Annotated in this window: 42 protein-coding genes and 2 pseudogenes; 20 read left to right on the forward strand and 24 right to left on the reverse strand. The window is 47.5% G+C overall.

Annotated features, from left to right (window positions below):
• Nucleotides 1–368: 368 nt before the first annotated feature.
• Nucleotides 369–2,744, reverse strand: a complete 2,376-nt coding sequence (locus tag AC5JL3_RS11115) for a GumC family protein (protein ID WP_496074553.1) — start codon at nucleotides 2,742–2,744, stop codon at nucleotides 369–371.
• A 1,049-nt stretch (nucleotides 2,745–3,793) separates the two neighbouring features.
• Here AC5JL3_RS11115 and AC5JL3_RS11120 point away from each other — a divergent pair.
• From AC5JL3_RS11120 to AC5JL3_RS11140, 5 genes are all read left to right on the forward strand, one after another.
• Nucleotides 3,794–5,074: a glycosyltransferase gene (locus tag AC5JL3_RS11120; protein WP_496074554.1), complete on the forward strand. Its 1,281-nt coding sequence runs from the start codon at nucleotides 3,794–3,796 to the stop codon at nucleotides 5,072–5,074.
• Nucleotides 5,075–5,131: 57 nt separating this feature from the next.
• Nucleotides 5,132–6,478 carry an oligosaccharide flippase family protein gene (locus AC5JL3_RS11125; protein WP_496074555.1) on the forward strand — a complete coding sequence of 449 codons (1,347 nt, stop codon included), beginning with the start codon at nucleotides 5,132–5,134 and terminating at the stop codon, nucleotides 6,476–6,478.
• Nucleotides 6,479–6,565: 87 nt separating this feature from the next.
• Entirely contained in the window at nucleotides 6,566–7,483 is a 918-nt protein-coding gene (locus tag AC5JL3_RS11130) for a glycosyltransferase family 2 protein (protein WP_496074556.1), read from the forward strand.
• A 95-nt stretch (nucleotides 7,484–7,578) separates the two neighbouring features.
• Nucleotides 7,579–8,721, forward strand: a complete 1,143-nt coding sequence (locus AC5JL3_RS11135) for a glycosyltransferase family 4 protein (RefSeq protein ID WP_496074557.1) — start codon at nucleotides 7,579–7,581, stop codon at nucleotides 8,719–8,721.
• Between the two features lie 486 nt (nucleotides 8,722–9,207).
• Complete coding sequence (locus AC5JL3_RS11140) at nucleotides 9,208–10,191, forward strand: O-antigen ligase family protein (RefSeq protein ID WP_496074558.1); 984 nt, start codon at nucleotides 9,208–9,210, stop codon at nucleotides 10,189–10,191.
• A gap of 365 nt (nucleotides 10,192–10,556) precedes the next feature.
• On the opposite strand, the gene AC5JL3_RS11145 is transcribed toward AC5JL3_RS11140, so the two are convergent.
• Nucleotides 10,557–12,257, reverse strand: coding sequence for a GMC oxidoreductase (locus AC5JL3_RS11145; protein ID WP_496074559.1), 1,701 nt, complete (start codon nucleotides 12,255–12,257; stop codon nucleotides 10,557–10,559).
• A gap of 772 nt (nucleotides 12,258–13,029) precedes the next feature.
• Here AC5JL3_RS11145 and AC5JL3_RS11150 point away from each other — a divergent pair.
• Entirely contained in the window at nucleotides 13,030–14,037 is a 1,008-nt protein-coding gene (locus AC5JL3_RS11150) for a glycosyltransferase family 2 protein (RefSeq protein ID WP_192216762.1), read from the forward strand.
• A 47-nt stretch (nucleotides 14,038–14,084) separates the two neighbouring features.
• The gene (locus AC5JL3_RS11155; RefSeq protein WP_496074560.1) at nucleotides 14,085–14,666 is read left to right on the forward strand and encodes a serine O-acetyltransferase; all 582 of its coding nucleotides are present in this window, start codon (nucleotides 14,085–14,087) and stop codon (nucleotides 14,664–14,666) included.
• A gap of 16 nt (nucleotides 14,667–14,682) precedes the next feature.
• On the opposite strand, the gene AC5JL3_RS11160 is transcribed toward AC5JL3_RS11155, so the two are convergent.
• Nucleotides 14,683–15,612, reverse strand: a complete 930-nt coding sequence (locus tag AC5JL3_RS11160; RefSeq protein ID WP_496074561.1) for a glycosyltransferase family 2 protein — start codon at nucleotides 15,610–15,612, stop codon at nucleotides 14,683–14,685.
• A gap of 35 nt (nucleotides 15,613–15,647) precedes the next feature.
• Nucleotides 15,648–15,767 (reverse strand): annotated as a pseudogene (locus tag AC5JL3_RS11165) (RNA-guided endonuclease TnpB family protein); the annotation flags it as partial.
• Between the two features lie 466 nt (nucleotides 15,768–16,233).
• Between AC5JL3_RS11165 and rfbC the strand changes: the two are divergent.
• The 7 genes and pseudogenes from rfbC to AC5JL3_RS11200 all read left to right on the forward strand — a co-directional run.
• Nucleotides 16,234–16,779, forward strand: coding sequence for a dTDP-4-dehydrorhamnose 3,5-epimerase (gene rfbC, locus AC5JL3_RS11170; protein WP_496074562.1), 546 nt, complete (start codon nucleotides 16,234–16,236; stop codon nucleotides 16,777–16,779).
• Nucleotides 16,776–17,729, forward strand: a complete 954-nt coding sequence (gene rfbD, locus AC5JL3_RS11175; protein WP_496074563.1) for a dTDP-4-dehydrorhamnose reductase — start codon at nucleotides 16,776–16,778, stop codon at nucleotides 17,727–17,729. Before rfbC ends, rfbD begins: the two co-directional genes overlap by 4 nt.
• Complete coding sequence (locus AC5JL3_RS11180) at nucleotides 17,726–18,799, forward strand: glucose-1-phosphate thymidylyltransferase (RefSeq protein WP_496074564.1); 1,074 nt, start codon at nucleotides 17,726–17,728, stop codon at nucleotides 18,797–18,799. Before rfbD ends, AC5JL3_RS11180 begins: the two co-directional genes overlap by 4 nt.
• 12 nt (nucleotides 18,800–18,811) lie before the next feature.
• The gene (gene rfbB / locus AC5JL3_RS11185) at nucleotides 18,812–19,909 is read left to right on the forward strand and encodes a dTDP-glucose 4,6-dehydratase (RefSeq protein ID WP_496074565.1); all 1,098 of its coding nucleotides are present in this window, start codon (nucleotides 18,812–18,814) and stop codon (nucleotides 19,907–19,909) included.
• 599 nt (nucleotides 19,910–20,508) lie between these two features.
• Nucleotides 20,509–21,567, forward strand: coding sequence for a glycosyltransferase (locus AC5JL3_RS11190; protein ID WP_496074566.1), 1,059 nt, complete (start codon nucleotides 20,509–20,511; stop codon nucleotides 21,565–21,567).
• Between the two features lie 83 nt (nucleotides 21,568–21,650).
• A complete protein-coding gene (locus tag AC5JL3_RS11195) occupies nucleotides 21,651–22,673 on the forward strand; it encodes a glycosyltransferase family 2 protein (protein WP_496074567.1) in 1,023 nt (340 codons plus the stop codon).
• 30 nt (nucleotides 22,674–22,703) lie between these two features.
• Nucleotides 22,704–22,772, forward strand: a pseudogene (locus tag AC5JL3_RS11200) (2-C-methyl-D-erythritol 2,4-cyclodiphosphate synthase); the annotation flags it as partial.
• Nucleotides 22,773–22,909: 137 nt separating this feature from the next.
• On the opposite strand, the gene AC5JL3_RS11205 reads toward AC5JL3_RS11200, so the two are convergent.
• From AC5JL3_RS11205 to AC5JL3_RS11270, 14 genes are all read right to left on the reverse strand, one after another.
• Nucleotides 22,910–23,671 carry a PPC domain-containing protein gene (locus AC5JL3_RS11205; RefSeq protein ID WP_192216752.1) on the reverse strand — a complete coding sequence of 254 codons (762 nt, stop codon included), beginning with the start codon at nucleotides 23,669–23,671 and terminating at the stop codon, nucleotides 22,910–22,912.
• Nucleotides 23,672–24,432: 761 nt separating this feature from the next.
• On the reverse strand, nucleotides 24,433–25,638 hold the full coding sequence (locus AC5JL3_RS11210; RefSeq protein WP_496074568.1) for a glycosyltransferase family 2 protein: 1,206 nt from the start codon (nucleotides 25,636–25,638) through the stop codon (nucleotides 24,433–24,435).
• 303 nt (nucleotides 25,639–25,941) lie between these two features.
• Nucleotides 25,942–26,907 (reverse strand): tyrosine-type recombinase/integrase, encoded by a 966-nt coding sequence (locus tag AC5JL3_RS11215; RefSeq protein WP_496074569.1) that lies wholly within the window; start codon nucleotides 26,905–26,907, stop codon nucleotides 25,942–25,944.
• A gap of 47 nt (nucleotides 26,908–26,954) precedes the next feature.
• Nucleotides 26,955–27,539, reverse strand: coding sequence for a chemotaxis protein CheW (locus tag AC5JL3_RS11220; RefSeq protein WP_496074570.1), 585 nt, complete (start codon nucleotides 27,537–27,539; stop codon nucleotides 26,955–26,957).
• 129 nt (nucleotides 27,540–27,668) lie between these two features.
• Nucleotides 27,669–31,052 (reverse strand): hybrid sensor histidine kinase/response regulator, encoded by a 3,384-nt coding sequence (locus AC5JL3_RS11225; RefSeq protein ID WP_496074571.1) that lies wholly within the window; start codon nucleotides 31,050–31,052, stop codon nucleotides 27,669–27,671.
• Nucleotides 31,053–31,189: 137 nt separating this feature from the next.
• Nucleotides 31,190–34,645, reverse strand: coding sequence for a methyl-accepting chemotaxis protein (locus tag AC5JL3_RS11230; RefSeq protein WP_496074572.1), 3,456 nt, complete (start codon nucleotides 34,643–34,645; stop codon nucleotides 31,190–31,192).
• A 115-nt stretch (nucleotides 34,646–34,760) separates the two neighbouring features.
• Nucleotides 34,761–35,255: a chemotaxis protein CheW gene (locus tag AC5JL3_RS11235; protein WP_192216746.1), complete on the reverse strand. Its 495-nt coding sequence runs from the start codon at nucleotides 35,253–35,255 to the stop codon at nucleotides 34,761–34,763.
• A 4-nt stretch (nucleotides 35,256–35,259) separates the two neighbouring features.
• A complete protein-coding gene (locus tag AC5JL3_RS11240) occupies nucleotides 35,260–35,637 on the reverse strand; it encodes a response regulator transcription factor (protein WP_192216745.1) in 378 nt (125 codons plus the stop codon).
• Nucleotides 35,638–35,775: 138 nt separating this feature from the next.
• Nucleotides 35,776–36,843 (reverse strand): response regulator, encoded by a 1,068-nt coding sequence (locus AC5JL3_RS11245; RefSeq protein WP_496074573.1) that lies wholly within the window; start codon nucleotides 36,841–36,843, stop codon nucleotides 35,776–35,778.
• 1,144 nt (nucleotides 36,844–37,987) lie between these two features.
• The gene (bcsA, locus tag AC5JL3_RS11250; protein WP_496074574.1) at nucleotides 37,988–40,621 is read right to left on the reverse strand and encodes a UDP-forming cellulose synthase catalytic subunit; all 2,634 of its coding nucleotides are present in this window, start codon (nucleotides 40,619–40,621) and stop codon (nucleotides 37,988–37,990) included.
• Between the two features lie 132 nt (nucleotides 40,622–40,753).
• Nucleotides 40,754–43,186, reverse strand: coding sequence for a cellulose biosynthesis cyclic di-GMP-binding regulatory protein BcsB (locus AC5JL3_RS11255; protein ID WP_496074575.1), 2,433 nt, complete (start codon nucleotides 43,184–43,186; stop codon nucleotides 40,754–40,756).
• 220 nt (nucleotides 43,187–43,406) lie between these two features.
• Nucleotides 43,407–44,117, reverse strand: coding sequence for a hypothetical protein (locus tag AC5JL3_RS11260; RefSeq protein WP_496074576.1), 711 nt, complete (start codon nucleotides 44,115–44,117; stop codon nucleotides 43,407–43,409).
• A 201-nt stretch (nucleotides 44,118–44,318) separates the two neighbouring features.
• Entirely contained in the window at nucleotides 44,319–44,621 is a 303-nt protein-coding gene (locus AC5JL3_RS11265) for a hypothetical protein (RefSeq protein WP_496074577.1), read from the reverse strand.
• 271 nt (nucleotides 44,622–44,892) lie between these two features.
• Entirely contained in the window at nucleotides 44,893–45,327 is a 435-nt protein-coding gene (locus AC5JL3_RS11270) for a helix-turn-helix domain-containing protein (protein WP_496074578.1), read from the reverse strand.
• A 287-nt stretch (nucleotides 45,328–45,614) separates the two neighbouring features.
• On the opposite strand from AC5JL3_RS11270, the gene AC5JL3_RS11275 reads away from it, so the two are divergent.
• The 3 genes from AC5JL3_RS11275 (at nucleotide 45,615) to AC5JL3_RS11285 (ending at nucleotide 46,602) form a co-directional block, all read left to right on the forward strand.
• On the forward strand, nucleotides 45,615–45,911 hold the full coding sequence (locus AC5JL3_RS11275) for a hypothetical protein (protein ID WP_496074579.1): 297 nt from the start codon (nucleotides 45,615–45,617) through the stop codon (nucleotides 45,909–45,911).
• A gap of 112 nt (nucleotides 45,912–46,023) precedes the next feature.
• Entirely contained in the window at nucleotides 46,024–46,215 is a 192-nt protein-coding gene (locus tag AC5JL3_RS11280; protein ID WP_496074580.1) for a hypothetical protein, read from the forward strand.
• A 3-nt stretch (nucleotides 46,216–46,218) separates the two neighbouring features.
• On the forward strand, nucleotides 46,219–46,602 hold the full coding sequence (locus tag AC5JL3_RS11285; protein ID WP_496074581.1) for a hypothetical protein: 384 nt from the start codon (nucleotides 46,219–46,221) through the stop codon (nucleotides 46,600–46,602).
• Nucleotides 46,603–46,806: 204 nt separating this feature from the next.
• On the opposite strand, the gene AC5JL3_RS11290 is transcribed toward AC5JL3_RS11285, so the two are convergent.
• A complete protein-coding gene (locus AC5JL3_RS11290; protein ID WP_496074582.1) occupies nucleotides 46,807–47,397 on the reverse strand; it encodes a hypothetical protein in 591 nt (196 codons plus the stop codon).
• A 131-nt stretch (nucleotides 47,398–47,528) separates the two neighbouring features.
• Here AC5JL3_RS11290 and AC5JL3_RS11295 point away from each other — a divergent pair, with 131 nt between their 5' ends.
• On the forward strand, nucleotides 47,529–48,146 hold the full coding sequence (locus AC5JL3_RS11295) for a Uma2 family endonuclease (RefSeq protein ID WP_496074583.1): 618 nt from the start codon (nucleotides 47,529–47,531) through the stop codon (nucleotides 48,144–48,146).
• Between the two features lie 245 nt (nucleotides 48,147–48,391).
• Complete coding sequence (locus tag AC5JL3_RS11300) at nucleotides 48,392–48,703, forward strand: hypothetical protein (protein ID WP_496074584.1); 312 nt, start codon at nucleotides 48,392–48,394, stop codon at nucleotides 48,701–48,703.
• Nucleotides 48,704–48,935: 232 nt separating this feature from the next.
• Here AC5JL3_RS11300 and AC5JL3_RS11305 read toward each other — a convergent pair whose 3' ends face one another.
• From AC5JL3_RS11305 to AC5JL3_RS11315, 3 genes are all read right to left on the reverse strand, one after another.
• Nucleotides 48,936–49,139: a hypothetical protein gene (locus tag AC5JL3_RS11305; protein WP_242058255.1), complete on the reverse strand. Its 204-nt coding sequence runs from the start codon at nucleotides 49,137–49,139 to the stop codon at nucleotides 48,936–48,938.
• Between the two features lie 438 nt (nucleotides 49,140–49,577).
• A complete protein-coding gene (locus AC5JL3_RS11310) occupies nucleotides 49,578–51,995 on the reverse strand; it encodes a tetratricopeptide repeat protein (protein ID WP_496074585.1) in 2,418 nt (805 codons plus the stop codon).
• Nucleotides 51,992–53,911 carry a carbohydrate porin gene (locus tag AC5JL3_RS11315; protein ID WP_496074586.1) on the reverse strand — a complete coding sequence of 640 codons (1,920 nt, stop codon included), beginning with the start codon at nucleotides 53,909–53,911 and terminating at the stop codon, nucleotides 51,992–51,994. The genes AC5JL3_RS11310 and AC5JL3_RS11315 overlap by 4 nt, the downstream gene beginning before the upstream one ends.
• 1,165 nt (nucleotides 53,912–55,076) lie before the next feature.
• On the opposite strand from AC5JL3_RS11315, the gene AC5JL3_RS11320 reads away from it, so the two are divergent.
• A complete protein-coding gene (locus tag AC5JL3_RS11320; protein ID WP_496074587.1) occupies nucleotides 55,077–55,880 on the forward strand; it encodes a hypothetical protein in 804 nt (267 codons plus the stop codon).
• A gap of 87 nt (nucleotides 55,881–55,967) precedes the next feature.
• On the opposite strand, the gene AC5JL3_RS11325 is transcribed toward AC5JL3_RS11320, so the two are convergent.
• Together AC5JL3_RS11325 and AC5JL3_RS11330 are read right to left on the reverse strand one after the other, a co-directional pair.
• Nucleotides 55,968–56,225: a hypothetical protein gene (locus AC5JL3_RS11325; RefSeq protein ID WP_496074588.1), complete on the reverse strand. Its 258-nt coding sequence runs from the start codon at nucleotides 56,223–56,225 to the stop codon at nucleotides 55,968–55,970.
• 250 nt (nucleotides 56,226–56,475) lie between these two features.
• Nucleotides 56,476–57,189 carry a pentapeptide repeat-containing protein gene (locus tag AC5JL3_RS11330; RefSeq protein WP_496074589.1) on the reverse strand — a complete coding sequence of 238 codons (714 nt, stop codon included), beginning with the start codon at nucleotides 57,187–57,189 and terminating at the stop codon, nucleotides 56,476–56,478.
• Nucleotides 57,190–57,671 lie beyond the last annotated feature (482 nt).

Raw genomic sequence — 57,671 nt, forward strand, 5'->3', positions numbered from 1 at the left:
TAACTAATTAATCCATCGGTTGTTTTCCTCTGACTTATTCAGCAAGCCCTAATTACTTCGTTTATAAGCTATAGCAGTAGCCACGAATGTTAGGACATTAACGGGAGAAGATCGTTCCTTAGAAGTGAGCCTATTTGACTTTCAGCTAACCGCTGAAAGCTGACTGCTATAACTGATGAATATGGTATTCTTGCTTCTTTTTTGCCTTGGTTTATCGTCAATAGTTTCTACGTTGTAGAGCGCTTCCTAGAATGAAGGGTTGAACTTCTATCTGGAAGCATTTACCGCACGCATTGCCACCAATTTTTGTACGGTAGTTGCTTCCGTCCATAGCTACTTTGATGAGAGTCTTACCCTTGGAGTTACGACTATTTTCTGTCCTTAGCTTTGTCAAGTTGGTAATCTGTCCATTTTCCAGCGCCTTGATGAGCGGGTAGTTCTTCCTCAACTAGCTTAAGCCCAGATGTGGATACCGTATTGGATGGACTTTTTGCGCCTTTCCTCACATGATTAGCAACTACTCCCAAAGTTGGTAAGCGGAAAGTATTGAGTTGATTGAGGACTTGCATGACAAGGGAGCGGCTCGTCTTGCCAACACCTACAACCATCAGAATTCCATCTGTATGAGCAGCCAGGAAATTGGCATCCATAAAGCCAACCAAATGAGATGTGTCATAAATAACCAAGTCAAAGGTGGCTTGAAATTCCTCCATCAAATACTGCATTTGAGCTGAGCCAAGGAGTTTGGTGGAGTTGGCTTGGGGTTGACCAGAAGTCAGGACAAACAGATTATCGGCGACTTGCGTTCGCTGGATGAAATCGTTCGGATCTAGCTTTTTAGAAAGGAGGTCGCTGAGTCCTTTTTGGTTGGGTAAGTCTAAGTGGCTGTGTAGCTGAGGCTGACGCAAATTCGCGTCAACCAATAAGACTCGCTGACCCATTGCGGCGGCTGTTTGTGCCAGGTGTAAGGCAATAGTCGTCTTTCCATCCCCGCGAGAAGCTGAGCAAACCGCCAAGGAGCGAACAGGTGGATCTGAAGAGAGAAAACGGATGCTGGCGTAAAGTGAGTCGAAGGCTTCCAAAAATGGAGAAGTCGCTAACTCACTGCCTCCAAGTGCTAGTTCTGAGCCGTTCAAGGTGTTGCTCTTCGGTAATTTTCCGGCATTTTTATAGAGTGGAATCACGCCCAATAGAGGCAATGGGATGGATTCCTTAATCTCCTCAGTCGTGTAAAAGATATTGCGAGATTTCTCAATGAGCAAAGCGGCTCCTACACCCAACAGTAGCCCCAACACGGCTCCCATCATCTGAATATTTTTCGCTTTGCTGGGAACCGGGACAGGTTGACCTGTTGGGTCAAGCGGGACTTGAGGCTGGGAAAAGATTTCCCAAGGCAGACTTGTCTGAGCCGCCTCAACTCGTAGCGTTTCGCGCTGAACCAATAGCTGGTCGCGAGTCCGGGTGGCAATTTCTAATTGCTGCTGGATATCGTTATACTGGCGAATCAGTGTCGGTAGCTGCCGTAGTTGTTGCTCAAAAGAAGCTTTAGTCTGAGCTAGTGCTTGAGTGCGTAGGTCTAGCACTTGAATTTGGTTGGTGGCAGTAACCAGTTGGTTAATCAGGTCTAGGCGAACCGAATTTTGGAAAGCCAGCACTTGAGGATTGCTGGTTGACCCGACGCTGCTTTGCCCCAGAATCCGCTGCGTTTCCTGATTTTGTAGGGATACTAAGTTTTGCCGTTTCGCCTGTAGGGCTTCAACTGTGGGGCTATTCGGCAAAAAGCGAGCTGATTCGACGGCAATCTGATTATCGAGTTCCTGAACCTTTGCCTGGAGTCCTGAGTAGTTTGGATCTTCACTCAAAGCCGATGCTGCGATCGCTTCATCGGGTGTTAGCGCTAACTGGTTTTTAATGTTTGTATAGAGTGTCCTCTGCTCTTGTAGCTGACTTTGGGCTTCTCTTAATTGATTGGAAACTTCACGGATTTGCTCAAATAAGTCTGCGCTTTGCACGTTGGGATCAGTCAGCTTGTACTGCTGTTGCAGCCTTTGCCGTTGCGACTGAAGAGTATCGACTCGCTTCTGCAAGGCGGGAAGTTGGTCTTCAATAAACTTAACCCCTTCACCGATGCGAGACTTCCGTTCGTCAAGGCTGTATTTTAAATATTTGTTAGCTGTTACCTCTAAAACAAATTGGACTTGCTTTGGATCTTCCCCTTGGAAGCTCACTTCGAGCATTTTGGTTGGGTCAGTAATTTTAGGGTCTTCGCTTTGATAGCGTTCAACCACTAACCCCTGCTTGAGTTGCTCATATTCAAACTTGGGATACTTCGTGCGAATTTGCTCAAGAATCTCAGTCAGCATCTTCGGACTCTTTAAGATCTCAAGCTGAGTTGCATAGTCTAGTTCAAAATTGTCTTCCCCAGGTACGTCTCCGTTAGCACGGGTGAGTGACGAGGGGTCAACGGCTCTCGCTTCATTGGTTACAGGTTCGACTAAGAGCCGGAAGTTCCCTTCATAGACAGAGGGGGCGCTTTTAGTTGAATACCAGGCTCCAGCAGTTACCAAACCTGCAATCCCAACAACCAGCAAGGCTTTCCGCTGGACAGTCCTCAAGAGTGGACGCAGATTCAATCCTTTTCTAGGGGGAGCGCTAAACTCTTCTTGGTCTACCGATGGCAATTCCTGCAACTGTCTGCCTCGCTTACTAATTGATAAGATTTGAGAGCCTTGTTCTGTTTCCATTTTGACCTCTGTGTAGTTTGTTGACTTGCACCCCCGACAAAATCCTAATTTGTAGAAGTTCCTAAGGCTTGAGGCAGGAGGGGAATTCCCCTTGTGGCTTCCTCTCGGTTTTGCTAGAGAGTAAAGATAACGCTAAAGTGCTTCTCACTTTACTGGTTTCCCTTCCTCATCAAACTCCATAAGCTTGACTAGCAAGATCCTATAACTTTACAAAATTTAATAAATTTATTTTTATGCCAGCTCTCCTTTGGCAAGGATTGCTTTTTTCCTGACTGACTCTTTGTTGCTTATACCTTACATTTTGCCCTTTCAACTAGCTGGGTAGGGGATTTTGAGAAGAGGGATTAGTCAAACTGAAACTTGTATGAAATCAATAGTTGAGGAGAGCTGCAACTCGACTCCCCAGAAGAGGAGTGGCGATTGTAGGCGACAAGTTCGGATGTAATTGTAACGTCTGTGGCTCAGAATCCTGATCACATCTTGGCATATGCGTAAAACTATCGCTAAGAAGACAGCACGCTGCTCTTGAAAAACTTTCTTTTTTCATGGGCGTAAGAGAACCGAGACTAATTAACACGCCTTGTTTTCTCCTGTTGTCATTGATTCCACTAGAAGGCTTACTGTAACGCCAACTGAATTGGGGTAGTAGCCTGATAATGAGAGTGCTTGAAAACATCTTAAGTATTAAAGTTTAAAGGATTGAAAATTGGCGTTCGTGATTTGATAAAGCCTCTCCGGAGAATCCGTGAATAAATTCACAGAAAATTCACAAAACTAATCGGTCTAAGAAAGGCTGAACCAAGCTTACATCCATTAAATAGTAATAAAATAAACTAGGTTTTATCAAAAATCTGAAGGTATTGACTCTCATAAGCAACATGACTCCTGGAACGTCCGTCAGAAGCGCTGTAGTGATACAGGTAGAGATAGCCAAGTTGAACTCTGGAACTTCTGGATAATAGTTAAAGTCTAAACGCGGCTTGAGAGTTTCAATTCCCCAAGATTCATCAAAAAATGAACCCAAAAATCCCATTTTTCCTAAGTTTACGATGACAATTGCTTATCTAGTTAACCAATACCCTAAGGTTAGCCATAGTTTCATCCGGCGAGAGATTGCTGCGATTGAGGCTTGCGGTATTCGAGTCGTACGTTTTTCCATCCGCACCTGTGGTTCGGAACTCGTTGACGAAGTAGACAAACTAGAGCAAGAATTGACTCAAGTTGTCTTAGAAATTGGGAAGGTAGGCTTGCTTTTTGCCCTACTCTATGTTGCACTAACCAGACCCGTTCGTTTTTTGAGCGCTTTATGGTTAATGCTTCAAGTTGGCTGGTCTTCGGAGCGGGGCATTTTGCGCCATTTTGCCTACTTGGCTGAAGCCTGTGTTCTGATCCGTTGGTTTTCCAAGTTTGGGATCTCGCATGTTCACGCTCACTTTGGCACGAATTCAACAACAGTTGTTATGTTGTGTCATGAACTAGGTGGACCTGCCTACAGCTTTACTGTTCATGGTCCTGAAGAGTTTGATAAAGCAAAAGCGATCGCTTTAGAAGAAAAAATCAAGCGCTCTGCTTTTGTTGTTGCCGTTAGCTCCTTCGGAAAAAGCCAACTGTATCGGTGGTGCGAGTACGACCAATGGTCAAAAATCCAGGTCGTTCATTGTGGTGTAGATGAGCTTTTTTTGAAACAGGAGTATATCCCTGTACCTGACGAACCTCGACTCGTTTGCATTGGCAGACTCAGTGAACAGAAGGGTCATTTACTTTTAATCGAAGCTGCTGGTCAATTAGCCGCCGAGGGGTTGGTGTTTAAGCTGATTTTAGTGGGCGATGGAGAACTGAGAACCCAGATTGAAGCGATGATTGCACAACTGGGTCTTCAAAACCACGTCGAGATTACGGGGTGGGCGAGTAATCCTGAAGTTCAGCAACAACTCCTCGCCTCACGAGTAATGGTGCTACCTAGCTTTGCTGAAGGGTTACCTGTCGTCATCATGGAAGCGCTGGCACTCTCACGTCCCGTAATTAGTACCTATGTCGCCGGAATTCCAGAACTGGTCGAACCTGGTACCTGCGGTTGGCTCGTGCCACCAGGTTCTTTGGAAGCCTTAACGGAAGCGATGCGGACAGCCTTACAAACCCCTGTAGAAAAGCTAGAACAGATGGGACGGGTAGGAGCAGAGCGTGTTGCTCAACAACATAATGCCGCGATTGAGGGCAGCAAGCTAGCCACACTATTTCGGTCTACTATCGAGAAGTCCAAAAACCAGGGGAGCAATGTCGTAAGCCCAAGTGTTCTCTCTACCAGCATCCAAACGCCTAGGAGCAACTGATGTCTAAGCATCGATTGAGACTCTACACATCCTATTTTCCCACCCACTAAAGGAATCATGTCATCACTAAAAAAGCTTGCTATCCGTGGGACAATCTGGACAATCGCTGGCTACGGCACAAGTCAAGCGTTACGACTCGGTGGGAACCTGATCTTAACTCGTCTGCTTGAGCCAGAGTTATTTGGTCTGATGGCTTTGGTCTACGTTTTCATCACAGGTTTACAGCTGTTTTCAGATCTGGGTATTGGTACGAGCGTTGTCCAGAATAAGCGCGGGGATGACCCAGCATTTCTCAATACAGCTTGGACATTACAAGTAGTTCGTGGCATCTTTCTGTGGCTTTGTTCCCTATTGCTCGCTTGGCCAGTTGCCCAGTTCTACAATGAGCAAAAACTCCTGTGGTTAATCCCAGTCGTTGCTCTAACAGCACTGATTTCCGGATTTGAATCCACTGCCATATACACGCTCAACCGCCACATAGCCGTTGGGCAGCTAGCAATGTTTGAGTTTGGGAGGCAAGTGATCTCCTTAACGGTGACAATTATCTGGGCAAGCTTCGATCAGTCAATCCGGGCTCTCGTTATCGGGACACTTGTTTCGGAAGTCGTCGGACTGGTGTGGAGCTATCGGATGATTCCCAACTCGTCGAACCGCTTCGCTTGGGACAAGGAAGCCGCCAAGGAGCTTTTTTCCTTTGGTAAGTGGATATTTCTTTCAACAGCTATGACATTTTTTGCTGAGCAAATGGATCGGCTCATTTTCGGTAAAGTCTTCACACTCGAACTGTTGGGGATTTATGGCGTTGCCCTAACATTTGCTGACTTGCCGCGCAATGTTACAAATGCGATTAGTGGCAAGGTAATTTTTCCCGCTATTTCAAAGCTGACTGACCTTCCTCGTCAAGAAATTCGTGCCAAGCTCCTGCACAACCGCAAGCCCATCCTGCTCGCTGTGACCTTTGGCTTGACAGGGCTGATCTGCTTTGGGGATATCTTAATCAAGGTATTGTATGACAGCCGATACATTGATGCCGCTTGGATGTTGCCAATCCTAGCTCTAGGAATTTGGCCGCGCATGTTGTGCAATACGAATGAGCCGTCCCTTTTTGCAATTGGGAAGCCTCAATATTCAACTGTCGGTCAGGTGACAAGGTTTCTTTGTACTTCGATTGGAATGCTGGTTGGATTTCATTTTTTTAAAGTTCCAGGGGCGATTATCGCGGTTGCACTTAATGACCTTTTCTACTATTCGGTCGTAAACTATGGTCTCTGGCGTGAAGGACTAAGTGGTTTGAGGCAGGACATTTTTGCTACCGCATTGCTTGTGGGGTTGTTAGCTCTCGTGCTGACAGCTCGATTCTCTTTAGGGTTGGGTTTACCTATTGATGGGCTACTTTATCAATAAGAAAATTGATGTATTTGCTTAATTTCTAAATCATCGTGCAGCGAAGTCTGAAATGGCAATATTAGATGAATGGTGAGGTATTAGATTATGGGTGGGCAACTTAGCAAGCTAGATGAAGTATCACTGGTGGTGCGAAACTTTGGGGATGGCTTGGTCTTTGAAGATGTGCTTCATGATTGGTTTCGCTTTTTGGGGGGTAAACCTGGTGAAGTCGTAGTCGTTGATAGTGGAAGTAACGCTCAGACGCAAGCCACTTACTGGAAGTTGTTTCAAGAAGGTCTGATTGATAAATTACAGATCATTCAGCCAACTCACGAAGAGAATAATCACGAGCGAGGTTATATCCAGATCTATACGGCAGGGTCGATCGCTTCTAAGCCTTACTTGTTATGGTTCAATATTGATACCTTGCCCTACAGAGAGGGCTACGACAATTGGTTGGAAGAGTCTATTGATTATCTTGAGCGTGACGACGTTTTTGCGATCGGTGGTGCGTTTAACCTTCCCTCAAAACATCATGATGCTTGGCCAGGATGGTACTTTAGCCACAAGTGCAGCCTGAATTTTGCTTTGATGAAGCGGAGTACATTCATGGCGGCGATGCATGAATATGCGGGTGACTACATTGCTTCTGGCTTCCTGGGAGAAAATCCAGCCGCTGCAACCGATCAGAGCCGATTTTTGCTGGAAGTGGCACTTGAGCAGTACATGCAGCGTCACAAGGTTTACACCTTATGCAAGGTTGAAGACCCGAACTGGACGATATTTCATACAAATACGCATGAAGAGCGCTTGAAGAAGATTCGTGAAAAATACATGGCTCGCCAAGATATTGAACGCTATATGAATGCTGGCTTTTCTGAGGCGGAGCCAATCCCGGAGCGAGCTGTTTATTATGGACAACCGCCAGTAAAGATTGGAGTTGTTAAAAAGTTGCAGATCGGCTTTGGGCAAACACCAGTAGGTCTTTATTGGCGGCAGCTAAAACAAAAGCTAAGTTATTAGAGCAGTGGTGCGACTGTTGAGTTACACAAAACTGGGCTTCTAAATTTTAGACTTTTCTTGTTAATCCCAGTAACGGCTGAGTGAATGTCTTAAACATGAAAATTACATTTGTCCTTCCTTTTGCAGGTTTAGCTGGTGGGATTCGGGTGGCGGCGATTTATGCCGAACGCCTAAAAAAGCGAGGTCATGAAGTCTTCGTTGTCTCTCTCCCTCCCGATCCAATCAGCCCACTCCAGCAGGTCAAGTCTCTCCTGAAGGGTAAGGGTTTGCTCTCTAATAAGGAGGGATCGCACTTTGATGGTGTAGATGTTCCGCACCGAGTCCTTGAGCGCTGTCGCCCTATTACAGATGCTGATGTCCCGGATGCCGACGTGGTCATTGCCACTTGGTGGGAGACAGCAGAGTGGGTAGCGAAGATGTCTGAAGCGAAAGGAGCCAAAGCTTACTTTATTCAGCATCACGAAATCTTTGAAGGGATGCCGAAAGAAAGGGTGGAAGCGACTTGGTCACAGCCTCTGCATAAAATCACGATCTCGAAGTGGTTAGTTGAGCTGTCTCAGGAGCGATACGGCGATCGCAACATTTCCTTTGTCCCGAATAGTGTAGACACAGAGCAGTTTTACGCGCCGCCGCGTGGCAAACAACCTATTCCCACTGTTGGTATGTTATACGCGCCAATTGGTTGGAAAGGGTGTGAGGTTAGCCTGAAAGCCTTTTCCTTGGCAGCTCAAAAGATTCCGAATTTACGTCTAGTTGCCTTTGGCTCGTCAGCTCCTACGGCGGATTTACCTCTACCAGAAGGCACTCAATATATCCAACGACCTGCCCAAAACACCATTAAAGACATCTACGCTAGCTGTGATGTTTGGTTATGCGGGAGTTGGAGCGAAGGATTCCATTTACCACCCCTGGAAGCGATGGCTTGTCGCTGTCCGGTCGTTTCAACGCAGGTCGGTGGACCACTGGACATTGTTAAGGAAGGAGTTAATGGTTATCTTGTGCCGCTTGGGGATTCGACTGCGCTAGCTAACCAGCTAGTTCACGTACTAAGTCTACCTGAAACCGAGTGGCAAACAATGTCGGATGCTGCCTACGCTACAGCGACTCAGTACACATGGGATGATGCTGTCGAACTTTTCGAGGCAGCATTACACACTGCTATAGACCGCCAGCGACGTGGTGACTTCTCTAGGGTAAGCGCACCAAAGGATGTTAGCCCACAGCAAACGCCGATTTGACTCAACCTTGAGCAATGATCAGCCGCTCGGCGGTTATTGTAGGGAAAGCTCTATTCATCTTCGTACCTAGCCAAGCTCATGTCTAGCCCTCAAGCGCTCCTTGTCACGCTCTGCTGGATTCCAGCAGTCCTTTACATCTTCATGCGGTTTCCGCCGCAACGGGCGGTTATTGTGAGTTTCATAGTGGCATGGCTATACCTCCCCGTCGTAAACATTGCTTTGCCAGGAATCCCAGACCTCTCCAAGATGTCGGCAACTTGCTACGGCGTTTTGCTTGCTACTCTTCTGTTCGATGCTGGACGCATCACTTCATTTAAACCGGGCTGGCTTGACCTGCCGATGCTGATCTGGTGCTTCTGCCCGTTTGCTTCATCAATGGCTAATGGTCTGGGTGCGTATGATGGGTTTTCTGCAGCTCTTGATCAAACAGTGACTTGGGGAGTTCCCTATTTTCTGGGGCGGATATATCTTAATAACCTGGCAGGGGTGCGCCAGCTGGCCGTTGGCGTTTTTGTCGGCGGACTAAGCTATGTGCCTTTTTGCCTGATTGAAAGTCGTCTAAGCCCCCAGATGCACCAATGGGTTTACGGCTACCATGCAAGCGTAGACTTTACCCAGGCGTATCGCTTAGGGGGATATCGACCGACCGTGTTTATGAATCACGGGTTAGCGGTGGGTGCGTGGATGATGGCGGCAACATTGGCTGGGATCTGGCTTTGGAAAACTGGCACTATCAAGCAACTCTGGGACATTCCTATGAATTGGCTGGTGATTACATTACTGATCACCTTTGTGTTGTGCCGCTCTACGGGTGCCTATGCCTTACTGGTGATTGGACTCGTCCTTATATTTCTCTCCAATTGGCTTCGCACCGCTCTCCCGGTATTACTTGTGCTTCTGTCTATGTGTATCTATCTATACATTAATTCCATGACCGAAACCTATTTTACCGATCAGCTTGTCACTGTTATGTCCAAGGTGTTTCCTGAAGATCGTGTCTCGTCTGCGGAGTTTAGATTTAATAATGAAGAAATACTGGCAGATAAGGCACGGCAGAGCCTAGTGTTTGGCTGGGGGGGATACGGACGAAACCGTGTATATGAAAGGAACTGGGCAGGTGAGCTGGTAGATATAACGGTCACGGACAGCTTGTGGATTATCGCGTTTGGTGTCAATGGTATAGTCGGCTTGAGCAGTCTAACAGCCTCAATGTTACTGCCTGTTGCCAGCTTATTTGTGTTGCGTTATCCAGCGAGTACTTGGTCTCACCGCAAGATAGCACCTGTTGCTGTACTAGCCTTAGTCTTAGCTTTGTACATGTTGGACTGTATTTTGAACGCCATGATTAACCCAATCTTTGCCCTCACCAGCGGCGGAATATCAGGGCTTGTGCTTAGCGATACAGCAACCAACCAGGTAACACGCAAGCGCTCATCGGTTTCAAGACGTTCTCTGGCTCAACAGAGATAAGACTAACCTAAGTAGCTATAAAATTGAAAAATTAATAAATTCAGAGCTATCCGTTTCATGGACTGGATGAAAACTAATAATTCTGAACAGAAAGAATGGTCTAATAGACCTAGACCAGAAAATTATTCATATGCTCTTAAAGGAGCGCTAATATAAATCATGGTTGCTTTGTCTAATAAAATTAAAGCTGACCCATGGTTTAATCAATCTGAAAGAAATAGATAAGGATTCTTATCCCAAAAAGCAAAAACCTCCCCGTTCACCAAGCTGTTGTGCATCACCCTTGTCTGTATACAGGTAAGGGTGATGTTGCAAGTTGAAGGCGTAATCTACTTAGACTGCCATTCTTTCGGAGAGGTATAGAGTTATGAGGCTGATTCCACCTGTTGTTTCGCCGTTTGGGTTTGTGTATTCATGGTGGCTTTGACCCGATCGGCTATCCGGATTGCCAATGCCACGATTGTCAGAGTAGGATTCCCGTAGCCTCCAGTTGGAAAAACGGCACTGCTAGCAATAAATAAATTAGAGACACCGTGAACCTTACAGTTTTCATCCACAACACCTTGTTTGGGATCGACATCCATACGTGTTGTTCCCAGGTGATGCGATGTCCCAGCGGTTGAAATCACTGGAAGGTCGCCGTCTTGCTCAATCTCGTACCGACCTAAACCAGCACGGGCAATCTCTTCGGCGAATACAGCTTGTGCCCGTTTGACACCTTGAATATCATCCTCACGCCAGCACGTCTGCATTTTCGCTTTCCGTCTGCCGAGTTTATCCAACCCATCTCCCAGCATCACCCGATTGTCGGGATGGGGAGTTTGTTCAGTTTGATGGAGAACCTCGAATACGTTATAAATCCGCTCTTTATTGGGCAGATTTGACCAACCTCCTTGGCTCAGGTTAGGCCAAAAAGGTAGGTCTTTTTTCGTCAACTTGTCGTAGAAAGAACCGGCAATCTCGTCAAGACCTGTTACCACCTTATTCAGATGTTCAAGAGTACCCTTAGCTCCCTCCTTATAGCCACGGGATGAGAAGAGTGCCTTGAGAGAAGAAACGGCTTCTGATGACTGATATTTTATCGGTCTTGGCAAAAGCAACATTGAAACATTCAATAATTGCTCACGACGCATTGCTTCATTGGTAAAAGAGAGTCCTCCCATCACGGTTCCCTTACTCAATTGACGCAGATCGTACAAAGCCATTGAGTCAAACATCTTGGGATTGGAAGGAACAAAAAGACCACCATAGACAAGCGGGTGATCCATAAAGAACCGACCAACCAAATCGTTTTGATTACCCAAACCAGCTTTCTGAGTTTTGTTAGATAGCAACAACAAGTGGGCGCTTTCAACGCCACCTGCCGCCAGAATCACAATTTTTGCCTTAACCCAAAATTGATTGCCTTGTAAGCAAGCGACTCGTACACGGGTTACAGTTTGTGCGGTTTCTTCGGTTTCAAGTTCTACAGCATTAGCGTGGAGATAAGTCGTCACATTGCCGGAACGATTGATTTCGTCACGGTACTCTTTATAGAAAGCTGCACCAGGCCCGAACTGAAACATCCGAGTTGTCACTCGATTCCCAATAAAGGGAAGCTGAGGGCTATTCGCATCTTCCCAATCTTCCGCCTCATAGGTAAAAGGTCCAAGCTTGCAGACCTTTTGCGCCCGTTCATAATAGGAAACGAGATGATCTCTCTCAAAAGGCCAGCCACTGTAGGGGAACCCATCCCGTTTTTCAAAATCTACGTCGTCCAGTGGTACGTGCCTTAAACCCAATTGACCCTTGCTGATGTTGATGCCCCAGTAGCTGGAATTGCCTCCAAACCGACGATTGCGCCTGTCGGGGAACACTTGAACGAAATCTCCTTCCGTTTCAACTTCAGCCAGTGACTCCGTATCTGGGTCAGGCAAGTCAAGCCCACCACTTTCGAGCAAGCAGACTCGGAAGTCTTGTCCGGCTAGTTCCCGTGCGAGAGAAAGTCCAGCAGGACCCGTCCCAACAATACAAACTTCTGTCTCAATTGTTTCCTCGGCGGACAAGGTGCGTGCATCGATTAGCATAAAAAGTTACCTTATTAATGATTATTTAGGTCTCTTTAAGATAGATACGTACTTTCACTGAGGACAATAGTTCTAGAACTTGCCTAGGTTACAGCTTTTTAGTACTTCTCCTCTAAAAATATATTTCCCAATTATCGTCACTGTTGGAACTTGATAGGCGAAATTTTAATAACTTCATCAACTCTTTTATCTGTTGACTAGAGTTTTTTGAGGAATCTTTAATTTCACTCTCACGCTGCGAACTAATCAATTAGCGAAATGCCGGAAAAGGCATGAAATTTTTCTCTATGTATGGCTTCCTAGTGAATGCAAAATTTTTTATAAAGCTACACAGGAATACCCGGTAAAGGCAGGGAATTGTGAGGAGGTTGTGGAGTGTAGGTAGGGGAAACTGAAGAATTGGGCGATAAACCCACTCTGTTGAGCCGAACCTTTTCCTAAAAGGAGTAGAGATATCCCTTGAAAGCTGTCTGTCTATTCAGGTCAGTTGCGATCGCATAAACCAATGATGGACACTTTGTCGAGAGTGCCAGTAAATTTATAAAAGCAGTCGTCTAAAAATTAAGCGACGAGCCTTTTAAACCAACGCGATTTGAGGAAAGCGCGATCGATCTTCTTCTTCAAAGCGGCAGCACTCGCTGAAATGAGACGCTAGCCAAAGAGAGCTTTACTCGTACAGGTCTGCTCTATAGCATCAAGACATAACAACATTTAAGTAATAGTCAATTTTATGCAAGCTGAGTCGCAAAGCACTAAACAGGGTATTACCCCTATGCCTAACGAGATTTCGCCCAATAACCCAACTCCTCTGCTTGTCGTAATCGTTAACTACCGAACACCTAGTCTGACAATTGATTGCCTGCACTCTTTAGTCAGTGAAGTCCAGTCCTTACCAGGTACCCGCGTTGTTGTTACCGACAACGATTCGGGCGATGGGTCAGTTGAAAAAATTGGAGCCGCTATTGAAAGCGAGGGCTGGAGTGACTGGGTGTCGCTGATGCCACTTGAGCGCAATGGTGGATTTGCCTACGGCAACAACGCGGCAATTCGTCCTGCCCTACAGTCATCATCACCCCCTCCCTATATTTTGTTGCTCAACCCTGACACGGTTGTTCGCCCCAATGCCCTCAAAGCGCTGGTGGATTTCATGAATGAACATCCCGATGTCGGAATTGCTGGTAGCCGCTTGGAAGAACCCGATGGTACACCACAGTGTTCTGCCTTTCGCTTTCATACCGTGTTCAGCGAACTGGATTTTGGCTTGAGTCTAGGTTTAGTAAGCAAGTTACTCTCCAGATGGGTCGTTGCGCCTCCTGTTTCTGACGAAATCCATCAAACCGACTGGGTGGCTGGGGCAAGCATGATTATTCGTCGTGAGGTATTTGAAGCGGCGGGCTTAATGGATGAGGAATATTTCATGTATTACGAAGAAGTAGACTTTTGCCTACAGGCGAACAGGTCTGGCTGGAGTTGCTGGTATGTCCCTCAAAGTCGGGTTGTACACTTAGTTGGGCAAAGTTCAGGAGTCACCGACACCAAACGCCCACCAAAGCGTCTACCACAGTACTTGTTTGATTCAAGGCGACGCTACTTTCTCAAGAACTATGGTTTCTTGTACGCCGCGCTAGCTGATGCCTTCAGAGCGTCGGGTTTTGCCCTATGGCGGATGCGTCGGGTGGTTCAGCGCAAGCCGGATAATGACCCCCCGCAATTCCTGACTGACTTACTTCGTAATAGTGTGTTCCTCAAGGGAGGCGTAACAAGCCCTGCCAAGTATTAAGCCACAGTTGGATTCAAAAAAATACGCTGTTCAGCAAAAGACAGATTATGGTCACACAGCCAGACCTGATATCAAGTGTCAACGAACCCGAAACCCCCGCCTTGGGGCTTTGGCAACAAATTAAAGAAGACTGGATTGCTCATGGACGTGATTGGACTAGACCAGGATTTCGGGCAGTAGCGATTCAGCGCTTTGGTGTCTGGAGGATGAAGATCGAACCGAAGATACTGCGAGCGCCTTTTAGCATTCTCTACCGTGCGTTATTTCGCAAAGTCCGGAATACCTATGGGATTGAACTGCCTTATACGGTTCAGCTTGGTCGCCGCGTAATTATTGAACATCAAAGTTGCATTGTTATTCATGGGGATTGTGTGATCGGCGACGATAGTATCATCCGTCAAGGGGTAACACTGGGGAATCGTTACCTAGATCGTCCCTTCGATGCGCCCAAATTGGGAGCGCGTGTCAACGTCGGTGCTGGGGCGAAAATCTTTGGCAATGTCACGATTGGAGATGATGCCAATATTGGTGCCAATGCTGTCGTTTTGTGTGATGTACCCGCCGGAGCAACAGCCGTTGGCTTGCCAGCGAAAGTCATCTCTCCTAAATCTGGGGACAAGACTAGCTGAACAATGCACTCTTCGGTCAAAGCCCTGGGAGTGTCAATCCCGACGCGAAACGTTTAGTCAGCTTTGACAACAGCTCAAGAGCATAGTTCACCAAGCCTTGGGGATAGTGCCGTAGCAGTAAAAACATCACCCGTGCCGCAGCAAGGAATCGCCCTGCTTTGATATGAGCGCCCATCCCATAGGGGAGATAAGGTCCAAAGAGATTCGGCCAGTGTTTTTTTCCAGTTCTGTAGGCGGCTTCGTAGTCCCTATTTCCCTTAATAAATTCCCACTGAGCATCAATCACCTTTAAGGTGGTTTCTACAATTCTGGGAATATTGGACGATAAGTTGTTATCGTGTCGGCGATATTCAACAATCACCTGATTGTGGCAATAAATTGGAAAGGCTCTAGCCACTCGTAGGTAGAATTCATAGTCCTCCGCTGGGTCAAAAGAGCGATCAAACTCACCGACTGATTCAAAAACAGCACGTCGAAACATCACAGTGGCAGGTGGAGAAAGAGACCTCCCAGACAGGATTAACTGATAATTAGCCGTTTCAATCCGCTCTTCGGGTGCCTCACTCAGGAGTGAACCGTCGGCTTTAATGCTTCTAGAAAACCCAAAAACAAAGCCACAATCCGGATGCTCATTCAGGCTGTTCACTCCGACTTCAATCGCTTTGGGCAAAAGGCGGTCATCGTGGTCGAGAAAAACCAGGTAATCCCCCTGACTTTTACGAATCCCAGTATTGCGTGCGATAGACGCGCCTTGATTCTCCTGACGGATGTATCGGACACCTGGGTAACGAGCCGCTACCTCCCCTGTATTATCAGTTGAACCATCATCCACCACAATAATTTCAAACGGTGGATAGGTCTGCGCTAAGGCACTCTCGATCGCTTCTGGCAAAAACTGTACTCCGTTATAGCAAGGAATTATGACTGAAACGATTTTTGTACTCATGAGTTGTCTGAACCCTGGTTTCGAGAAACAGCTTAGCTTATGGATTTCGCCAAATAGTGATTCTTCACCGTATTCTTAATCCTCAAATCTTCGTAGGCTATCAAGTCGTTAGACTGAACTACGCATCTTGCTAATTTCACAGCAAAATCTTTACGCATCACGACTCATAAAGTTTCTGTGAAAGCGCTGGCGTTCTATGTAACTTTTCTGTTATCAATGTGACGTACAACTGGAGCCGCCAAAAGGGTAGAGCTTTCTTTCGAGAGCATTGGAGCAGACGCCTGAAACCAAGTTGCCTTCAGCCATGGGACTAGAGACCTCCAGGAGTAACCACGCTTCGCGCTGTCCGTACAGCGTTTGGTTATCGCTTTTGGAGTCGCGGCGAAGGTGCTACTCTCAACGAGACGACAAATTTCTCGTATCGCCTATGACCCCTGGAGTCGGAAAGCTCGTTATGGTAGTGGGAAATTGTCAGGGCATTATTGGGCAAAGCCAATGTGCTGTGCGTCCTCATCAAGTTTTTTATCTGAACGAAGAGCGCTGTTTCGGAAAAGAATTTGACAACAATCTTTATACAATGCTCAAGAGCGGTTATGTGTTGTCTGTCACGAGGAGACTAGGATGAACATCGTGCCCACGGATATTCCTGAGGTTTTGATTATTGAACCCAGAGTCTTTGAAGACGATCGCGGTTTTTTCTTTGAAAGTTTTAACGAGAAAGCCTTTGCCGAGAAGACCGGAGTCACTAGCCATTTCGTCCAAGATAACCATTCCCGTTCTTCCCAAAATGTCCTGCGCGGCTTGCACTATCAGATTCAGCAGCCTCAGGGAAAATTGGTGCGTGTCGTTGTCGGGACGGTATTTGATGTCGCTGTGGACTTAAGAAAAAGCTCTCCGACGTTTGGTCAATGGGTTAGCTGCTTACTCAGCGCGGAAAATAAGCGATTGTTCTGGGTACCTCCAGGGTTTGCTCACGGCTTTTTAGTCCTCTCGGAGGCGGCGGAATTCTTGTACAAAACGACGGATTACTATGCGCCCCAGCATGAGCGGTGTGTGCTTTGGAATGACCCGGATTTAGCGATCGCATGGCCCGGTGAGGCAGAACCTGTGTTATCGAAGAAAGACTCTTCGGGACAGCCATTCAAAACGGCTGAGGTGTTCTCATGAGTCGAATCTTACTAGTAGGCGCGACGGGACAACTTGGTCAAGAACTGCAACGTACCCTTCCTCCCTTGGGAGAAGTAATTGAGGTGGGGCGTAAGACGATGGATTTAGCCGATGCAAGCAGCATTCGCGAGGTTATCCGGGAAGCGAAGCCCAACTTAATTGTCAATGCGGCGGCTTATACGGCAGTTGACAAAGCCGAAACCGAGAAGGAACAGGCAAATTTAATTAATGCGATCGCACCGACGGTTATCGCCGAGTCAGCTCAAGCGCTTGGGGCTGACCTAATTCACGTTTCTACGGATTACGTGTTTGATGGTCAAAAAAATACCCCTTACACTGAGCAAGATGCAACTAATCCTCTTGGTGCCTACGGTCAATCGAAGCTCGAAGGAGAAGAGGGAATTCAGCAGCAAAGCGATCGCTATATTATCCTTAGAACCGCTTGGGTTTATGGCTCTTATGGTCAAAGTAACTTCGTCAAAACGATGCTAAGGCTCTTTGCGGAGCGTGACGAGGTTCGTGTTGTTGCCGATCAGGTAGGGACTCCTACTTGGGCGGGTGATATTGCACGGGCAATTACGACTCTAGGGCAACACTTGAGCCAAGAACCGGGGAAAGAGGCGAAGGCTACTGGGGAGGTAACCGCGCCAATCAACCACGACTCGACGCTTACAGGTATCTATCACTTTACCAATAGTGGCGTTGCGAGCTGGTACGACTTTGCTGTTGCCATTTTTGAGGAGGCGAAACAACTTGGCTTCCCGTTAAAGGTGCAGCGGATTGTGCCAATCACCACGTCGGACTATCCAACGCCAGCCAAACGTCCAGCTTATTCTGTCCTCTCTGGCACGAAGCTCCAAGCTCTTGTGGGAGACTATCCCCCCCATTGGCGACAAGCACTCAGGCTCATGCTTGACGAATTTTACTCCTATACTCACCAAAGCAAATGAAAGCAATTATTCTCTCCGGCGGTAAAGGGACACGTTTACGCCCTCTGACTTATACGGGGGCAAAGCAACTGGTTCCTGTTGCAAATAAACCTATTTTATGGTATGGGATTGAATCCATTGTTGCGGCGGGAATTACGGAGATTGGGATTATCATCAGCCCAGAAACCGGGGACGAGGTAAAAGCGAAGACAGGAAATGGCGATCGCTTTGGAGCGAATATTACTTATATTCGTCAAGACCAGCCTGCGGGACTTGCTCACGCCGTTAAAATCGCTCAGCCTTTCTTGGGGGACTCTCCCTTTGTGATGTATCTAGGGGATAACCTGATTCAAAGCGACTTGAGCCTATTTTTGGATCACTTTAAAGCCCAAAAACTGGATGCTTTAACAATCCTCAAGTCCGTTGCCAATCCCAGTGCTTTTGGTGTCGCCAAGGTTGATGAGGATGGGCGAGTGTTGCAACTGGTGGAAAAGCCCAAGGTTCCTCCCTCGAATCTTGCCCTGGTTGGCATTTACTTTTTCGACCGCATTATCCACGATGCGATCGCTCAGATTCAACCCTCTGCCAGGGGAGAACTCGAAATTACTGATGCGATTCAATTTTTGATTGACGCTTCCAAAAAAGTAGAAGCGCGTCAACTCGAAGGTTGGTGGCTGGATACTGGGAAAAAAGATGATCTGCTCGAAGCCAATCGCATCATTCTCGACACCTGTCTAACTTCTTCTGTTGAAGGCGATGTTGACGAAAAGAGTCAGGTGATTGGGCGAGTGCAGATTGGTCGTGGTTCTAAAATCGTTAATTGCACGATTCGTGGTCCCGTGACGATTGGCAGCAATTGCCACCTAGAAAACTGCTTTATTGGTCCTTACAGTAGTATTGCTGACTCCGCAACGCTGATTGACGCGGACTTGGAGCATAGTGTGCTTTTACAGGGTGCCCAAGTCGTGGGCATTCATCAGCGGATTGTGGATAGTGTGATTGGACAACGCGCCCATCTGAAGGTTGCCCCACAACGCCCTAAAGCTTTGCGTTTCCTCATTGGTGACGACTGTCAAATTGAGCTTGCCTAATTGATTAAAACGATGACCTATTCTGAACAAGAACAGTCTTTATCTAGAGAACCTCGCCGAATTTTGATTACGGGCGGGGCAGGATTTATTGGCTCGAACTTTGTCCATCACTGGTGTCAGCACTACCCAGAAGATCGAGTGGTTGTGCTTGATGCTCTAACTTATGCTGGAAACCGCTCGACTCTGGCTGATTTAGAAGGAACTGCGAATTTTCGGTTTGTCCAGGGAGACATTTGCGATCGCCCTTTAGTCGAATCCCTACTCCGCGAAGAATCTATCAACACCGTCGCTCACTTTGCTGCTGAATCCCACGTTGACCGCTCAATCTTAGGTCCAGATGCGTTTATTCGCACGAATGTCGTCGGCACGTTTACCTTGTTAGAAAGCTTTCGGCATCACTGGGAAAGTCGAGGACGAAAAGAAACTGACCGCTTCCTCCATGTTTCAACGGATGAAGTCTATGGCAGCCTTGGTTCGGATGACCATCCGTTTACAGAAACCACGCCTTACGCTCCCAATAGCCCCTACTCCGCGTCGAAAGCAGGCAGCGACCATCTCGCTCGCGCCTACTATCATACCTATGGTGTCCCGACCATAATCACCAATTGCTCGAATAACTATGGTCCCTACCATTTCCCGGAGAAGTTGATTCCTTTAATGTGTATCAACATCCTGCTCGGCAAATCGCTGCCTGTCTACGGGGATGGACAGAATATTCGGGATTGGCTGTATGTCGGAGACCATTGCAGTGCGCTAGATGTCGTCATCCACCGAGGTCAACCGGGCGAAACTTATAACGTTGGTGGGAATAACGAAGTCAAGAATATTGACCTCGTTAATATGTTGTGCGAACTGATGAATGAGTTAGCGCCTCACCTCCCAGTCCGTCCAGCACAAAAGCTGATTACCTATGTCAAAGACCGTCCTGGTCACGACCGTCGCTATGCGATCGACGCGACCAAGATTAAAACTGAACTGGGTTGGACTCCTGCTGAGACGGTAGAAGGCGGACTCCGGCGCACGATTGAGTGGTACCTGACGCACCAAGATTGGTGGCAGCCTTTGCTCTCCGAGGAGTATCAAGCCTACTATCGGCAAGTGTATGCCTAGAGCCTGAGAGCCTCCCGTAAGACTAGACGAGACGATATAACGTTTCTCAGTTAAATGAGGTACAGTTCAAGGCTGCTTTCACAAGCGCTACTTGTCAGGAAAACAAAAAAGCTGATGGCTGATAGCTGAGGGCTAACTGCTATAGAACAAGAGAGCTTTTCTTCGTAAACGTTTCCTCTGTTCAATAATCCAAAATGTTCTTATAACGGATTGTCTTACGACTAGTAATGGGACTCGCACTTAAATAACCTACCAATCGCTAAAGAAAATATCCATAGATAAAACCCATTTAGGTGGGATATTATTTTGATGCGAGTCCCTAATCTAATATCGGTTTTGGCTAATGGCTAATCGTTAAGGAATGCAGACAATTAAGCCGGTAGTATAAACCAACAGCACTGTGGTAATAAGGTTTTCTTCCCATAGGCTGTAAGCGGCTAAAATTGCACAATCAATACAGAATGCGATCGGGTAATGATACCGAGTGGCATTCAAAGATAGTAGACCTGTACGTTGGGGAGATGGGGCGAAAGAGAAAGTACTACACTTGCCGCAACTTGGTAGGCTGAATTTCTATATTTCCCCATCTCCTGATAATTATGAATCTCTTTGTCTTGTCGGAACTTCAGTTTGTCAAAAATCATGTCGGGTGGTCAGCTACTTACGATCTTGAGCAGGTTATAGCAAACACCTGCAACGCTACGTTTATCTACCCAGAATCCAATGATAAAATCCGATTTTTAAAGCGTTACAGGCATCGAATATTTAACTCGTGGTTTAAGACAAAAGATTTACCCATTTTAGGTGAAGGACCTAATATTCTTTTAGTGGTAGGAATAAATTACGGTTCCTTACAGATGATGCCTTCTCTGGGTTCTCTTGTCAAAAAGTTTGACCTGCGCTTGGCGTATTTATTTGATATCTATGAACCGCGTTATCTTGTCAGAAAGCTTGTTCCACAGTTTGATTACTTATTCTTCCCTGTCGCTGAGATTGCTGACCAAGTTAGAGAACTTTTTTCTGTCAATGCGGGCTTCTTACCTCATGCCGTAAATGCGCTAGACTATGGTTCAAACCATCCCCATCGCTGTATCGATGTCATCAGCTATGGAAGAGGTAATCCGGACTTACATATCTCATTACAAGAACATTTTAATCAAACAGAGAGTGAGCGAATTTATTTTCATTCTACTTTCTCTAGACCGCAAGTAAATAGTTACAAAGAACATAAAACATTATTGGCAAAATTATTAGGGAAATCCAAAATAAGCTTGTGCTTTGAAGCCAGCAAAGAGGAACGTTTTAAAGGGTATTCTCCTCTTCTAACTCGTTGGCTTGAGGGATTTGCTGCTGGTTGTACGATTGTCGGAAGAAAACCCTTTGGGAAGAATGTGGCTGATTTAATCAACTGGGAAAACAGCACAATCGAAATACCAGACAATCCAGTAGAATGGATTCCCTTTTTTGAAGCGTTGTTAGATGATAACGAGATGCTTCTAGCAAATTCTCAAAGGAATTATCGCGAATGTCTTTTGAGACATGATTGGCGCTATCGGATAAGGGATATGTTTCAGACGGTGGATTTACCGATTCCCGCTCATCTTGAGGATGAAATTGTACAATTGAAGCGGAAAGCTGAAGGAGGATTAACTAGCTAAACACGAAAAACTGCTAAAGTTTCCCAGGTAGAAAAACGTTGCCACACAAGCCACCTAAAATATCTCGTACATATTAGCTATCTATGTCTTTGAAACAAGTTGGATTGGTTGCTATTGGACGAAATGAAGGCAAACGCCTACACCAGTGTTTGCTTTCAGTGCTTGGAAAGGTAGCACATGTTGTCTATGTCGATTCTGGCTCGACTGATGGCAGTATTGAGTTAGCGCGTGAGCTTGGCGTAGATGTGGTAGAACTAGACCTATCGACACCGTTTACTGCCGCTCGTGGTCGAAATGCTGGATTCCACCGTCTGCTGCAAGCCAATCCCCAGATTGAATTTGTTCAATTTGTTGATGGCGACTGCGAGGTGGTAGAGGGATGGCTAGAGCGTGCGTTACATGAACTCGAATCCCAGTCCAACGTAGCTGTAGTGTGTGGTCGGCGGCGCGAACGATTTCCCGAACAGTCTATTTACAACCGCTTGTGTGACATTGAGTGGGATACCCCCGTTGGTGAGGCGACGGCGTGTGGTGGGGACTCTATGATGCGCGTCGAAGCCTTCCAGCAAGTCGGGGGATTTAATCCCACGCTGATTGCTGGAGAGGAACCCGAACTGTGTGTGCGGCTGCGCCAAAAAAGTTGGAAGATTTTCCGCCTTGATGCGGAGATGACCTTGCATGACGCGCAAATGACACGGTTTGGTCAGTGGTGGAAACGTTCTCTCCGCGCTGGTCATGCCTACGCGGAGGGAGCCTGGTTACATGGACGTGAACCGGAACGCCATTGGGTTAAGGAAAGCCGCAGTATTTGGTTGTGGGGGTTGTTTATCCCGTTCTTGGCAATAGCGCTTGCCTTGCCAACAAGAGGTTTGAGTCTTTTGCTGTTGCTTGGCTTCCCACTGCTGAGCTATCGCATCTATCGTTACATGCAGCCGCGAGGTTTTGAGTCAAAGGACACCGCACTTTACGCCCTATCTTGTATGCTGGGCAAATTTCCCCAAGTACAGGGACAACTCAAGTTTCACCTCAACCGCTTGCTGAAGCGACGTAACGTCTTGGTTGAATACAAGAGTAAGAGTGTTGCACCAGTAGACACCGCTAGTTAGGAGAATCTGCCAAAACGCCTTAGCACAACTTTAGAGTTAAAACCAGACCAAATCGGCATCAAAGTAACCACAAATGAAAAGTTAGGACTAGTGGGGTGAGAAGAGGGAATCGCTGCCTATGCTGTCACCTTACTAATGAGCAACTAAACTCGCTCATGTTCCCGCCCCAGTGCTGCAAAATAGTTCAATGACCTTGATGCCTTCTAGTTGTCGTTACTCCGAGTTTGAGCAGCTCCTTAAATCCAAGAAGAAGCCGCTACCTGCAACTCATAGGACGTATCACCACTATATTGATAGACCTGGACGTAAAATGTATTGCCACCATGCAGGCTAAAAGAAATATTTTCATCTGTGATACCACCACTGTTTGAAGCAAAGAGCGATTGCGATTCACCAGCATCAACAATGTCATTGTTGTTGGAGTCCTGAATTAAGCGGATGTCCGCATCATTGCTCAAACCAGTGAGGGTAATATCAACGTTGCTGTAAGAATCCAGAGTGAATTGATAGACATCAGCCGTATCCGTATCACCTACCCAGCCGTAGTACGTCAGCGCGTCCCCATGAAATAAGGTACCGCCATCAACCTCAGTAGGCAGAAGATTTGGGGGTTGTGTCTGTGTATCCAACGGAGCGTCTGTGGTGGCAGATATGTCAAGTTCGTAGTCTAAACTACCAGAACTGTAACGATGAACTTGGGCAAAATAAGTCCCTGCCTCCCCTAAGTAGTTAATTGAGTCATCGCTGTTGCTGCCGGAAGTAGAACTTTGAACCTGTTGGTCAATACCAGTATCAAACACGCCATTCCCGTTAGTGTCTTGATACAGATAAAGATCGGCATCATCACCAGCGGTAATGTTATGGAGGTTCAGATTGATGCTACTGGTTCCATCAATGTTGAAGGTGTAGACATCATCAGTGTAAAAATCATCTAGATAAGTGCTGTTGCTGTAGGGAATGTCTGTTAAATCGCCAACAGAGTAGTTATAAGTAGTCATATTTTTTGTTTCTTCAGGTGTAGAACCTGGTTTCGTTGCCTTCTACCTATAAATCAGGTCAAAAAGATAGTTTTATGCAAAATTCTAAGTATTAATTTATGTAAATAAATACATAATTACTAATTGTTTTGACAGAGTAACAATCAGATTCTGGCTCAATCTAGAGTAAGTAGGCTTGCATCTGTTGACCGCTGGCAACTGCCGGATGTGGGCGATCACATTCCTCATCTCCCTTGAGTGCTGATATTTGATAGCTGACCTGTATGAGCTAGCGCGGAAGCGCTAGCTCCAAGCTACCCTCTTCCACATGGGCATCACCAACAATCCGCCGCGTATGACTCGACTTATGAGGTACAGCAGAGTTCAACCTTTGGTGGCACCACCTCTGAGTTGATCAGCACAGACTATTCTGGTAATTACTTCGTCCAAGTCTATCAATACAGTGGTGATACCAACTACACCTTGGGCTTTGACCACTTCACTACCACCTATGTCTAAGCTTGAGCTGGTCTTCTAGGCTAACTAACTCAAGTTCTCCTCAGAATCACGATTTTCTGAGGGGCTTTTTGTTCACCGTCAAATCGCTTTGACTTCGCTACTCTCTATCCCGGCAAAAGAGTTGAGTGTGATCGCTAGAGAGCTAACCTGTCCTAAAAGGCGATCAGAAAAGAGCAATTGTACCCTGACTTTTGCTTTGTGATTGTACAACCGGACTTGATAGAACTCCCCCTTTTTTGGCTAGCTGTTCTACGCAAGGCTCGTTAAGATTCTGGAGCCTCGACTGGGTCGCGTTCTGTTCTAATCCACTTGGTCTGAGGGCGCACCAAAAACGCGAAATAGAGGGGAACTTTCCAAAGAATATAGGCGGGGACACCCAAAAGCGCCATTAGCGGTAAGTCGGCTCTAGCAAACTTAAGCCAAGCCCCAACAATTGCCGTGAACAGCAGAAGTCCCTCGATTGCGAGAACAATCGCGGGAAGCCATGAAGCTCCCAAGACTCCGGCGAGTATTGCACTTACCATGAACGCTACCCACATCAGGACTAGCAGTGAAATTGGGGGGATGCTTAAGTCTAAGGCGATCGCAAACAAATCAAAACGTCTTTGATGAATTGACTCTTTGAGTAGTTGAGGGACTTGTGTCAGCAGTGTCTGCAAATGACCATGCTCCCATCGCACTCGTTGCCCTTCTGCTGCTTGCTTCTGTTGCGGAAGACGCCCAATCACCTTCGCCTCTGAACAAAATACGGGTGCATGTCCAGCCAGCGCCAGATCGATCGCTAATTGCATGTCTTCGACAATATTGCCACTCGCTAGCGGGGCGGATGCAATCACGGGCCAAGGGAAAGCCATTGCTGTTCCGTATAACAAGCAGGGCAGCCCCAATCGCTCTAATCCACTGGGACGAACTAAGTTCTTGACCATGAACGCCAGCGCTGAAACCGCATCCTTTGGTCCTGGGTTAGCGGGTTGTTCCATCAGGTAGGTTGTCTGGACAGGTCGCGCCGTCTTCTTTGCGAGTCGGGCAACCTGATCAATTACGCCTTCATGAACAATACAGTCGGCATCCGCCATCACAACGACATCGGGTGGGTCGGCTTCAATGAACCGCAAGCCATAGTCTAAGGCGTACCCTTTTCCCTTTTGTTCATGATTAATTCGTTCGATTACGGTTGCGCCAGCGGTACGAGCGATTGCTGCTGTTTCATCACTGCAATTATCGGCAATAACAATAAGCCGATCTTGGCTTGTCACCTGTGGTAGTAAGGTCTCCAGGGTTGCCCCAATCCCTGAGGCTTCATTGTGAGCTGGAACCAAAACAGCAACCCTAGGTCGGGGTTCCCCTGCCGCCTTAGTCTCGCGTCGCCCTGGCAAGAAGGCGGCACAGCTTTCAATAAAAAAAACCGAGATGGGAATGAGTAGGAGGAGCGCGATTATAAACAGGACAATATCAATAAATAGGCTCACGGGTTGCTCGTGCGAGAGAATAAATGAAAGGTGCTTGGTAGCCAGTCAATCTTGCAGATTGCCTTTCACCACGTTAGCCCTTGATTTTGGAAAACTGCAAGATTAAAGAAGTAAGCGATCGCTAAAAGAGACTCAACTTTTTCTCTTACAGAAGCGGTTGCGTGGAAGTTCTCCCCTGCACGGTACATTCAGAAACGCCACGCCACAATTAGTAGTTAGTAGTTAGTAGTTAGTGTTTTTTTGAAGCAAGGGCTTTAGCTCAGAAAAACGAGATGAACTCCTGAGTTCTCCCCTACTTCTTCGTCAAAGCATTTCTGCTAGCAAGTCTGTTATTTCCAACTGCCACTTTTGCCGATTGTCGTCGTAAATCATTAACGTATCTAACTGGGCATGACGACTCAGTTTTTGCACCTTGCGAACATTCCCATTCGTTGCATCTAGTGCGGCGGTAATGCTAGAGTGTCTAATTCTGTGTGGACTCATGGGTTTAGTTATCCCCGCCTTTAGGCAAGTCTGTTTGACTATCCAGGCGATCGCTGAACCCGTTAAACGATGCCCAAAGTTAACAGAGTCTAAGGCAATAAATAGCGGGGCTTCTTCTGAGGCTTCCCCACGAGTCTCTAGCCATTCTAGTAAAGCGGCTGTCGTCGGTCGGCTCAAGTCAATACTTTCCGCTTGCGTTCCTTTCCCCTTACCGTAGATTTTAAGTGTTCTGGCTTCCGGGTCAAAATGCTTTATATTGGCATTGGATACTTCACCTCGACGTAAGGCGTTGTCCCACAAAAGTCGCAAGAGGGCAAAATCTCTTTTCCCCTTCAAGGTTTCTCTGTCTAGAACCGCTAGAACTTGACGATATGCCTCGCGGCTAATTCCTGTAGTGTCTCTGTAGGGCTTAACCTTCTCGTTACGAATTGAGAGTGTCCAATCACAGTGTCCGGCTTCATAAGCATAGTTAACCAGTGCCCGGATAGCGGCTAATCGTCTGTTTACAGTCGCCTCAGACAAACCCCGCTCAATCATTTTGGCTTTATAGTCCAAAACAACGCTTTTCGCCTCAAGTCTTTCCAGACTTAGGAAAGCGGCAACCATCTCGGGAGTCGGTTCACAGCCCGTTGTCGTCCGAAAGAAATCTTTCAGATCTTTGGCATAGGCTTTTTGAGTATGAGCGCTGCGTTTATCTGCAAGCAGTCTCTCTACGAGTGATGAACCCGATGGAGGTGGGAAATCGAGTTGGGTAGCGGAGTCGGGGACTGGTGCGATCGCACTCATAAACGTTTGCGATAATCAATCTTTCCGCAAACAACTTACCACGAACTCTACCCCCTCTCTTGGGCGAATGTGGTTCCAGGTAAAGCCTGTTGGGGCTCAACAAGCTTTTCTGGGTTGAGCAAAAATAGAGGCGGTTCATCATTATTTTGAAGAATCAGCGCACTGACACATCGAATATTCCCCTCTGCCATATAGGTTGACGTTAAGGGAGTAAATGCCGACTCCGGTACACGTTGCAACGAAGGTGGTGAATCAATCGGTAACCCTACCAGTTTCCCTTGAGGGCTTTGGACAATCAGCAGGAAGCCTGCGCTCGTCATGTCGGGCTGTTCTTCTTGCCCTTTATGAGGAAGCGCTTGGTCCGTTGCGGGCGAATACGAGCTTGGTGCGCTCCGAAAAATTCGATGATAACCGTCAATAACGAGTAATTCTTGATCTTGATACAGTGTCAGTCCCACAGAGAAAGCGCCCTCTCGACCTCCATAAATATTACCCATAGGAATAACTTTATGTACGCAACGAATTGGCAGGGCAAACCCTTCATTATGAAGGCGAAAAACAATTAGTTGTTGGGTAGCTTCGGCTTTGCGATTGCTAGCTCGTCGGGAGGTAAGTGGAGAAAAAACAGCCATAATTTTACCGAAACATCACGGGTTTAAAGCCCCGTCAGCCAATGACTAATGACCAATGACCAAGAAAAAGCATTCAGCATTCGTAGCGAGAGGAGTGCAATACGAAGCGAAGCCCTCTCTCGGTCGCCATTATGTCGGGCGTGGGGAATAGCTCACTCTGGACGTAATGAGTTGCTTCATCGTTCGTAATAACTCCCGCTCATTGTAAGGCTTAGAAAAATAGGCGGCAGCCCCCAAAGTCATTGCTAGTTGGCGATGCTTTTCCCCACTGCGACTCGTTAGCATCGCAATTGGTAATTGTTGCAAGACCGGGTCGGATTTGATTCGAGCCAAAAAGCCATAACCATCGAGACGAGGCATCTCAATGTCACAAATAACGGCTGAAACCTGCAATCCACCGAGCAGTTTTTCAACCGCATCTTGACCATCTTTAGCCTGTTCCACCAAATACCCGGCTTTTTCTAAAGCCAAGGCTAAAAATCGGCGGACATTAATCGAGTCATCAACAACGAGAATGCTGTCTTTTTGCGAGTGCGGTAGAGGAGTTGCGGGTGGGTTATCTGCTCCATCTCGTGACTCCTTGAGCGCCAAAGGATTTGGCGACGACGACACACGAGCTGACTCGTCAATCACGAGCGTACTCGTGGACGCAGCCTCTTGAGCAACCCAGCGCAGCAGCGCATTGGCATCAACAAGTGGAACAACTTTACCATCGCCAAGAATTGTACAACTGGCGAAGCCAGGAGGCATTGTCAGTGTGCCTTCAACTTTGCGGATAGCCACCTCCCGTTCACCCCAACAGCGTTCGCAGACGAGCGCGTGCAAGCAGTCTCCTTGACTCACCATTAGCACCGTTGGCACACTAATCGTGGGCACGCCTTCTGGTGTTGCAACACCTTTGCGTGGGCAGTAAAATGTTAGCCACGAGCTAAGCCTTGTCAAAGGAACCATCTCCCCTTCCCAGTTGAGAACTTCGTTCCCAGGAGTGGTCAACACCTGGTCGGGATTTAGTAAGAGCATCTCCTCGATCGCATCCGTGGGAAAGGCAAGCAGCATTCCATTACTTTCCACAAGCAAGACTCTCGCCACGGAAAGCGTGTATGGCACCGTCAGCGTAAAGGTTGTTCCTCGCCCAGGCTGAGTATCAACTCGGATGTCGCCACGGATAGATTTAAGGTTGTTGCGAACCACATCCATCCCCACGCCTCGACCCGAAAGGGCAGTAACTTGGTCGGCGGTGCTAAAACCGGGTTCAAAAATCAGTGAGAGCAATTCATCCTCACTTGCAGCAGCGAGTAACCCCGCATCCAAGCCCATCGCTTCCGCTCTCGCCCGGATTTTGTTGAGGTTGATACCATTCCCATCATCACTGACCGTAATAATCGTTTGGTTACCCCGGTGCGCTGCTTTAATTTCAATTACCCCTTGAGCGGGTTTTCCTTGAGATGAGCGAGTGAATGGGTCTTCAATCCCGTGGTCGAAGGCATTACGCACCAGATGCATCAAGGGGTCACTAAGCGCCTCCAAGATGCTGCGATCAATCAGAGTCCCCTTCCCTAAAACTTTGAGTTCGGCTTGTTTTCCGTACTCCAACGAAAGATCTCGCAAGGCTCTGGAAAATCGCCCCACTAACTCAGACAAGGGGCGCATCCGTAGCCGTGTGAGGTTGGTTTGTAGCTGTTTGGCGGTTTGGTTTAACTCCCGCGCCGTTTGATCGGTTTCCTCAAGACTCAGTCCAATATCACTCGTGACTTCTTGAACCTGGACGATGGTTTCCATCACTTCCATCGACAGCAGATGTAGATCGTTGTACCGATCCATTTCTAAGGCATCAAAGCCGCTGTTAAGATGCAGCGCACTCTCGCCAAGTCCAGGACGACCAGCCGTGCTGTCACCAGCATCGAAGGCATCAAAGTAACTGAAGAAGCGAACCTTGGGTGGTGACCCCCCTCCGCTCAACGGGGCGCTTGTCGTCACCAGCGACGGCTGACGGACAGTGGGGATAGCGCTATGAGTCGTAACGGTATCGTAAGCCGTTCGGATGCGACTATTCGACTGCTCCAGGTTGCTAACGCGCCGCTCGAGGTTTTCCATCAAATTCCGTAACCGTGCCAGGTGCAAGCTGAGTCCGTTACGTTCGATGGTGAGTTCCCCAAATAGATCGTTGAGTCGATCGAGTTGCCGGACGGGAATACGAACCGTGTTTTCCTGAGTTTCTTTGGGTTGCGCTCTCTTCCCAGAGTTGGGTTGACTCGATTGCCAGTTGAAGTCGTCTAAGGAGACTTCACGCTTATCCGCTTGGACTTCTCGTGAAAGAGAGGCACTCGTTTGGGCAGCCGTTGCTTGTTCGTCAAACACCTCATCCGTCGAACTCTCTTCTGTTGACAGCTCAATCGGAGCGATTGGGGTAACGCTATCGGTTGCTTTATAGTGCTGGACTTGGGCGGCGGGGCTAAAGATGTCGAAGTCAACGGCAAATACGTCGTCGAACGCCGGTTCTTCTACCACCTCGGTAGGGGTGGAGAAATCGATTTGGACATCGGGAGAAACCTGAGCAGTTGCCTCTTGCCAAACCACTGGTTCGTCAAACAACTCCTCTTCGATGAGTGAGGGGTGCTGGACTTGGGCGGCGGGGCTAAAGATGTCGAAGTCAACGGCAAATACGTCGTCGAACGCCGGTTCTTCCACCACCTCTGTTTCCATGGGGAGGGTGGAGTGAGGGTGAGCCAAGGGAGGCGCTTCTAACTTGATGTCAAGCGCCGTCGGCAAGCTACCCACTTGACCGACTAGTACCAACGCTTGCGATCGCCTCCAAGCGGAGAGCGAAACTTGAGCGATTTCTCTGACCTGATCTGGGGCCGCCTCCAGATGAGAGAGAATCGATTCACACAGTTGTGTAAACGCCTCTAGCTGGAGCATTTCGCCCAATCCCCCCAGCTCTTGCGCCATAATCGAGAGTTCTTCCTCTAAGCAAGGCGCTTGCGGGTCGGCGATAACCGACTCTAGGCGATTTAGGCATCCCTCAACTTCCGTTTCAAACAGCAACGCCGCGACATTGGTGCCGTCATCTGACCCCAACATCGTGCTGGCATCGTCGGCAACGGGGTCACCGAGGCGTTCGTGCAGCTTGTCAAAAACCGGGTTCCCAACCGTAGCCAGCCACTGTTCATCAACATCAGCCCCTTGGCGGTTCAGAGTCAGCACCTGGCGCAACCGATCCATTCCTGAAAGCAGCAAGCTTTCGAGTTCTGCATCAATAGAAATAGAGTTTCTCTGTTGCTTGAGGACTTTGAAGGAATCTTCCATACGGTGAGCCAGTTGACTCAACGTCACAAACCCCATCATCCCTGCCCCCCCTTTGACCGAATGCGCCGCTCGCAAGACAGCATCCATTTGGTGGCCATCAATGTGGCTCGATTCCAAGCCGAGGAGTACTGATTCTATTGTGTCCAGGTACTCCTGCGCTTCTTCAAGAAACAGGAGCTGAATTTCACGTTCCTTGTCTTGTGACATGGTAGTTCAAAGGAATTGTTAAATAGTCTGCCGTCACTGGGTAGAGACGCGATTAATCACGTCTCTGATAAGGTCGTCTGTCGTCTGTCGTCAGTGGTCAGTGGAAAAACCATAGAGAACAGACAACTGACCACTAACTAATCACCAACTTTGAACGTACCCACAGAGGCTTGTAATTGAGCCGCAATCCCGACCGTCTCTTGCAGAGAGCCAGAAATTTGTCGGGTAGAATGGCTCGTGCGTTCAGAGACGAGCGCAATCTCCTTCATCAACTCCGTTACGGCTTGAGAGGTTTCGACCTGAGACACCGTCGCACTCGAAATTGACTGCACCAAAACGTCGATTTGGCGAGACACATCCAAAATCTGACTCAGACTCTGCTTGGCATCCTCCACCAGATGGGTTCCTTCCACCACCTGTGTTGTACCGAGTTCCATCGCCTCGACCACTTCTGATGTTTCTTGTTGGATGTTTTCCACAATCTTTTCAATTTCTTTGGTCGCTGCCGCCGAACGCGCTGCTAGTTCGCCAACTTCTTCTGCAACCACCGCAAAACCTTGACCTTCTTCACCAGCACGCGCCGCCTCAATCCCGGCGTTAATCGCCAACAAGTTTGTTTGCAGCGCGATTTGGTTAATCAAGGATACCACCTTGGAAATCTGCTGGGACGATTCACCCAGACGCTTGACCTTTTTCGCGGTCTCAGCTACCGTTTCCCTCAACTTGAGAATATTTTGCACGGAGCGGTCCATTGCCTGCCCACCTACTTCAGCGGTAGAGGAGGCTGTGCGAGCCACGACCGCCGCTTGCCGAGCGTTCTCAGCTACCTCTTGAATCGAACGGGTCATTTGCTCAACCGAGTCCAGGGTACGGGTCGTATCCTCGGCTTGCTTGAGCGCTTCGGAGGAAAGTTGGCGAATTGCTCCTTCGTTTTCTCCTAGTGAAGTGTTAACCTGAGTCGCCGCTGTTTTCACTTGGGTAACAATTCCACGCAGACTTTCAATAACGGCGTTGAAGAAGTCTGCCACCGTGCCAATTTCCCCGACCGTTACATCCGCCCGCACCGTCAGGTCACCACGGGCAGCTCCTTCCACGTCACTCAGCAGTTCCAAAAGCTGGAGTTGGAGGGCTTCTTTTTCATGACGTTGCTCTTCTGAAATCAGTTCAGCGACAATCCGGGCTTGTTCTCGCTGCTCAAGCGCCGCCGCTTGGTCGAGCGCAAAGCCAAGTTGAATCGCTACCTGCTTGAAGAAGTTAATGTCCGCTTCCTGCCAGGGTCGCGTGCTGGAACACTGGTGAGTCACCAATAGACCTAGTAACCTCCCCTCGGCAAGAATTGGGGCAACCAAATTCGCCTTGACTTTGAAGGGTTCTAGTTGACCGAGGTAACACTTGGTTAAGCCAGCGTCGTAAATGTTCTCCGTTGCTTTGACCCGACCGCGCTTGTACTTTTCAACATATTGTTCGGCAAAACAGGGATCAGCAATGTTTGCTCCCAACGCTTTCGGCCAGCCGTTCGCTACTGATTCAGCGACGATAGTTCCTTGCCAGTCCTCGTCAAAGAGATAGACAACCGCACGGTCAGTTTTCAGGGTTTCCCGGATGCCTGTAATCGCGGTATGGTAAATTTCTTCGACGTTGAGGGATTCCCGAACGCGAGAGATAATTTCATTGAGTTGTTGGGCGCGTTTGGCTTCGGCTTCTTTCTGCGCGGCGAAACTCACACCCGTTAAAGACACTCCGACTTGAGTCGCTAACTGAGTTAGGTAATTAATTTCTGACTCCTGCCACTCGTGAGTGCGAGAACACTGATGCGCCACCATTAAGCCCAAGAGGTTGTCGGCAGCGATGATGGGCACAACTAAGTTGGCTTTGACTTGTAGTCGGTTCAACAACTGCAAGTGCGCTGGGGAATAATTGGTTGCCCGGACATCGCTGGTAGGAACAATTCGCCCTTGTTTGTACTCTTCGAGGAGTTTTCCTGGAATACAAGGGTCGCTGATACGGTCTGCCAGTGCCCGTGGCCAACCGGGGTCAACCGCTTCGGCAACGATGCTGCCGCTCAAGTCGGGTTCAAAGCCATAAATTACTACTCGATCCACGTTCAGGTGCTTTTGGGCATCTTGAACGGCTTGGTCGAAGAGAAATTGGCTGTCGCCTCTGGTGGCGGCGTTGACCGTGTCAGCATAGGTCTGGATTTTCTCGCTTTGGGCGGCTTGTTGCTGTAGGAGGTCTTTGACCCGGACGACAAGGTTATTAAAGCTTTGAGCCAGTGTCTGGGTTTCGGCAGAACCATTTGGTTGGGCGCTTACATCCAAATTTCCGGCAGCAACCTGCTCGGCCGCACCAGCCAACTGATTTAAAGGCTCTGATAACCGACGGGCTAAAAGCCAAAGAATTGCTGTCGTCACACCTGCAAGTCCGAGGAAAATCAGTCCTGAGATGAGCGCCGCCTCCCTCCCAGTTGCACCAATTTCAGCCGTGTCAATTGAACTCACCACCACCCAGTTTGTATTCGGAACCGTCGCGAGGGCGTAACGGGCCCTCTCGTGGACAAATGAGGTAGAGGATGTGCCCCCATCCGAAGTCTGGGTGGTGATGGAGTTTTTAATTAAATCGGCTGCTTTCTTGGCGACAACTTCACCACCCAGCACGGCTTGGGTGGTAGAGGTTCCCTGAGACGTGAGGGTCTTGATAACAATCGCCTTGCTATCATCTCCAAAGGCTAGGATTTGTAGTTGTTCGGATTCGCCCCTTTGTGTCTCTTCCAAGGCATCCAACACAAAATCAAAGCGGGTAGCAGGCAGTACGGCTTTAACCACACCGAGGAATTCGCCTGAGGCGGGGTCTGTGATTGGCTGGGATATATCCACACCAACGGTGTTTGAGGATTGATCAAGTTGAGGCTCAACGACCTGCTTATCTCCCTTTTTGCCCCGTTGCCACCAGGCTTCATCGTTCTGAACAAAGTCAGATGTGGGGGTGCTGTAAGCGACGTTGAACCCATGTTTGTCGGTAAAAAATATTTCGGCAAATTTTCCCGTTTCTGCTGTTCTTTTCAAATAATCATTGAGAGCCTGATTGAGCTTGTTGAGCTTGTTGGTCGAAAAAGCCTGTTCGGTTTGGTCAATCGGTCGTTGTGGGAGTCCACTGGCTTGGGCGGCTTTGCCACTAGCGCGCGCTGCGTCAATGACTAAAGGATTCGTTGCTACAGTCGTTGGGATTGTCGCCGACTCTTCTAGCACGTTACGAGAAACATCCCTTGCTAGCTGCGCTTTACTTTGCAATAACGCCTCGGCGTTATGTTGGGCACGTTGGGCAGCGATGTTATAGCTCACCAATCCGGCAAGTCCCAAGGGGATTAGGACGGCTGGGAGAATTGTCGTCAACAACTGAGTGCGAAGGGAGGGGTTTGGCTTCGGCGGTGGAGTCTGAGAATCGGGAAGAACAATGACTGGCCTCTCGGTCGCTTCATTGCTCACGGATTTCGTCGAGGCTGTGTGCGTGTAGCTGTTTCGGACTACGCCATTTTGATAGATATTATCTGGAATTTTGTTATTGCCACTGCTGGCTCTATCGAATTGCTTAACCATAAAATAAGCACCATTACGGGATAATAAATTGACATTTGATCTGAAACGGTGGTGATGACTCCTGTTATCCGAAAGCGTTGAGTAAAAGTGCGATCGCGTGGAGCAGCGTGCGCCGCTATTGCTGCGCGTAACGCAGAATCGCCTCGGCATCGAGAACTAATAAAATTTCTGTCTCTTGTAAAATACATCCGCGTAAATAGGGCACTAGCGCGGATGACACATGACCGAGTGGAGAGTGGATTGAATCAGGCATGAGGCGTACAATACCTTCAACGGACTGTACAATGACGCCTAAAGACATAGACTCGTTACTAATAATCACTACGTTGTAATGCTGAACATTGGTTTCGACTCCTGGTAAGTTCAGCATCCTTGCCAAGTCAACTAACCACAGCACACGCGATCGCCGATTGATCAATCCCATGACAAAGGGAGCCATGTTCGGCATTGGGGTTAGACGATCTACGGGTAGGACGACAACTTCAGTTGCCCGACTCATTGATAAAACAGCAGGTGTTTGTTGACCAAACTGAAACTTGAGATAGGAGTCTCCTAGATTTTTTTTATTAGGAATTGGATTGGTGCGGAGGGCGAGAGCAGAGGTATCCATTAGTTCAAACGGCGACGGCTTGAATCGCACGTAGAATTTGTTCGCGGGTAAAGGGTTTTGTGAGGTAGGCATCTGCCCCTTGTTTCATCCCCCAGAGGCGGTCAATCTCCTGGTTTTTAGAAGAACAGATAACAATGGGGACATTTTCAGTCGCGGGATGAGTCTTGAGACGGCGACACAACTCAAAACCACTCATTCCTGGCATAACGACATCGGTAATGATGACATCTGGCTTTTGCGTCAAAACCTTATCAAGTGCTTCTTGTGCACCAACGGCACTGATAACGGTATAACCACTTTCTCTCAGGTAATGACTCATTAATTCCATTTCCGAGAGAGTATCTTCTACGATTAAAATTGTCCGCATTAACGTTTTACTCATGACTAACTGGCCTCACGATTAATTAACAGATATTGCTAGCTTCTGTCTTGAATAAGGCATCTTTTAGAAAGCTCTTGCTCCGAATTTTCTGAGTGTTCTTTTGACCAAGCGCAAGGAAAGCACAATTGATTCAACCTCCTACGATAAGTGTTTAAACACCATCTTTAGTAATTCAGATTGGTTAAACGGCTTCGTTAAGTAGCCTGAGGCTCTGACGAGTTTGGCTTTGGCTCGGTCGAGAAACCCTGTGTTTCCCGTCACCATAATGATCGGGGTATTCTTGAAAAGTGAATGCTTTCGTAAAAGAGAACATAGCTCATAGCCATCCAAGTTTGGCATCTCAACATCAAGCAAAATTAAGTCAGGCTTAATCCGGACAACTTGCATTAATGCCCTCACTGGGTCATTAATCATGACCACAGAGAAACTTTTGTCATCTAAGAACGAGTTAATCGCATTTAAAACCGTTGGGCTATCATCAATGCAAGCAATCGTGTACGTGCTTTTTGAAAGGGGTTTGCCTTGATTGATCGCCGTCCCCTTAGCGTTATTACTTGGAGGAGTACTCGTTTTTTGAGCCGATTTTTGAATTAATTCAAGTTTGGACTGAGTGCCAGCTTGACCGGAAGCATCAGTACGAGGGGCGGGTGTTCCACTCGTGGGGGCATTCGATTGTTGGCGGCGCAACTGCTCATGACAGCGTTCAACAATTGTTCGCAGGTCAAGACGACAAAACTTAGGTAGTTCTTCAATTTTGTCCTGGTTAATTAATTGGTAACTTCCTTCTTTTACCGACAGAAGTGATACAATTACCTCTTCCGCCAAGTCTTCGACTAAAGAGGCGGCTTGAACCGGGTTGAGATACTGTTGATTGACAAGCCAGCTAATAGCTTGGTAATCAGGAGTTTGACTTGACTGACTCTCTAAATCGGATTCAAAAATCAGGCGAACTTGAACCCGAACCGCACTGACAAGAGTCGGGATTTGACGACTGAGGCGACGCAGGTGACGGTCAAGCCGCTCGAATGGGTCAACGGAATCTGAAGCATAAACTAGTTTTCCCTGTTCTAAATAGATTGACCAAGAAACAGAGCCACTAGATACTTGTAAACACCCATTTGCCTGACGACTAGATAGTTGTGCTAACAAGGAGAGCGGGTTTAGCCTTTGGGAAGATCTGTAGCTAGCCATAGAAACGGTGTTCATTTGTATCTACCTTGGTCTCATCCAATCGTTGAAACTAGAAGGGTTAAATCTTGTTGTACAAGTTACACTCACACAATTCAGGTATCGTCTGCAGTGTCAAGACTCTTGACTTCTCTGTCTTGAAGAGCAGAACCAAAAAACGAATGAGTTGCAGCAATGACCAACGATTCAAATAGTTGAATCTTGTTCCATTAGTAATCCCCTCAAGAGCGGAGTTTTATGGAAGAGGAAAACTCTTTTGAGGGAGTAGCCGCATCCCGGAATTTATTCGTCTTAAATGGATTTTGCCGGAGGAAGTAAGCCGAAGCGTCTTACGCTCTGGGCAGCTTTTGTCTTGTGCAAGTGAGAGAGCGACCTAGAAACGTCTTTTAGGACAAAAGGCGCTTTTCAAATAAGCTGGCAGTCATAAAAGGCTGGTATCTGAAGAGTCACCCCTGGATAGCTCTTTTGTCTCGCTCTCTTTGAGAGCTTATGGCGAAACGCAAGAGCAGTAATGCATCCTCTGGTAACAAAATTTTTTAGTTCTTGGGTAGATGAACAAGTCATTTAACTTGTTATTCAACAGTTTAACAGGCTTTTCAGGGAAAACAGGTAAAGCGCCCATAAAGGGCGAGAAAAATAGATGAAGAGAGTGTAATGTTCTCCCTTAAAATTTCACGCAATAATAATTAATTTATTGTTGATATAAGTCAGATATAAAAAGAAGTGGCTTAGCACCTATCATGATAACTTATTTGTTAAATTATGATAAGTCTTCCCTGAACTAAAAGCAAATTGATTTCCTCTATCTTTTTTCCTTGATTGCTCAGAAAGCAGTATTATTATTATCTGATTAAATATAAATTAAATTCAACGGAGAACTTCCTTGAATATTGTAATACAAGTATTACCAATCCGAGATAACTTGTAAAGAGGGAATCGATTTTCCAGACCGAGTTTTCCAGAAGTACAGGAGAGTTTCTCTTTAAATAATTTTGAACAGAGAGTTATACCAATTTAGGAAAACCTTGCGAGGGAGCGGTTGGTTCTCGTTAAAGGGTAAAGGGGAAGGAAGAAAGGACATTCCCTTTAACCTTTTCCCCTTCCCCTTTTCAACTAGCTTTCTTCAACAACAAGGTGAAATAGTACCGCAGCACAAATGAGATTACTCAAGCGTCTTTAAAAGCCGTTGAATTTTGGAGTGCTGCTGCCGTTTTAATGACTCCGGGAAACTTAACTCCATGCGAAATCGCATGGAGGCTGTCGTAGCAAGCGTGGACGATCGCTTTTCTGATTGAACAGGAGCCAACTCTTCAATCGATTCAACCTTAGCTAACAAACTAGCAGGCTGTGGGTCATCTGCCTCCTGTGAGAGTAGTAAACCAATCAGCGGCTGAGTTTGTAGCATCGTCTCCAGGTTGAAAATATTGTTACCCTCTAATTCAACACTTATATCCTGCGTTCCGAGTTCTGTGACTCTCGCCGTATAGGAGTGACCTTCCCAGCCTTCCCAATAAAGTTGAGCAAAGGCATTCACTTGTTTGCGTACCTTCTCACCCGTAGCCGGACGGAATTCGCGGAAGACCCGTTTAATACTGGTCACAATAAACTTAAGTGACTCAATGGGGTTATCCACCTCAGTTCTATTTTGGGAATACCACTCTTTCACGTCAGAGAAGAGTACCAAGGTCAAGTCATCTAACTGAGTGCGGCTGGGTTCGACAAAATCAACAAATAGCCTAGCTTGCAGTTTACTCGTGGCTATAGCGCGAATCACCTTCCCATTCATCAGCGCCCGCGCACCGTAGTCTCCCACCAGTTCCACTTTCACTTCATCGGGGATATTGGGCCATTCATCCAAAAGAATTTGCGTACCGCTTTCACTCACATCAATCGTTTGACCCGTCCACGTTTGACCACCACTATGAATCCGTACCGTCAACTTCCGAGGCAGACGGTGTGCGCGACGGAGTTGGGGTTGCTCGAATGCCACCAGACACGCCGCCAACAGCAGGAACAAGTTGAAGATACACCAGAACGCATTGATTAAAACCGCTTGGGTATCCTCTGGGCTAATAACTAGCCAAAACGGGACAGCAAATAAAGAAGCCGCTGCGATCGCACTAACAATGACAAGATACCGCACCGAATCAAAGTCAAAACTGCGCTTCGTAACAGAAAGCCCTTTATCCGTCACATTAAAGCTGCCGAGTTTCGGGTTAACCAGCGCCATCAGCGTCACAATCCCCGCCTGGAACGACATCGCAAACTCAAAAATCTCATTCCAGAACGAGAAACGAACATTCTTGTAGGGTATGTGATTCGTCTGCATCGACAGAATAATGTGAGGCAAAGCATAGAACAACGTTTCTAAACCCAACCCTCTCACCGAGTTGATGCCAAACAAGAGAAATAGAGGCGGTGCGATCGCATACATCAACCGGGGATAACCATAGAAAAAGTGCGATGTCGCACTGAAGTAACAGAGTCGCTGCGGAATCGTCAGATTCAACTTCGGGTTAATCAACGGGTTTTCAAGTCGCAGAATCTGCGCCATCCCTCGTGCCCAACGGACTTGTTGACCCACATAGGCTGAAAACTTCTCCGGTGCTAATCCCGCCACCATAATCTTGTCGTAGTAGACCGACTCATAACCCAGAGAATGCAGTCGGAACGCCGTGTGACAGTCTTCTGTCACCGTTTCTGTGGCAATTCCCCCAACTTGAAGCGCATACTCTTTGCGAATCACCGCCGCTGAACCACAAAAAAATGCCGCATTCCAGAAATCATTGCCTTTTTGCAGCACCTTATAAAACAGTTCATTACCCACAGGAATTTTGCCACCCGTGAGGAGATTTCGTTCAAACGGGTCTGGGTTATAGAACCAGTGAGGCGTCTGCACAAACGCCACTTTTTGGTTAAAAAAGAAGCCAACCGTATCCATCAGAAAATTTTTGGTCGGCATGTGGTCACAGTCAAGAATCAGCACCAAATCACCATTGGTGCGCGTAAAAGCCGTGTTGATATTTCCGGCTTTCGCGTGGTCGTTATTGTCCCGTGTCAGCATTGTCGCGCCAAGTTCTTCGCACATTTGGCGTAACTCTTCCCGACGCGCTTTATACTTTTCCGCTCGACCATCATCAAGGACATATACTCGTTTTTTCTCGGCGGGATAGTCAATGGCTAAAGCCGCTAACGTCGTCTTGCGGACAATTTCAACATCTTCGTTATAGGTCGGAATATAGATATCGACGTTAAACCACTGGTCTTGGGGATAGAGGGAAAGATCAACTGGTTTACGGTCTTTAATTTTTATTGTTTGAAAGTAGGCAAGAACTAAGGTGCAAATCGCATAAAGTTCTGCCGCCAACAACAAGAAACAGAACGTCCCATTGAGCCAGTCATCGAAGTTCAGTGTGTAATTGAGGCGGTAATACAGATAACGGGCTGTAGAAACCAGACTCAATAAAATCAAAAACAAGTGAAGATACTCACTGATTTTTTTACTGGGCTTTTGCTCCTCCATTTGTAAGGCGAAACGCCCCACCGCAATCAACATGGCAGCGACTACCCCTTGCTGCCAAATCGCTGGACGCGCCGTGATTAGAGGTGTTAATAGCATCAACAGCGACACAATCAGCAGCAGTAGCTGAGTATGCGAGAGCCACTGAAGAACCTTGTCAAACGTATCCGGAATGCGATCGACAAGCCAAGTCGTTAACTGTTCACGATGCGCGGCTGAAATCTCAAAGCGCCTACGACTTTGTTTCTCTCTGACTTTTGAGGATGTACTCGTCATTTGACAAAGGGATTAAGGAATGGAGAGTAAGAAATAGAGAGTAGCGATCGCAAATAGGCGAGGGGATTTCGCGAAACGGGTCTTACTGAATTACCCTGAAAAACCCGTTCCCAGTCGCCCAATTAGCGATCGCTACTTCACCTGACCAGCCACCCGCTTGAGATATAGCTGGACAACACCGTAGAGGATGAGCGTTGCTGCCACAATTGCAGGTCCCAAGAGGAACCAAGTCCCGGAAACGACGCGGAGAATTCGGCGTGGCGCAGGGGTTTTATCGATTTGACGCTTCGGTTCACGCTGCAAAAACTCTAACGTATAGGCATTGGGGTCATAGGCTTCCGGATTGGCGGTGTTGGCACTAATGAGAACGGTGTCTTCCTTGAGTTGGAAGAATAAGGGGTCTTGCTGGAACAAATCTTGCACTTGGTCTAAGCCTTTATCCGTCTGACCCGTCAGCGCTAGCAGCACACGCTCTTTATTCCAAGGCGAAATCATTTGCTTGATTACACCGTCATTATCGGGTGAGGTTTGAACCGCACTTTGGTTGCGCTGACGTGTAGAGCCATCCTTCAGGTTAAAACCCCCGGAAGTGAACACTTCTGGAAAGGGAAATTTCTTTTGCGTGCCAATCCCCACAAGATGCTGGGTTTCTTTCAGTTTGACTGGCAACGCATCGGCGGTGTAAACGCCGAACTGAACAGACTGAGCCTTAGTGAGCCGTCCGAGTCTTTCCCCAAACTCCAGTAAAGCCCTCAACTCACTCACCGAGGGCGATTTTGGCACAACAATCGCTGTCGTCGATAAATCCTGGGGCGCGGCAAAGGGAAAACCTGTCTGTAACAGCTTCAGGTTTGGCAAATCAACGGTATTGGTTCGCTTGAGGTCAAAACTTGTATCCGAGTGCAAAGTACCCCAGAGTTGTTGGTCGGTCACCCGGCTACAGGAACGACGCTCCCGCGCATCGAGGCGAAAATCGACCTGAATTTTTGAGGTGGGTTTGATTAAGTTTTCCGGGAGGGCTATTTTTAGGGACTCTCGCGTACCGCCATTAATCGAAGAGAGGCGCTTACCAACCAGTGCCACGCCATCCAGCTTTACTTCTACTAGGGAGGTTTTGGGGTTGATTTGGGGACCATAGCTGTAAACCAGATTCATGGTGTTCCCCGACACAAAGCGATCGTCTGGTAAGGCTTTGAAGTCGATTTCAATGGGTGGTGAATCCGCCCCTCGAACTGTTACATCCTCAAATAGTTTGCCACTAGGGGCATTGAGGTTAGCGAGTTCAAACGAGTCAGTACGGGGTAAATACCCAGACCAGTCGCGAGGATTGGGGGACGGCACAGGGGAGAGCTTATCCACAAGGATGAGTTGACCTGTAGCAATCTGCTCGTCTTTGGGCTGCACCAGAAACTGTACAGCTTTGGCGACAGCCGCAGGACTATTGCCTGTTGCGACCAGCACAGGGGCTTTATTGTCTGAGGTGGTTGTCAACATCAACACCCCAACATCTGGCGCTAAAACCTTCTGCTTGCTATCCAGGAATTTGTTGTCTTTCTGGGTGAGCGGGAGTTCCAGCGATTTCAGGGCGGGTTGCTGTTCTGGGGTTCCGACAATCACCAACCGCTCACTCAACGCTACATCATCAATGGATTTGATGATGCGGGTATCGAGGCGACGAAAGTCGGCTAAGCGTCCTAAGGTGGCTTGGAAGCGAGTCGTTGAGGTTAGCCAAGCTTCATCAACTTTGGTGGGTAGCAGGTGAGCGACTTGATTGGGGTATAGGCTGAGTTCGTCAAAGATGGGATAGGGAAAACGACTGAAGTCGAGCGCGATGGGTTGAGGCGTGTAGTCAAAGGTGATTTTGGAATCGGGGAGTATCTCTGTCCACAGCGACGGGTCGTAGGGGTCTTGGGTACAGGTGGGGGAGTTGTTTTGGAGTGCCCCTAAGGTGAGTTCGTTATAGTTCTGAAGTTGCGCGAGTGGCACGTCGTAGACGGCAGTACCGATTTCCCCTTCTTTGCGGTTGAGGGGAATAGTGCCAACACTCGCACCGTTAATTAGTACGGTGAGGTTTGAGCGTGTGGCGTAAAGCGCTGGCGAATGCCGATAGCGGATTTGGGTTTTGACGGTTTTTAGCTTCCAGTCGCGGGGACGGGTAAACCCTAGACGGGCTTCGTCATAGATTCCTTTTAGGCTAAAGCGGGTGCCAACCACGGGAGCGCGGTTGAATTCTAGAACGTAGGGGTCGCCTGTGGGCAGGGCAGCCACTTCAGGTGCTTTGTTAGCGGGGTTGGGCAGACCCGAATCATTGCGACCGCGTTCTTTGCGCTCTTCTGTATTGCTTTCGCGGAGTGTCTCTGTTGCAGGGGAGGCGGACGTGTCACTCTGGGCAAATACGCGAGTAGCTGTCAATCCGAACGGGACAGCGCAGCCGAGTAATAACAGTAAGACTAGAGAGTATCGTAGGAAGCGAGGTCGGCGGGGTAAAGGGCGACCATCACGTCGGCGTGACCCTCGATTAAAAACGGGTAGATGGGCAAATGCCTTATGAATAAAGGGTTTCATCAGGAGGAGTTATGAAGTCGGGTTACGGATGCAGCCCCTGATGCCCATCCCAGTTGAGGGAATTGGCAGTGTTAAAGAAATCCCAATAGTTCTGTCAAAAGTCTGGCACAAGGCATTGACGATGTCATGGATGCCTCTTACTTGATACAACGGCGAGATGACTTAATCCGGAGAGAGCTTACTCGTTGAAAGTCCTCTGACTCCTCTTGCTCCATGGTAGTTATATTGCGCCAATCATGTTATTGCAGTGGCGAATCGCGTCAAATAAGCCTTGAGTAGACCACTGGAGGCGGTGTTGGTGCCGTTCTTCTTCTTTTGCTGCCCAGTTGTCTTCTAGACAGACTTTGAACCAGCCTTCGGGTTTACGGACTCCGTCGCGGTTGAATAGGAAGTAGAGAATGGCTTTGAGTACTTCTTGTAAGGAAAAACTACGCAGAAATTTGGCGTCTTTGGGTTCGTAGTAAATTCCGGCTTTTTTGCAAGCGTCTAATTTTTGGGTAAAGTCGTCGGTTTCGCTATCTTCTAAAACTGTTGTTGTTGTTATAGCCTCGTCAACGGGTGATTCTGGGTTTGAGGGGTCTAAATCAGGAATTTGCGGTGCTAAAGCCGATTTTTTTTTCGTAGGGCGAGAAATGGGGAAGAGCAGTAAGTTGATGGATTTGAGTGTCCAGCGCCAGACGTAGGCGGTGTAGCTTTTGGGGTGGATGAGTACGCCTGCATCTCTTAGTTGTTTGGCGGCACTTTTTACGGTTTTGGGGTCATGGGGAAATCCGCGTGTTTTTTTGACCCATTTGTTGAAGTCGCGAAGGTCGATGATTTCGCTGCTTCCTTCGGGGATTTCGTCGAGTAGCCATTGCCAAAGTTCTCTGGCGGTGGGGGTGAGTCGGTTCTGTACGCTGAATGTTGTGTGTTTTTTCGTCCAGATGGTCATGGTTTCTCCTTGATGGGTTGAAGAGACCTAACCCCCCAGCCCCCTTCCCTCGCAGGGAAGGGGGAGCAAGAAATTCTTGGTGCTTAGGGGAATCTTGCTCCCCTCTCCGCATCGGGGAGGGGCTGGGGGAGGGGTCTTGGAAAGGATTTGCCCTCAAATGACTATGCCCCTACGGGAGGCAGGGGTAAGTGTAGGGGTGTATTAGGCGGCTGTTGTCAGGTCGCGGATGTTTGATTCTTCGACGTAGAGGGTTTGCTCTTCTCGATACCAAGGGTCGTCTGGGTCAAGTTTGATGATGTAACTCCAGCCTGCTTTGATGCCTTGCCATCGCACTTGGTAACTGTCGGGTTTGGTGTATTCAAGTCCGACTATTTCACCTGTCTGGATGCGTGTGGTGTTGCAGATGACGGTGGTTGTCTGGACTTGGGTAGCTAGGTGAAATTTGGGTAAGCTCCAATCGGCTGGAATGCTTACGCACTGGCGGTTTTGGCGATTTTCTGACACTATAAAATGGCTCCTTTCATGGGGTAAACATGGGAGGGGAAGTCGTCCTGGGCGGGTGTTCGTAGCACCTAGCCGGGGCGCGTTTTTTTATTTAGTTACGGAAGATAATAACCCGATTTGGGGAAAAGTGCGATCGGGACATTACCTGAAAGCTTGTCCGATTCTCAGTCGAATGCTAATTACGTCCCTTTCTCTGGAGCTTTGTCAAACTGTAACTACAAAACGAATACAAGGTTAGGTAAGTAGTCGTGATTCGGGTATGCAGCGTCCGTTAGAAGGGCATATCCTCAAGGTCTTTTCGGGTTGGTAGAGGTTCGTCCCCAGGGTCGAGACGCAGCTCATTGTTTTCGTCTGACACCGGAATATCTAGGTTCGGTTGAAGTTTGTACAAGAGGTCAGGAGCTAGCTTGTAAACGTCTGTGCGACCTATGCGCTGCTTCTTCTCAATAAAACCTCTTTTTTCGAGAGATTTAAGAGTGGACTGAGCTTTGCGGACGCTCATCTTGCATAGATCGGCTGTGGTCGCGAGGCTAGCGAAACATGAGCCGCGACGGGCAATGTGACCTAGCAGACGGAACTCGTAGACATCCAACCCCACTTGGTCTAGGGCTGAGTGAACAAATATCGCTTTTTTGGGATGTTTTTTTCCAGTTTTTCCAGCTTCCATTTGCATCGGGTGCAGGGGTGGGATTAGCATCTCCTGCATGGGGGTAGGCAGGACGTGCCTATTTATATTATGTATAACCTTTAGTTTTAATCTTTAGTGATTTAGGATAACCTTCTGTATAAAATTTCGTCGGCAGGTCGTGCGTGGCTTCTCAATTGGCTTGCAGGGGTGCTACCTTTGAAAGAACCAGACAGCAGATATGAAAAAACGCCGCTTGGACTGGCATTCCAAACAGCGCTATTTTTCGGTCTAAGTCGGTTTTCCTGGCGGTTTGACCCACTAAGCTTCAAGCCGCCAACACGTCAACTTAGAAATGGATAAATTTTATGTTCCAACATCTTAGCTCGGACAGCTCTCAATCTCCAAACATCGCGACCCTGTTAGACAAACTGGCTAGTCAGCCGAACGGACTGGAAAACGGTCTGAAGCTGGCAATGCTGTTGACACCTAAGCCTGACCCACAAACTACACCGGATGTAGCAAACCGTACTCGCTTGATTGCGATCGCAATGCAGATGGTCAGAAAGGAGGGCATTGAGAACCCGCCTTACTTCAAGGGCATGAGTGACGATGCTATTCGTGAGTTCATTGCTCAGTATTCACCTGAGTTAGTACTCCACTGACATTGATGGTTGAGTTAGCCGAAGGGTGGGCTATTGCTCACCCTTCGGCGCTGCCCGATGAACAAGAGAACGAATGAAAAGCAGATGAAAGGTAGGAGGAAGGAAGTGAGGAATGACTGAGACTAGAGACAACAGCGAAAAACCTACCTCTCGGCACGCCGTAACCGAACGTAGAAAGTGCTACGAGATGGAGCAAAAAAACGGCTGGACATTGTTGCGAATAGAGCCAACGAGAGACAAAACACTAAAATACAATTGCGTGTTTGAAGGCGAAACTGAATTCCCCAAATACATGGAGGATTGACCAATGGGCAGAAAATACATCATCTTTCGTGCAGACTGGAGTGAGGAGCAGGGAGCCGAAAACAGGATACTAGCCCACACTGGCGCAATCACTGACATTCTTGCCGAACACTTCGACTCCTCCAACTCTTCCTTACCGGAACCGGGTTACAGACTGAGGGAGTACCACAGGATTGAACAGTTTGTTGACTCTAGCTTTCCTGGTGCCAGCACTCACAGTAGAGTTGGCGATTGGGAAGTGGTCAGAGTTGAGAAGTACGCCACACAACAGCCTGCTGATTTTGACGCCATTGTTATCTGCTACTGCCGATACTCTCCCGTAAGTACACCACTGGAACCCTTACCGGGAATTCAGCTTTCTCAAGAACGACAGGAAGTTGAAGCTTAACTTAGCCTTATCTGTAGACAAATCTCCAGTTAACGCTCGACGCTTTTTGTCATCAAAAGCCATCAAAGCTTTGCTAGAAGTTGTTTATACGCCCGCCATTTTTGAAACGGCTAAAATTTGGTTGTCCGGCTAGAGATTGACCTCAAGCCGCTTTCCAATGAGCTACGTGATGAAAGGCGATCGCATCTTCAATTAAAGGTTTCACTAGGCTAGAACCGCCGACAAAATCCCCAAAATCTTCGGTGCATCCTTAATCGTGTACTCGTCCAAATCAATAGACAAAGACTTGCCAGAGAGCTTAAGGAATTTCCAGGCACTGCCAGTGGTTACAGTTCCCAATAACTCAGGAATGATCAATCCTTTGCGCTCATTAAAGATTTGTGCCGCTACCAACGTTGCGACACACTGCCCTAGCCCATTATTGATATCTTCCTTCTTGGCTTCAACTATTGTGACGACTGGCGCTTTGACAAATAGCTGCTCTGGATCTCGGCTAACTAGAAAATCCACATAACCCGCCAAGCCCTGACTTGGGTCAACATTAAATTCCACTCCAGAAAACAATCCATAACCCGTAAGCTTCTTAAGTTCGACCAAAACTGGAGCAATTATCAGTTCTGACCTAGCTTTTTCCGAGTTTATGGCTAGAGCTAAAGAGATGTTGTAATTTAGTGTTTCCTGTAAGTAATCACTGATTGGAGTCGATGGTAAACCAGCAAATATCCCCACTCCTTCTGTGATACTCAAGTTAAATAGCTCTTGGACTTCTGAGAGGGAGAATTGACTATAGGACATCAGGAAAATTCTTACTAGTTATTTTAATAATGATTTAGAAGAAGAATTAGTTGGCTATAGGCTGGGCATTGCCCACCCTACTCATCTTGGCACTTGCCGACGACCAAGAGAACTAATGAGATGCGATCGCTATGACTCAAGCCATACCCAAACAAGTAACCTTTGATGAATTCATTACCTCGTATCCAGAAAATTCGGAATACCGCTACGAACTGCACGAAGGGGTAATTGTCGAAATGCCCAAGCCTAAAGGCAAACACTCAGAGGTTGCTGGATTCCTTAATATCGAACTTGGTATCGTATGCCGCGAGGCTCAATTACCCTACTTTATTCCCAGAGAATGTATCGTCAGGTCAGATGATGGCGAGTCTGGGTACGAACCCGATGTCATCGTACTGGATAGAGATGCCGTCTCTTCAGAGCCACGATGGGAAGGAGAATCCATCATTACGATGGGGCGATCGATTCGGTTGGTGGTAGAAGTTGTTTCAACCAACTGGCAGGATGATTACCTAACTAAGTTGCGAGACTACGAAGCATTAGGCATTCATGAATATTGGATTGTGGACTATTTAGGACTGGGCGGACGGCTCCATATTGGCTACCCGAAGCGTCCGACATTGAGTGTCTATCAGTTGGTAGAGGCTGAGTATGAGGTTCAACGTTTCAGAGAAGGCGATCGCATTAAATCACCTACGTTTGCCCAGTTGAACTTGACAAGCGAACAGGTTTTCCGAGCCGAGAGGTGAACAACGTGATCGCTATGTGACTCAATCCATACCCAAACAAGTCATAGAGGAAAGAGAATGACTACCTAAGTCACTCGTATTCAGGATACTGGCGCAAGGAAAGACCTTATGCCAATAGAATTCTCCCCAAATATTTAAGTAGATTTACGGAGAAAACCTACGCCACTTAGCCTACACATATCGAACCAGAATAGGACAAACTAAATAAAGAAAATGTTGTAGCGTAGACTACTAAATAAAAAATTATGCTGTTATCCATCGCTCTCCCGCTCCCAACCAAAACTGACTTTCATTCGGTCGCGGCAGAAAATTTTTACCAAAAATTACAAAGCCTTTCAAACACAATAATCTCTCTCCAGTACAAGCCTGATAAGTTTCTAACTTTCAAAGTTCAAGAAGCAAGTTTTGGATCTATCGTGCGCGAGGGAAATAAAACTATTGCCATTCAATGTCAAATTCGTGGGACTACCTACACCTTTACCCACGAACATTTAGATCAGATGAGCAAGCGCGAACTTAATGACCTGCTTAACCAATTAGAGATTGACAGCCTCTAGGTTTTCTAAAGTAAATATTTACTTCTATAGCTGTCGCCACAAATGTTAGGACATTAGCAAGAGCTTGCGTTCCTGAGCTAGAGCCGATTTGACCCAAAGCTGATTGCTATATCTAGTTTTTCTCTTCTAAGCTATAAAAATTGTTATTCCGACACTCAATAATCCGAGTTAAAGCAAAAGCCACTGAGAACAGCTCTCGGTGGCTTTTGCGTCTCAGACGACAAACGAAATTTTACTTAACAACAGCAAGCCACCCATTGCGTAGGGCTTCGTAAACCTGATTAATTAAATGTTCTTGTTGATAACTCAGAGAACCCTTGAAGCACAGTGATATTAACCAACGCTGCTCTTTAGGGGTAATTTTTCGAGACGTGAGAATTTGCTCAAGAGTCGGCTCGATGGGAGATGGTGAAAGAGAGGCTTGGGCTAGCATCATGCTGTCTTGAAAATCAATACTTTTACTATCGGGGATTACTGGGTTTTGCTAAGTGACTTCGCAACCGTTGGGATGCGATAGCGAAGCGCTGCTGCGAAGCGCAGATCGCTATCTGTCTAGATCAGTAATGCAAGTCACAAAAGCGCTTTATTAATGAAAAAAATTGTACATCCTCATAAAGCCACAAAATCGGAACGAAGAAGGCACGATTTCGGTCGTTTCTAAAAAAATCCGTTCGCCCAACCTCCCTTGAGAAGCGGGTTAAGGTCGTTTTCTGTTCCCCCTAAAACCGAGAGAACGTCACATCAGTGGTTAATTTCGCTTTTATATTTCCTTTATGAATGCCGCTTAATGTCTCTTAACAAAGGAGATTAGGAGATAGGGGAAGGGGAAAAGGGCAAGGGAAAATAAACCCGACTTTTCCCCTTTCACCTGGCTTTAGTACCGTTCCCAGTAAGGCTGGAAACCTCGCCGTTTCAGGATATCCACTTCCAATCTCTCAATGCGGTTAACCAACTCTGGGTTAGTTGATTGCTCCTGTTGCAGTTGTCTGAACCGTTCAAGCGCGATGAAAGGCTGGTCTTGAGCAACCTCCAGTTCCGCCAAAGCACGGCGTACCACTAAATCATTGGGCTTCAGTTCGAGTACCCGCTGATAAAGCTCATTGGCAGCCGCAAATTGCTTTTGTTGAAAACGCACGCCAGCAAGCGCCGTGAGCGCATCGGTGTTATCCGGCTGCCGTGCCAAGATAGCTTCATAAGCAAGGGTAGCAAGTTCAAAATCCTCCAGCGCTTGCGCTAATTCTCCCTGGACGAAGTACGCGCCGATGTTGTCAGGGTTGCGGTTAATCAACTCTTGCACCTGGGCTTTCGCCAGTTCGGGGTCACGGGTAGCGAGTACCTGAAGCCGTCGCAGTTGTACTGGAATGTTCTCTGGGTCAATAGCTAAGAGAGCCTCATACAGCGCCTCTCGCTCAGCCGAGGGAGGCAGAGTTCCCACGAGATTGTACAACTCTTGGGGTGTATTCGTTGCAGGTTGGGTAGCTAGCCAACGGTCGAGAACTGCTTCTGCTTCTGCCTGAGAAATGCGTTGAGCTTGGTAAGCAATCGTGGCACGTCCCAAGGTAGCGACTAAATCATCAGGATTACGACGAATTAGTTCATCGTAAAGTGCGATCGCATCATCTGCACGACCCTGCGCCAGTCGAATTCCCGCTAACCCTCGTAGGGCGCTATTAAGCAGCGTATCGCTGGGGTTGCCATTAATTAAGGACTCATACCTAGAAGCACTTGCCTCTAAATTCCCCTGGCGACGGTCAATCTCCGCCAGCAATAGCTCGGTTGTTAAATCAGAAGCGCCAATGGACGTAGCACTGTAAGCCGCCAAAGCTTGCTTTGCCGCTTCAAGCTCATTACGTTCTAAGAGGATTTGAGCAACGCGGAAATTCAAGAACGGCACATCGACGCCAGCGTCGAGCAAACTCTGGTAAACGGGTAGCAGTGCGGGGTCAGGTGGGTCGAGGGGTAGTATAGCAAGAGCAAGCGATCGCAATTGAGCCGAATCACTCGGTAGCGGTTGCACAGCAGCAAGGAAACGTTGCTGGAATTCAGCTTGGGATATACGCCCCAGTTGATTTTCCAACACCAGTTGCTTCACCAACAAGCTCTGGTCATTCGGCTGCACAGCAGTTAGCTGTTGATACAACGAAAGCGCTGCCGCACGTTCCGAAGGCAACTCACTTAAGACATCCGCTACTTCTCTGACTAAAGACTGTGGAGGTTGGGACGTTGAAGCGAGAACCTGACGGTACAGCGCCGCGCCTTCCTGATACAGTTGTGTGTTGCTCTCACGCCGACCAATCGTTGTCAGCGCCCGCGCTAAGGGTAAAGCGGCTTCCGGTCTACCTCTTAAAGGCTCTAGGACAGCCAAGGCTTGGGAGAGTTGTTGATTCGCTTGATACGCTTGGGCAAGTGAGGAGCGAATCTCAATTTCTGCGGCATCAAGTTTCTTGGACTGCCGAAGCTGATTCTCTAGGATTTGGATTGCCTGAGAGACATTACCCGTTTCTCGAAGTGCTTGGGCATAAGCCGTCAGCGCGTTGTTGGGAATCGCTTTTCCTGTCCCTTGGTAACGATTAAACAGAGCCAATCCTTGCTCATAATCGCCACTGTAGGTATAAATTTGGGCAGCACCAAGGATAGTATCGGGTGAAGGATTCCCTTGGAGGACGATTTGATAATCCGCTAACGACTCGGCATAACGCCCTTGGTAACCCAACAATAAAGCACGTTGGGCGCGGGACTGGTTGTCGTTTGGATTCTGGTTTAACAACGTCGTGAGTGCTTCAATCCCCCTCGCTTGCCATTCTGGGCGATAGCCACCCAACACACCTACCGCCTGGAGGGCAGGTGTATTATTGGGGTCTTGTTCTAGCACTCGCTGATAAGCTGTCCAAGCTTCAGCGTCTTGACCCGCTTTTTGATAGGCTTGGGCGAGACCCAACTTTGCCTCTAAGGAGTTGGGAGAACTACGCAGGGCTTGTTGAAAAGCTCTAATCGCATCATTCACCAGTCCTCGTTGGAGCAGTGATTGTGCCTGACGGACTGCGGCTGGAACGCTTTGTGCCTGCGCCGCCGGGACGACTAAATCAATCGGTACAACAGTAAGTCCCCCAGCTAAGCCGAGAAAGAGGCAAGCTAAACTTACCACTCGCCGGAAATTTCTGCTACCCAGTCGAGTTGAGGCGGGAGGTGTTAGCCGTGCGGCTTGAAGAACAAAGCGAGAAACGAGGATGGAATTTTTCCTCTTGCTTCTAGCAAGAAGTCCCTCGTCTGCCAAAGGCTTGCATCTATTCATCGAAATAGCCTCCCAAGAAGATCAAAATCAGCTCTTACCCGGAACCCCGCGACGAAATCAGAGAACTCGTCTCGTGCTTGCAGCGTCGCACCTGCCCGGAAATTCGGGGAAATCCGAGCATCATAGAACAACTCCCAGACATCGGGTACTTTGTCGTCATTGTCACGGCGCAGTTCATCGTTGGATAAATTGCGTCCGTAACCAAAGCCGAGTCGGTCATCGGGCATAAATAGGTCTAAGAAGTTCAGTCCCACGCTGTAGGTATCAGCGCCCTCGTCCAGTTCCGTATTTTCGTAGTGACCGTAACGCGCAAATAGCCCCATGTTGATTTGCGGGATAAAATATTCCGCATTCAGTCCATAGGCATTTTCGCGATCGCCAGACTCAGGGCCAAATACACCATTGCCTCGGTCAATTCCAAAAATTTCCTGGAAACCATCTCGTCCCGCATCGCGATCTGAGGCGAATGTACCCCGGATAATTGCATTGCCAACCCGGAAACCGAGTTCACCCGCAAACGCATCAATAGCAAAACCGCTCAGGTTCCGGGACGAAGAAAAAGCAGCAACTTTCGCCTCAAGATTATCCGTGATATTCCAGTTCAACAGCGCTGCCGGACGAGACCCAATTCCCGCCGCCGCGAGGGCAGGATTCGTCTGAAACACCGGGTTAAAGAAATGGGTTCCAACATCTTTGGCGAAGCTATTGCGGTCAAAATAAGATGTCAAATCCACTTGACCTACGGTTAAGCGGAGATTGGGAAGACTAGGAAGTGAGCCAGTGAAATACAGCTCATTGATACTTAATGACCCAACTTGCGAATCGGAAAAGTCATCTCCAGCGGTTAAATCAACAGTGCCACCAACTAGCGCATTCGTCGAAAACGGATAAATTCCCGTCACCCGCGCCCGTGCAGATGAGCCATCTTGATTCACAAAAAGCCCTTGTAGTCGCAGTGTGGGAGCCAAGGGGTCAGTTTCCGAGGTGGGACTCTCTCGGAGTGTGGGTGACTCTTGTTCGTCGTCTACAGCCGTTTGCGCTTGCAAGTTCCCCCCAAGTAGAGACGCGCCACCTGTCCCTCTATATACGGTGGAGTCACTAGCTGTCGGTGAAGGTGTAGTCGCTAACTTAACCGTAGGAGATTCTTCTTCTGTAGCTACTTGTTGTTGAGAATCGCCTTCAACCGAGTTCAGCGTTGGTTCGCTACTCGTTTGCAAGGGTGCATCGGCTAACTCAACTGCCGGAGATTCCTCTGTTGCAGCCACTTGTTCTGAGGAATTACCCTCAACTGAGTTCTGCGTTGAATCACCAGTCATGGGAGAGGCGGTACTCGCTACCTCAACTGTAGAGGAGGCTTCTGTTACAGCCACTTGCGCTTGAAAATCGCCCTCAACTGAGTTCTGCGTTGGTAAAACAACAGGCGGCGAAGGGACATCAGCGGGTTGAACAGGGTTTAGCTTATCTGGTGCCGGAACTGAGAAGTGAAAGTTACCGTTGTCTACCGTTTCAGCCGATACAAAGGATAAGGAGTTTGCGATCGCCCTTGGCGGGCGCGCTAGCGCTATCGGTGTAGTGTTAACAACTGCCCTAGCGCTGGGTTGCGGTTGAGCGGGTACGTGGGGAGCAAAATTAAATTCTCCAGCCGCGTCAGCCTTTGGAGTCAATGCCACTGAGGCATCGGAAACATTAAGGTTCAGCCTATCGAATTTGTCAGCATTGTCTGTGACGTTGCTAGATGGCTCTTTAATGTCAGCTTGAGCGGGTTTGGTGTCCAGGATTGCAGCAACGGAAAAGATTGATAGCCCTCCGGCTGAAATGGTTCCCAAGGATAATAGGTAACTTAGCCAAATAGAATGCCGTATGGCATTTGTTATTGGCTTATCAGTATCACTAGCTTTTCGATTTATGTCTCTCATGAGCACCGCAGTTGCCGATAGGCGTAATTGAGCAGCAAAACTGTCGATAGTTTTATTTTTCAAGGCGGTAAAAGAGCCTCCGGATTTTTTTCGCAATTGTTGCTAATTAACCAGGATTTGATAATCCAGTTAAAAAAACAAAAAATTTTTCTTGCTTAGCTACAAGGGATAACCAAAGAAAAATTCATAATATTCAGCCTAGAATTAGGCAAAATAACGTTTATTTACCTAGCCATTTATCTAGCTTCAACTTATTCAATGCAGTCTTGTGCAAAAGAGATTTACAACAATAGATAAAGTGGCATTTAAAAGCAGAAGTCATTAAGCCAAATAGCTTCAACTGCTCTAAAATTACCTCGTATTGCAATCCCTAAAAATCCGTTAATTTCTGCAAGTATCTTGAAAAGTACACCCCGCAGAAACACCCTCTATCCCACTATGTTACCAAGTTAGCTGTTAACCAATGGCAAATAATCTGCCACTCTTTAAACAGAACTACCTTAGTAATTTATTTGCAATTAAGCTATGAATTTTAGTCAAACTCATAGAATTAATCAAGTAACTTTTACTGACTACTAGACGTTTTTTGCTACTAGCTTGTTCCGGCAAAAGAAACTACAAATTCTAGTAAAATTTTTGCTACCTCTTACTTTTTAACTCAATTATTTAAAGAGTTAATGAAAAAACATTGGAGAAGTATAAAGAAACAATAAAGTTTAACGAATTTACAATAATCATGCTGATTCCTGAATAGCTCAGAAGAAGAATAGCAAAAGGGAAACCCTAGAAAGGCAAGGCAGAAGCCGTTTTACACAAGAGGAGAGATAAGTAGAGCGAGTTATATCGAAGACATTTAGACCTCAGGTTGTATTTTTACTCCCCACGTCAGACTAGGAAAACTTCAATCTAGCAATTGAGGAGAGATTTTTCTTGTTGTATTACACATCAAGAGCTAACTGACACAACGCGATCGCGCCAAAAATCAGAACTTCTTTCAATCGATAAATTACTGATTCTGTCGGTTACGTCCAACAGATGTATTACATCAACTCACCGAAGATTGACCTCATATTTCTACTATCGCATTATAGATACAGGAGCTTCTTTTGTAGTTTTTATCTACCCAATTTGTCACTCAAGTTGTCAATCCATTTAACGGTCTTCCATGATTATTTTGTCTTGCCATCTTTTTCTCAAGAAAGTCTTCTCTCTACCCGCTTGGTTTCTGGGTCGAGGGTTAGTGAGCTTCGTCCTCCTGTTAATGTTGAGTACGGGATGCTCTCAAGTTGGCTTAAAAGCACCACAATTCCCGGTTCTTTTACCCAACTTCTTAACTGACGCAAATTTTCAAATCCGTGTGACACCATCAAGTCGTTCAGGAGTCTACACCGTAGCAGGAAGCACCAATTTGCCAGACGAGAGTCGCCTTACAGTCGCAGCAATTCGCTATTTGCGCTCCTCAGAGTCGCTCTCTGCAAGCCTCAACCAAAATCCGACCTATTCAATTCTGGCTTATCAAGATGCCGAGGTAAAGGACGGGAAATGGCAGGCAACTCTAAACATTTGGAAAGTCGCACCCGATGGTCAGTTTAAAGAAGCATGGCAACTGGAGCAAGCCAAACTGGGACTCTCACTCGACCCAGAGCCTGACGTAACATTCCTTGCTACCCTCGCACCGACGGATTCTTTGTCAGAACTAGAGCCACTGCTAGAGAAGAAAGGTATAAAGCTTGTCAGCAACATTGTCCGCAACACATCTGATGGTGAGCGGTATGTCCAAGCTAGCCAAGTTTTACCCATTGCCTTACCAACAGGTCAAACCACACTTCCCGCACCAAAAGAGGAAGTGAATGGTGGCTGGGGTCCTCGATACCTGCTTCTACCAGAACCAGAGAATACCAAAAAACTCGAAAACCCAAAAGAGCGCCGAACGGATGCACCACTTTCACCTGCCGAGTTTTTGCAGTGAAAAGCGATCGCACATTTGATTAGCACTATCAACCGACAGGGAAAAGGAGAAAAGACTCCTTTTCCCTTCTTGTAGGAACTCCCCTCATTAGTTTGATGGCTGCACAGGGTTGTCTTGACCTTGTGTGATTTGTGCGTTTGGTCCCGTTAAAATATTAGATTCATTCTTGGTTGACTGAGCAAGCCCGGCTGCACCTGCAATCGCTGTTCCCGCCAGCCCAATTCCGGCTGACCATTTAGCATCATTATCTTTAGTGTCAGGTACAAACAAAACAGCAACACCAATTACTCCACCAATAGTCGCTATGAATAGAGGAGTCAAAGCCCGAATTATCTCAGCGTTCATCTTTCTCGTGTAACCGTTAATTCTTACAAAAACTCAGCTTTTCTCACGTTCGCTGTAATAATTTATCTCCCAGCTTCTGAAAACTTACGCAAACAGTTGAGGTTGGTGAGAGTGCGTTCCTGGGAGGTTAAGAGCGTGTGATAAATTTAACTACCGCCGAATTTTAACGAATTTCAGGAGCCGTTTCCAGAAAGTACCCTTATAGGTACCCTAGGCTTGTGCCACGGCTTACCCTTCTGAGATAGGTTGCTTAGTACTCCGTTGTGCCATAAGGGCTTGAACCATCCGGCATCACTGCCATACGCAAGTCAGCTCCCTTTAGGTTGGTATCGCGCATGGTCGCTTTGTAGAGATTGGCGTAACGCAAGTTAGCATTACTGAAGTTGGTACCTGTGAGATTGGCTTCTGTTAGGTGTGCGCCGTATAAACTTGCGTTACTTAGGTTAGCTTTTTCGATCTTTGCTCCCGTCAAGTCAGCATCTCGAAGTTCACTACGGTGGAGAGTCGCTGTACTTAAATCGGCATTAATCAAGGAGGTATTCAAGAGAGTCGCCTCACTGAGGTCAGCACCTTTTAAGTCACTGCCTTGAAAATCAGCACCATCTAAGTCGGTATGAGTCAGGTTTGTCTTATTGAGACGAGCACCGCCCATTTTGGCATCTTTCAATTTAGTACCCTTGAGATTAGCGCCGGAGAGGTCACTGTTTCTAAAGTCAGCGCCGCTCAAGTCAGTACCACTCAAATCAACATCCCGAAGGTCACATCCGGTGCATCTCTTCGTTTTTAGAATCTGTTTTGTGTCTACTCGCTTGGCTTTTAGGGGTTGAATCGCTTTTTGAAACTTTTGCAGTGGCGTAGCGACTAGGGGTTGAGTAATGTTTTCAGCGACTGATAGACGGATAGCAAGCGGCAGTGCGGCAGCAGCGAAAAGCATTGCAACAATTAGGAAGATTTTCAAGTTCATACGCTTTAAGTCTGCTACGGTTTGAGTTATGACAGTCCCTTCATTTACATAGATCAGACAATCACTCACGCATACAGGACTCAGAGCTTAAAGTTTCAGTTAAGTTAAAAGGCGATCGCATAAGCGCTGCTGCCGAGGTAGATCGTATTCAAACCAATACAGATTCTTTAACCAGACAGGCTAATTTTTCACTTGGGTTTGCCGAGGGAGTAAAACGATGAAGATTGTCAAAAATTACCGGAGCAATGCGAGTCAAAGAAGTTCTGAGATACATGTGTACTCGTAAATCTGAAGGGATGAGGCACAAGGAACACTTCGTTGAACAGGCTGGTCTCTAAAGGCTAGACTCTTTAAAAAGCGATTAATTTAATAAGTCAGTCAAATGCACTTCGCGCTTAGAAAGACCTATTGAGAAAGGCTTTCAATTCCCACAACAGCAAGAATCATTGAGAGTGAATCCGCATCGAGTGCGGAATATGAGA

This window comes from Symplocastrum torsivum (genome assembly GCF_059505465.1).

Excerpts from the sequence above, each read along its gene's own strand:
- AC5JL3_RS11280 (WP_496074580.1), top strand. The coding sequence starts at position 46,024 with ATGACTGAGACTAGAGACAACAGCGAAAAACCTACCTCTCGGCACGCC.
- AC5JL3_RS11305 (WP_242058255.1), bottom strand. The coding sequence starts at position 49,139 with ATGATGCTAGCCCAAGCCTCTCTTTCACCATCTCCCATCGAGCCGACT.
- AC5JL3_RS11255 (WP_496074575.1), bottom strand. The coding sequence starts at position 43,186 with ATGAAACCCTTTATTCATAAGGCATTTGCCCATCTACCCGTTTTTAAT.
- AC5JL3_RS11240 (WP_192216745.1), bottom strand. The coding sequence starts at position 35,637 with ATGAGTAAAACGTTAATGCGGACAATTTTAATCGTAGAAGATACTCTC.
- rfbC (WP_496074562.1), top strand. The coding sequence starts at position 16,234 with ATGAACATCGTGCCCACGGATATTCCTGAGGTTTTGATTATTGAACCC.
- AC5JL3_RS11180 (WP_496074564.1), top strand. The coding sequence starts at position 17,726 with ATGAAAGCAATTATTCTCTCCGGCGGTAAAGGGACACGTTTACGCCCT.
- AC5JL3_RS11310 (WP_496074585.1), bottom strand. The coding sequence starts at position 51,995 with ATGAATAGATGCAAGCCTTTGGCAGACGAGGGACTTCTTGCTAGAAGC.
- AC5JL3_RS11275 (WP_496074579.1), top strand. The coding sequence starts at position 45,615 with ATGTTCCAACATCTTAGCTCGGACAGCTCTCAATCTCCAAACATCGCG.
- AC5JL3_RS11215 (WP_496074569.1), bottom strand. The coding sequence starts at position 26,907 with ATGAGTGCGATCGCACCAGTCCCCGACTCCGCTACCCAACTCGATTTC.
- AC5JL3_RS11135 (WP_496074557.1), top strand. The coding sequence starts at position 7,579 with ATGAAAATTACATTTGTCCTTCCTTTTGCAGGTTTAGCTGGTGGGATT.
- AC5JL3_RS11130 (WP_496074556.1), top strand. The coding sequence starts at position 6,566 with ATGGGTGGGCAACTTAGCAAGCTAGATGAAGTATCACTGGTGGTGCGA.
- AC5JL3_RS11230 (WP_496074572.1), bottom strand. The coding sequence starts at position 34,645 with ATGGTTAAGCAATTCGATAGAGCCAGCAGTGGCAATAACAAAATTCCA.
- AC5JL3_RS11315 (WP_496074586.1), bottom strand. The coding sequence starts at position 53,911 with ATGAGAGACATAAATCGAAAAGCTAGTGATACTGATAAGCCAATAACA.
- AC5JL3_RS11195 (WP_496074567.1), top strand. The coding sequence starts at position 21,651 with ATGTCTTTGAAACAAGTTGGATTGGTTGCTATTGGACGAAATGAAGGC.
- AC5JL3_RS11225 (WP_496074571.1), bottom strand. The coding sequence starts at position 31,052 with ATGTCACAAGACAAGGAACGTGAAATTCAGCTCCTGTTTCTTGAAGAA.
- AC5JL3_RS11205 (WP_192216752.1), bottom strand. The coding sequence starts at position 23,671 with ATGACTACTTATAACTACTCTGTTGGCGATTTAACAGACATTCCCTAC.
- AC5JL3_RS11295 (WP_496074583.1), top strand. The coding sequence starts at position 47,529 with ATGACTCAAGCCATACCCAAACAAGTAACCTTTGATGAATTCATTACC.
- AC5JL3_RS11260 (WP_496074576.1), bottom strand. The coding sequence starts at position 44,117 with ATGACCATCTGGACGAAAAAACACACAACATTCAGCGTACAGAACCGA.
- AC5JL3_RS11155 (WP_496074560.1), top strand. The coding sequence starts at position 14,085 with ATGGTCACACAGCCAGACCTGATATCAAGTGTCAACGAACCCGAAACC.
- AC5JL3_RS11160 (WP_496074561.1), bottom strand. The coding sequence starts at position 15,612 with ATGAGTACAAAAATCGTTTCAGTCATAATTCCTTGCTATAACGGAGTA.
- AC5JL3_RS11300 (WP_496074584.1), top strand. The coding sequence starts at position 48,392 with ATGCTGTTATCCATCGCTCTCCCGCTCCCAACCAAAACTGACTTTCAT.
- bcsA (WP_496074574.1), bottom strand. The coding sequence starts at position 40,621 with ATGACGAGTACATCCTCAAAAGTCAGAGAGAAACAAAGTCGTAGGCGC.
- AC5JL3_RS11220 (WP_496074570.1), bottom strand. The coding sequence starts at position 27,539 with ATGGCTGTTTTTTCTCCACTTACCTCCCGACGAGCTAGCAATCGCAAA.
- AC5JL3_RS11150 (WP_192216762.1), top strand. The coding sequence starts at position 13,030 with ATGCCTAACGAGATTTCGCCCAATAACCCAACTCCTCTGCTTGTCGTA.
- AC5JL3_RS11290 (WP_496074582.1), bottom strand. The coding sequence starts at position 47,397 with ATGTCCTATAGTCAATTCTCCCTCTCAGAAGTCCAAGAGCTATTTAAC.
- rfbD (WP_496074563.1), top strand. The coding sequence starts at position 16,776 with ATGAGTCGAATCTTACTAGTAGGCGCGACGGGACAACTTGGTCAAGAA.
- AC5JL3_RS11285 (WP_496074581.1), top strand. The coding sequence starts at position 46,219 with ATGGGCAGAAAATACATCATCTTTCGTGCAGACTGGAGTGAGGAGCAG.
- AC5JL3_RS11115 (WP_496074553.1), bottom strand. The coding sequence starts at position 2,744 with ATGGAAACAGAACAAGGCTCTCAAATCTTATCAATTAGTAAGCGAGGC.
- rfbB (WP_496074565.1), top strand. The coding sequence starts at position 18,812 with ATGACCTATTCTGAACAAGAACAGTCTTTATCTAGAGAACCTCGCCGA.
- AC5JL3_RS11120 (WP_496074554.1), top strand. The coding sequence starts at position 3,794 with ATGACAATTGCTTATCTAGTTAACCAATACCCTAAGGTTAGCCATAGT.
- AC5JL3_RS11325 (WP_496074588.1), bottom strand. The coding sequence starts at position 56,225 with ATGAACGCTGAGATAATTCGGGCTTTGACTCCTCTATTCATAGCGACT.
- AC5JL3_RS11270 (WP_496074578.1), bottom strand. The coding sequence starts at position 45,327 with ATGCAGGAGATGCTAATCCCACCCCTGCACCCGATGCAAATGGAAGCT.
- AC5JL3_RS11190 (WP_496074566.1), top strand. The coding sequence starts at position 20,509 with ATGAATCTCTTTGTCTTGTCGGAACTTCAGTTTGTCAAAAATCATGTC.
- AC5JL3_RS11125 (WP_496074555.1), top strand. The coding sequence starts at position 5,132 with ATGTCATCACTAAAAAAGCTTGCTATCCGTGGGACAATCTGGACAATC.
- AC5JL3_RS11320 (WP_496074587.1), top strand. The coding sequence starts at position 55,077 with ATGATTATTTTGTCTTGCCATCTTTTTCTCAAGAAAGTCTTCTCTCTA.
- AC5JL3_RS11330 (WP_496074589.1), bottom strand. The coding sequence starts at position 57,189 with ATGAACTTGAAAATCTTCCTAATTGTTGCAATGCTTTTCGCTGCTGCC.
- AC5JL3_RS11245 (WP_496074573.1), bottom strand. The coding sequence starts at position 36,843 with ATGAACACCGTTTCTATGGCTAGCTACAGATCTTCCCAAAGGCTAAAC.
- AC5JL3_RS11235 (WP_192216746.1), bottom strand. The coding sequence starts at position 35,255 with ATGGATACCTCTGCTCTCGCCCTCCGCACCAATCCAATTCCTAATAAA.
- AC5JL3_RS11145 (WP_496074559.1), bottom strand. The coding sequence starts at position 12,257 with ATGCTAATCGATGCACGCACCTTGTCCGCCGAGGAAACAATTGAGACA.